This window comes from Vreelandella sp. 21 (assembly GCF_050995515.1).
In the GTDB taxonomy this organism is placed as follows: Bacteria; Pseudomonadota; Gammaproteobacteria; order Pseudomonadales; family Halomonadaceae; genus Vreelandella; species Vreelandella alkaliphila.
In genome coordinates this window covers 3,568,027-3,625,697 of the sequence record NZ_CP194673.1, presented here as the reverse complement: position 1 = coordinate 3,625,697, position 57,671 = coordinate 3,568,027, and the positions used below count along the sequence as shown (strand labels likewise).

The 57,671-nt window shown below is 55.0% G+C and carries 41 protein-coding genes (1 of these 41 running past the window's edge); 21 read left to right on the top strand and 20 right to left on the bottom strand.

Annotated features, from left to right (window positions below; all coding sequences use genetic code 11):
- The 3 genes from ccoG to ACN06F_RS16440 all read left to right on the top strand — a co-directional run.
- Positions 1-836, top strand: the 3' portion of a protein-coding gene (gene ccoG, locus ACN06F_RS16450) for a cytochrome c oxidase accessory protein CcoG (RefSeq protein ID WP_433924332.1). It extends 625 nt beyond the left edge of the window; the window shows 836 of its 1,461 coding nt (coding positions 626-1,461); its start codon lies off the left edge, out of view; the stop codon is at positions 834-836.
- A 313-nt stretch (positions 837-1,149) separates the two neighbouring features.
- A complete protein-coding gene (locus ACN06F_RS16445; RefSeq protein WP_038478970.1) occupies positions 1,150-2,889 on the top strand; it encodes a sensor domain-containing protein in 1,740 nt (579 codons plus the stop codon).
- Between the two features lie 47 nt (positions 2,890-2,936).
- Positions 2,937-3,752: an alpha/beta fold hydrolase gene (locus ACN06F_RS16440; RefSeq protein WP_038478967.1), complete on the top strand. Its 816-nt coding sequence runs from the start codon at positions 2,937-2,939 to the stop codon at positions 3,750-3,752.
- 156 nt (positions 3,753-3,908) lie between these two features.
- Here the strand turns inward: ACN06F_RS16440 and ACN06F_RS16435 are convergent, their stop codons facing one another.
- The 4 genes from ACN06F_RS16435 to ACN06F_RS16420 all read right to left on the bottom strand — a co-directional run bounded on the left by ACN06F_RS16435 (position 3,909) and on the right by ACN06F_RS16420 (position 8,124).
- A complete protein-coding gene (locus tag ACN06F_RS16435) occupies positions 3,909-5,066 on the bottom strand; it encodes a linear amide C-N hydrolase (protein WP_433924331.1) in 1,158 nt (385 codons plus the stop codon).
- A 665-nt stretch (positions 5,067-5,731) separates the two neighbouring features.
- A complete protein-coding gene (locus ACN06F_RS16430) occupies positions 5,732-6,526 on the bottom strand; it encodes an IclR family transcriptional regulator domain-containing protein (RefSeq protein WP_120386200.1) in 795 nt (264 codons plus the stop codon).
- Positions 6,527-6,796: 270 nt separating this feature from the next.
- The gene (locus ACN06F_RS16425) at positions 6,797-6,973 is read right to left on the bottom strand and encodes a hypothetical protein (protein ID WP_167457104.1); all 177 of its coding nucleotides are present in this window, start codon (positions 6,971-6,973) and stop codon (positions 6,797-6,799) included.
- A gap of 389 nt (positions 6,974-7,362) precedes the next feature.
- The gene (locus ACN06F_RS16420) at positions 7,363-8,124 is read right to left on the bottom strand and encodes a M48 family metalloprotease (RefSeq protein ID WP_433924330.1); all 762 of its coding nucleotides are present in this window, start codon (positions 8,122-8,124) and stop codon (positions 7,363-7,365) included.
- Between the two features lie 248 nt (positions 8,125-8,372).
- On the opposite strand from ACN06F_RS16420, the gene ACN06F_RS16415 reads away from it, so the two are divergent.
- On the top strand, positions 8,373-9,647 hold the full coding sequence (locus ACN06F_RS16415) for an O-acetylhomoserine aminocarboxypropyltransferase/cysteine synthase family protein (protein ID WP_120386201.1): 1,275 nt from the start codon (positions 8,373-8,375) through the stop codon (positions 9,645-9,647).
- 69 nt (positions 9,648-9,716) lie between these two features.
- On the opposite strand, the gene ACN06F_RS16410 is transcribed toward ACN06F_RS16415, so the two are convergent.
- From ACN06F_RS16410 to ACN06F_RS16400, 3 genes are read right to left on the bottom strand one after another with little or no spacing between them, the layout of a single operon-like run.
- Entirely contained in the window at positions 9,717-10,778 is a 1,062-nt protein-coding gene (locus ACN06F_RS16410) for a response regulator (RefSeq protein WP_433924329.1), read from the bottom strand.
- The gene (locus tag ACN06F_RS16405; protein WP_433924328.1) at positions 10,775-12,571 is read right to left on the bottom strand and encodes a sensor histidine kinase; all 1,797 of its coding nucleotides are present in this window, start codon (positions 12,569-12,571) and stop codon (positions 10,775-10,777) included. Before ACN06F_RS16405 ends, ACN06F_RS16410 begins: the two co-directional genes overlap by 4 nt.
- The gene (locus ACN06F_RS16400; protein ID WP_433924327.1) at positions 12,568-13,098 is read right to left on the bottom strand and encodes a molybdopterin-dependent oxidoreductase; all 531 of its coding nucleotides are present in this window, start codon (positions 13,096-13,098) and stop codon (positions 12,568-12,570) included. The genes ACN06F_RS16405 and ACN06F_RS16400 overlap by 4 nt, the downstream gene beginning before the upstream one ends.
- Positions 13,099-13,293: 195 nt before the next feature.
- Here ACN06F_RS16400 and ACN06F_RS16395 point away from each other — a divergent pair, with 195 nt between their 5' ends.
- The 10 genes from ACN06F_RS16395 to ACN06F_RS16350 all read left to right on the top strand — a co-directional run bounded on the left by ACN06F_RS16395 (position 13,294) and on the right by ACN06F_RS16350 (position 34,422).
- Entirely contained in the window at positions 13,294-18,756 is a 5,463-nt protein-coding gene (locus ACN06F_RS16395) for a vWA domain-containing protein (RefSeq protein ID WP_433924326.1), read from the top strand.
- A 20-nt stretch (positions 18,757-18,776) separates the two neighbouring features.
- Positions 18,777-21,092: a hypothetical protein gene (locus ACN06F_RS16390; RefSeq protein ID WP_433924325.1), complete on the top strand. Its 2,316-nt coding sequence runs from the start codon at positions 18,777-18,779 to the stop codon at positions 21,090-21,092.
- A 13-nt stretch (positions 21,093-21,105) separates the two neighbouring features.
- A complete protein-coding gene (locus ACN06F_RS16385) occupies positions 21,106-23,325 on the top strand; it encodes a hypothetical protein (RefSeq protein ID WP_433924324.1) in 2,220 nt (739 codons plus the stop codon).
- A gap of 274 nt (positions 23,326-23,599) precedes the next feature.
- Complete coding sequence (locus ACN06F_RS16380; RefSeq protein WP_433924323.1) at positions 23,600-24,826, top strand: hypothetical protein; 1,227 nt, start codon at positions 23,600-23,602, stop codon at positions 24,824-24,826.
- An 87-nt stretch (positions 24,827-24,913) separates the two neighbouring features.
- Positions 24,914-25,948, top strand: a complete 1,035-nt coding sequence (locus tag ACN06F_RS16375) for a hypothetical protein (RefSeq protein WP_433924322.1) — start codon at positions 24,914-24,916, stop codon at positions 25,946-25,948.
- Between the two features lie 34 nt (positions 25,949-25,982).
- Positions 25,983-26,990, top strand: coding sequence for a hypothetical protein (locus ACN06F_RS16370; RefSeq protein ID WP_433924321.1), 1,008 nt, complete (start codon positions 25,983-25,985; stop codon positions 26,988-26,990).
- A gap of 61 nt (positions 26,991-27,051) precedes the next feature.
- Positions 27,052-27,696: a hypothetical protein gene (locus tag ACN06F_RS16365; RefSeq protein WP_095603621.1), complete on the top strand. Its 645-nt coding sequence runs from the start codon at positions 27,052-27,054 to the stop codon at positions 27,694-27,696.
- 35 nt (positions 27,697-27,731) lie between these two features.
- Positions 27,732-28,715: a hypothetical protein gene (locus tag ACN06F_RS16360; RefSeq protein WP_433924320.1), complete on the top strand. Its 984-nt coding sequence runs from the start codon at positions 27,732-27,734 to the stop codon at positions 28,713-28,715.
- 30 nt (positions 28,716-28,745) lie between these two features.
- The gene (locus ACN06F_RS16355; protein ID WP_433924319.1) at positions 28,746-33,854 is read left to right on the top strand and encodes a hypothetical protein; all 5,109 of its coding nucleotides are present in this window, start codon (positions 28,746-28,748) and stop codon (positions 33,852-33,854) included.
- 61 nt (positions 33,855-33,915) lie between these two features.
- Positions 33,916-34,422 carry a hypothetical protein gene (locus ACN06F_RS16350; protein WP_433924318.1) on the top strand — a complete coding sequence of 169 codons (507 nt, stop codon included), beginning with the start codon at positions 33,916-33,918 and terminating at the stop codon, positions 34,420-34,422.
- Between the two features lie 114 nt (positions 34,423-34,536).
- Here the strand turns inward: ACN06F_RS16350 and speB are convergent, their stop codons facing one another.
- Positions 34,537-35,439, bottom strand: coding sequence for an agmatinase (gene speB, locus ACN06F_RS16345; protein WP_433925128.1), 903 nt, complete (start codon positions 35,437-35,439; stop codon positions 34,537-34,539).
- Between the two features lie 158 nt (positions 35,440-35,597).
- Here speB and ACN06F_RS16340 point away from each other — a divergent pair, with 158 nt between their 5' ends.
- Together ACN06F_RS16340 and ACN06F_RS16335 are read left to right on the top strand one after the other, a co-directional pair.
- Entirely contained in the window at positions 35,598-36,536 is a 939-nt protein-coding gene (locus ACN06F_RS16340) for a LysR family transcriptional regulator (RefSeq protein WP_253486193.1), read from the top strand.
- Between the two features lie 153 nt (positions 36,537-36,689).
- Positions 36,690-37,361, top strand: a complete 672-nt coding sequence (locus ACN06F_RS16335; RefSeq protein WP_009723006.1) for a response regulator — start codon at positions 36,690-36,692, stop codon at positions 37,359-37,361.
- On the opposite strand, the gene ACN06F_RS16330 is transcribed toward ACN06F_RS16335, so the two are convergent.
- The 7 genes from ACN06F_RS16330 to pedF are packed head-to-tail and all read right to left on the bottom strand — an operon-like array spanning position 37,351 to position 46,604.
- Positions 37,351-39,570 carry an insulinase family protein gene (locus tag ACN06F_RS16330; RefSeq protein ID WP_433924317.1) on the bottom strand — a complete coding sequence of 740 codons (2,220 nt, stop codon included), beginning with the start codon at positions 39,568-39,570 and terminating at the stop codon, positions 37,351-37,353. The genes ACN06F_RS16335 and ACN06F_RS16330 overlap by 11 nt on opposite strands.
- Positions 39,563-41,260: a NahK/ErcS family hybrid sensor histidine kinase/response regulator gene (locus ACN06F_RS16325; protein WP_433924316.1), complete on the bottom strand. Its 1,698-nt coding sequence runs from the start codon at positions 41,258-41,260 to the stop codon at positions 39,563-39,565. The genes ACN06F_RS16330 and ACN06F_RS16325 overlap by 8 nt, the downstream gene beginning before the upstream one ends.
- On the bottom strand, positions 41,257-42,420 hold the full coding sequence (gene ercA, locus ACN06F_RS16320; RefSeq protein ID WP_433924315.1) for an alcohol dehydrogenase-like regulatory protein ErcA: 1,164 nt from the start codon (positions 42,418-42,420) through the stop codon (positions 41,257-41,259). Before ercA ends, ACN06F_RS16325 begins: the two co-directional genes overlap by 4 nt.
- A 59-nt stretch (positions 42,421-42,479) precedes the next feature.
- Positions 42,480-44,300, bottom strand: a complete 1,821-nt coding sequence (locus ACN06F_RS16315; RefSeq protein ID WP_433924314.1) for an alpha/beta hydrolase family protein — start codon at positions 44,298-44,300, stop codon at positions 42,480-42,482.
- Between the two features lie 11 nt (positions 44,301-44,311).
- Positions 44,312-45,256, bottom strand: a complete 945-nt coding sequence (locus ACN06F_RS16310) for a quinoprotein relay system zinc metallohydrolase 1 (protein WP_433924313.1) — start codon at positions 45,254-45,256, stop codon at positions 44,312-44,314.
- Entirely contained in the window at positions 45,253-46,092 is an 840-nt protein-coding gene (locus ACN06F_RS16305) for a quinoprotein dehydrogenase-associated SoxYZ-like carrier (RefSeq protein WP_433924312.1), read from the bottom strand. Before ACN06F_RS16305 ends, ACN06F_RS16310 begins: the two co-directional genes overlap by 4 nt.
- 20 nt (positions 46,093-46,112) lie before the next feature.
- Positions 46,113-46,604 (bottom strand): cytochrome c-550 PedF, encoded by a 492-nt coding sequence (gene pedF, locus ACN06F_RS16300; protein ID WP_433924311.1) that lies wholly within the window; start codon positions 46,602-46,604, stop codon positions 46,113-46,115.
- A gap of 261 nt (positions 46,605-46,865) precedes the next feature.
- Between pedF and ACN06F_RS16295 the strand changes: the two genes are divergently transcribed.
- The 3 genes from ACN06F_RS16295 (at position 46,866) to ACN06F_RS16285 (ending at position 50,130) form a co-directional block, all read left to right on the top strand.
- Positions 46,866-48,767: a methanol/ethanol family PQQ-dependent dehydrogenase gene (locus tag ACN06F_RS16295; RefSeq protein ID WP_433924310.1), complete on the top strand. Its 1,902-nt coding sequence runs from the start codon at positions 46,866-46,868 to the stop codon at positions 48,765-48,767.
- 72 nt (positions 48,768-48,839) lie between these two features.
- A complete protein-coding gene (locus tag ACN06F_RS16290; protein ID WP_120386215.1) occupies positions 48,840-49,526 on the top strand; it encodes a pentapeptide repeat-containing protein in 687 nt (228 codons plus the stop codon).
- Between the two features lie 7 nt (positions 49,527-49,533).
- Positions 49,534-50,130 (top strand): rhodanese-like domain-containing protein, encoded by a 597-nt coding sequence (locus tag ACN06F_RS16285; RefSeq protein ID WP_433924309.1) that lies wholly within the window; start codon positions 49,534-49,536, stop codon positions 50,128-50,130.
- 62 nt (positions 50,131-50,192) lie between these two features.
- Here ACN06F_RS16285 and pqqE read toward each other — a convergent pair whose 3' ends face one another.
- From pqqE to pqqA, 5 genes are all read right to left on the bottom strand, one after another.
- Positions 50,193-51,401 carry a pyrroloquinoline quinone biosynthesis protein PqqE gene (pqqE, locus tag ACN06F_RS16280; protein WP_433924308.1) on the bottom strand — a complete coding sequence of 403 codons (1,209 nt, stop codon included), beginning with the start codon at positions 51,399-51,401 and terminating at the stop codon, positions 50,193-50,195.
- On the bottom strand, positions 51,394-51,696 hold the full coding sequence (gene pqqD / locus ACN06F_RS16275) for a pyrroloquinoline quinone biosynthesis peptide chaperone PqqD (RefSeq protein ID WP_038478876.1): 303 nt from the start codon (positions 51,694-51,696) through the stop codon (positions 51,394-51,396). Before pqqD ends, pqqE begins: the two co-directional genes overlap by 8 nt.
- A 31-nt stretch (positions 51,697-51,727) precedes the next feature.
- Positions 51,728-52,516 carry a pyrroloquinoline-quinone synthase PqqC gene (gene pqqC / locus ACN06F_RS16270; RefSeq protein ID WP_095603637.1) on the bottom strand — a complete coding sequence of 263 codons (789 nt, stop codon included), beginning with the start codon at positions 52,514-52,516 and terminating at the stop codon, positions 51,728-51,730.
- 328 nt (positions 52,517-52,844) lie between these two features.
- The gene (gene pqqB / locus ACN06F_RS16265; protein ID WP_433924307.1) at positions 52,845-53,768 is read right to left on the bottom strand and encodes a pyrroloquinoline quinone biosynthesis protein PqqB; all 924 of its coding nucleotides are present in this window, start codon (positions 53,766-53,768) and stop codon (positions 52,845-52,847) included.
- Between the two features lie 111 nt (positions 53,769-53,879).
- Positions 53,880-53,951, bottom strand: a complete 72-nt coding sequence (gene pqqA, locus ACN06F_RS16260; RefSeq protein ID WP_009722990.1) for a pyrroloquinoline quinone precursor peptide PqqA — start codon at positions 53,949-53,951, stop codon at positions 53,880-53,882.
- 393 nt (positions 53,952-54,344) lie between these two features.
- Here pqqA and ACN06F_RS16255 point away from each other — a divergent pair, with 393 nt between their 5' ends.
- Together ACN06F_RS16255 and ACN06F_RS16250 are read left to right on the top strand one after the other, a co-directional pair.
- The gene (locus ACN06F_RS16255) at positions 54,345-55,916 is read left to right on the top strand and encodes a Re/Si-specific NAD(P)(+) transhydrogenase subunit alpha (protein ID WP_038478870.1); all 1,572 of its coding nucleotides are present in this window, start codon (positions 54,345-54,347) and stop codon (positions 55,914-55,916) included.
- Between the two features lie 16 nt (positions 55,917-55,932).
- A complete protein-coding gene (locus tag ACN06F_RS16250) occupies positions 55,933-57,375 on the top strand; it encodes an NAD(P)(+) transhydrogenase (Re/Si-specific) subunit beta (protein WP_038478867.1) in 1,443 nt (480 codons plus the stop codon).
- Positions 57,376-57,671 lie beyond the last annotated feature (296 nt).

Here is a 57,671-nt window from a genome sequence, read left to right as displayed (position 1 = left end):
TGAGTGCGCACCCCTGGGTGCTATTTTGGATCGGCTTCTTCACGGTTTTTACGTACCTGAATGCGGGTTGGCTACGCCACCAAGTATGCCTCCATATGTGTCCTTACTCGCGTTTTCAATCGGCAATGTTCGACGCTAATACACTGATTGTTTCTTATGATGTTGCGCGTGGTGAACCTCGTCGTAATCATCATCCAAAGGATACTGAGGCATCCAGTGTTGGTGACTGCATCGATTGTGAGCTGTGTGTTCAGGTGTGCCCAACAGGTATCGATATTCGTGATGGACTGCAGTACGAATGCATTGGCTGCGCCGCGTGTATTGATGCCTGTGACAGCGTCATGGCACGGATTAATAAACCGCTTGGTCTCGTGCGGTATACCACGGAGCGCGCGTTGGAGGGTAAAGACACCCGTTTCTGGCGCCCTCAACTGATCGCCTATGCTGTGGCGCTGCTCTCTATGGTGGTGCTGCTCGTTGGCTTCTTAAACACCCGTGTGCCCATCGATGTAGATATTGCGCGAGATCGCCAAGCGTTGTTTGAAGGTACTGAAAGTGGACGCATCGTCAACTACTACAACGTAACGCTGCGCAATCAAGATACCGATCCTCACCGCTATGTGTTAACGGCATCCGGCTTGCCAGGGCTGCGCTTACAAGGCATGGAAACCATTGACGTAGAGGCTAACGAGACTCGCCGCTTACGGGTTGCTCTCAGCGCCGATGAGGGTGTTTTGACTCAACCCAGCCACCCCATTGAGCTGCGCTTTACATCGCTGGAAGAACCATCGGTAACGCGTGTGAGTGAAACGCGTTTCCTGGGGCCGTCGAGATAACCGTCTTTTTCTTGGTCAAGATGATGACGTTGACTAGCTATGCTGCCTTCTAGAAAAATCTAGTGGGCAGCATCGGTTGTTGTTAGTGTTTTCTTCATATTTTCGTTAGTGCGCTTCACTTTTTTACTGCGCAACTTACAAGCGTGGGATATAGCGGGCGGTACCACTTGCAGAGTTCTTTACATTGATGTTTTTTTATATGACATCAATTGGTTACGTTATAAAAATAGCAAATTTTCTAATTATCAGAGATCATATGTAAATGTAAAAAACGCTTACGCATGAATCATTGCGGTATATTTCAAGGTAGAGCATGGTGACATCCAACTTATTTTCGCTTGATGATTTCCCAATAGGGTGCATGGTTACTGACTATAAGCGTCGGATTCTCTATAGTAATCGCTATCTTGAGCAGTATCACGGTTATTCAACGCGTGATTTATTAGGCGCCGATCTGTTCATTTTATTGAGCAAAGCGTCACAGATTATGTATGACACTTATATAGTGCCTATTTTAGTTCGGGAAAAGCAGTGCGACGAAATACGGCTTTCAATGGTGACTCGTTCTACAAGTACCCTGCCAATCGTGGTGAATGTGCTTTGCGATGATAGTGCCAATGAGCGTATTTTCTGGAGTGTCAGTAGTTCTAGCCGATCTGACCAATTATTTCAGGAGTTGACGGAGACTAAAAAGCTTCTTGAGCAGAAGGTCTCTTTGCTACGCACTTTATCAGATACCGATCAATTGACCGGTTTACCTAACCGCGCGGCTTTGACCAAGCACCTTGATCAGAAAATCATTGATTTACAGAAAAATGATATGGCGTTCGCGCTTGCGTTTGTTGATCTTGATGGCTTTAAAGAGGTGAATGATCTCTATGGTCACCATATGGGCGATAGAATTCTTCAATTAGTAGCCAAACGCTTGGCTACTAATTTAAGAAGCGACGATTTGATTGCTCGTTTTGGTGGCGATGAGTTTGTTATTTTTTTGAATGGACGCTTTAGTGCCGGTTTAGTTGAAGAGTCACTTTCTCGACTTATTAATAAACTTTCAGAACCCTTTGATATAGATTCGGTGTTGTTAAAGCTCTCTGCCAGTATAGGCGTTACCCTCTATCCGCAATCGAAAGAGGTAGAGCCTGACCAATTGATTCGTCAAGCCGATCAGGCGATGTATCAAGCAAAGCTGTCAGGAAAAAATCAGATTTGTTTATTTAATGTGGGTAATGAACAAGTCCAAAAAGGCAAACAATCAGAGTTAAATGCTATTAGAGCTGCGATGGGCGCTAATCAGTTTGAGCTTTATTTCCAGCCCAAAATTAATATGCTCACGGGGAGGGTGATTGGAGCTGAAGCGCTCATACGCTGGAACCACCCCAGCGACGGATTAAAAGAACCCGCCACTTTTTTGCCTGTGCTGAATAATACGTCGACTGGCGTGGAGCTGGGGAGATGGGTTATCACTAGCGCACTTTGCCAGCTTCAGGAGTGGCTTCAGCAAGGACTGGATTTACATGTCAGTGTCAATATCGATGGGTATCACTTACAGCATTCCCAGTTTCTCTGCGATTTAAGCCACATACTTGCTGACTTTCCTGGTTTGCCAAAACAGCGACTTGAGCTTGAGGTTTTGGAAACAAGCACTATTGAGGATGTTAGCCATGTTTACTCGGTGCTCAATGCTTGCCGAATGATGGGAATCCGTATCTCGTTAGATGACTTTGGTACCGGGTACTCCTCTTTAAGCCATCTTAGAGACCTATCAGTTGATACACTAAAAATTGATCGTAGTTTCGTTCAAAATATGCTGTCTAGCGCTGGAGATTTAGCGATTCTTAAAGGTGTTATTGGTTTTGCCGGCGCATTCGAATGTGATTTGGTCGCTGAAGGTGTTGAAACGCTTCAACATAGCCAACAGCTTATTGAGCTTGGCTGCGAATGTGGGCAAGGATATTTTATTGCCCGTCCAATGCCTGCTCATGCCTTCAAACCCTGGGTTGAAGAGTGGCATCAGCACGCTTTTAAGAAGCAATTCAAACGTCATCGATAGTTAATTTTTGGTATATAAAACCGTTAAGCTAAGGGAGCAAAGCAAACGTGTTAACAAAAGAGCGAGTCATAGCTCGAAATAATGTAACCGTTGTTGGGTCAGGCAATAAAACCCTGATGCTTGCTCACGGTTTTGGCTGTGACCAACATATGTGGCAGTACCTTATCCCCCAGCTTGAAGAGCACTACACGCTGGTCTTGTTTGACTATGTAGGATCAGGTCAATCAACAATTTCTGCCTTCAGCGAGTCACGCTATAATACGCTGGAAGGTTATGCTCGTGATGTTACCGATATTTGTGATGCTCTCAATTTGAGCGAGGTGCATTTTGTTGGGCATTCTGTTAGTTGCAACATTGGCCTCTTAGCGGCCATTGCCAGCCCCGAGCGATTCGCTAGTCATATTATGATTTGTCCCTCGCCTTGCTTTCTCAATATGCCACCCAACTATTACGGTGGCTTTGAGCGTAGTGATCTGGAAGAACTTATTGGCTTAATGGATCGAAATTATATCGGATGGGCTAATTATCTGGCACCACTGATTATGGGGTCTGGGACGTCTCATGCGTTAATTGGAGAGCTCTCCAGCAGTTTCTGTTCAACCGACCCGTTAGTGGCGAAAACCTTTGCGCGAGCTACCTTCTTTTCGGATTACAGACATTTACTACCTCAAGCGAAACACGCGGCGCTATTGCTTCAAAGCGAAGTAGACTCCCTTGCTAGCCCGGAAGTAGGGCGTTATATCCATGCGCAAATGCCTCATAGCACACTGCGTGTTATGGCAAGCGAGGGGCACTGTATCCACATGACGCATCCAGAGCTTGTCGCTCGGGAAATTAACGCCTGGTTAGAGGGTAGGCGTTAACGTGTGAGTAGACCGTGTCGTAGGTTAGTTAGAGCTTGTAGGGCAAGAGGTGCTAGCTCTTGCCCTGGACGGTTCGCATAACGGCTTAGTATGTTTTATTACCTAGTGTGTTGTTTATAAAAGTATTTTATCGAATCAAGTTCTTCAGAGAATTGCTTATTGGCGTAAGGATGCGGTGGCATCTTGTGGGCCATGGACAACATCTTTAAGTTCGACGTGCCGTATTTCATCAATATCAGTTAGCTCATCTAAATCGAAATGAATATAGTTAAGGCTGTCGTAAGAGCGTATGTGGAAGTGCCGCTGCTGGAGGTCAATCAATGACGTCCAGGAGGTGTACTCAGACGTGTAGACGCGATTATTGTTAACGCCTGGGGCCGCAATGTTTTCAATAGAATCATGGAAACGGTTGTCGATAGTAATGCCGCGCGGACGGTCAAAATTATTCATGACGTGCGCCAGCGTGGTGATTGCATTATCAGCATCTTCCGCTTTTTCGGCAAACTGAGAATAGTAAACGGCGCGTACAAAGCGGCCAACCGATGTGTTTGAGGCGGGGAGCCCAGCAGTGGCGATGCCTGAATCAGGTTGGGCGAGTGTTACCCCATTAAGCTCCAATTTTGATTGATCAATGTTGCTTAAAAATGTGTAGTTGTTCAGGTTAGTCATATGCCAGGAAAATTCTGGCCCATTCGTCATAACACCTAGCGGGTTATCAATAATATTTTGTTCGCCGTTAGCAAACTCGATCACAATTGAATTACCCGTAGCGTCATGCAGGGTGTAATGGAACGGTGTTTTTAGTAACCCATGGGGTAGTAATGAAGTGACTAATACAGGTTGTTCTTCTAATGCCTGTTTGACTTCGTCGACTGTATCAAACTGAGAAAGCGTCCAGGCGCCTAAGTCGATAGCGGCTAGCACTGCTTGTGTGTTGTCGACCATATCTACGGGACCTTCGGTACTCGCGAATGCCAGCACGCTGAATGTTAGGCCTTTGTCATTAAGCCCTTCCGCTACTTTTACGTCTCCTGAGACTGGGTCAGGTACGCTAATCGCTACAAATGCGTTTTGACCAGTAAAGTCTAGTGCATGATGTTTGTCAGCTTGCGAACCAAAGGTAGTGCCTTCAGGAAAGTAAGATACCTTGTAAGGTAACTCCATGGGCAATTCCATGGTGCGGCCCGCATAATAGTGATCATTTGCGTCGCTATAGAGAAGGGAAGTGCAAGCGGATACGGTGGGTGCTATGGCGATACTGGCAACGGCGATACATAGCGACGCTAAACGAGGTTTAGAAAGACGTAGCATCATATATTTCCTCACAAAATCATTAAGAATTAACATACGTTACAGTAAACTATATCGTAATTTATAAAAAATAAAATTTAAGTGAAAGTTAATTCTGGTGAGGTAGGGTCTTGATGTAGAGTATCTTAAATACTACTAAGTTATTCTAAAGAGAAAAGATTAGTGCGGCTTGGCCGCAGAAACTGAGTGCAATACCTGAGTATTTCGCTAAGGTGTTGTGCTGGTGTGCCATGAGCAAGGCTTGTTGGGTAACGAACTCTTTGTCATAAGATGTCCTCTGATGCTCTGGCAGGGCGAAGTTTGGATTTGGTGATCAGCTCGAGAGGATTGGCAAGAAGTGGGTTGAGCCGATTACTACTTGGTGAGGTAAGCTACGCTTGTATGGTGGATTCTGCACACTGGGCGCGGCGGCGGCACTTTATATCGAATGCTTCGTTTCTGCTGAGCATATCCGTGTGTCATCTGGCGGCTAAGTAGTGGGCGACTACTTGATCGAGTCACAATTGAGAGCTTGTAGCGACATTTAGTGCATTGATGTCGCTGATTTAGGTTGGGCACTTCTGCAACCGTCTTGGTGTCAACGGACAATAGGCAAGTCCTCTCAGGCATCCAGAGGCGAGGGCTTGCCGTTTGAACATAGCCTGAACAATCTTAACCATTCATCTTGGTTATACACTCACCGATTGGCGAATGAGCTGTGCTTTTTCCAATAATAACGGCCGGTAAGTTTCTAGCAACGTAGGCATATCCACGCGGGCGGCATTGGTACTGATATTCATCGCGCCGATCAGTTTTTCATGGGTATCAAACACGGGTACTGCAATCGAGCGCAGACCGGAATCCAGCTCTTGATCGGTAATCGCATAACCCTGTTCCCGTGCTTGCTGAATCGCCGCTTTTAGTGATGCGCTATCGGTAATGGTTTTGTCGGTATGGCGCGTCAAGGTGAGCTGACTTAGGTAGCTATCCAACTCGCTATCCGGCAGTTGGGCAAGTAGCACTCGACCCATGGATGTGTATGCCGCCGGTAGGCGAGTGCCGACGGAAAGCGTGATCGCCATCAAGCGGTGCGGGGCAGCTGAGCGGGCCAGATAGATAACGTCGTCGCCATCGAGTACCCCAAGCGATGAAGATTCACCACACTGGCGGGTAATATCCTCCAGATACTGCTGAATGACGCCTCGGTAATTATTAGACGCTAAATAGGAGTAGCCTAGCTGCAGCACTTTGGGGGTTAGCTCGAAGTAGCGTTGCTGTTTGCGCACATAGCCAAGGGCGTGGAGCGTCAGTAAAAATCGCCGTGCTTTCGCGCGGTTCATTCCTGTACGCTCGGCGACTTCGCTGAGTGTCATCCGCGTGTGCGTCTCATCAAACGCCATCACGACTTCTAGCCCGCTGGCCAGCGCGGCAACAAAATCACGATCCGTCGGTTTTAAAGCATCTTCTGGTAGGGCATTACTCATGAGTGTCTCGGCTGCGTCAATGTAGGTACGAGGCGAGAAAATAACATTTTGTTCGAATGGCGAACAACAAGAGGCGTTGCTCAGCGGTAAATCGGAGTTGACTTGTGGAAGCTTCATAAAGGCTTAGAGGCAAGTCTTAAGAGATCGCTAGCGAGTATTTTCGTCTATGGAGGGGGCATCAGCGCTCATATACCGCTCTTTCCATCTATGAAAAAGGGTGGACCAAAAGGCCCACCCATTAGCAAATTCCTGACTTAGGAAGGTTGCTGATTACTTCGAATTTCTAATCGGTAACTCAGAAGCACTGAACGTGCTCGCGTCGGTTTGGTGTTGTGCTGATGAATCAGGGTAGGCGATCTGATTGGCTTCACCAGAGCCGCGCTCGGCAAGTGCTGCACCTGAGAATAAAATTAGGGCGGCTGCTGCTACTGTATTGATTAACTTCATAACTTTTAACCTCACGTTAAATAAAACGTCTCTACATTTGCGATGACTGTTCATCGCTATATGGACGACGAGAGATATTGTAAGCAGGCTAACATAATTATTAAATTGATTAAAAGTACTCGAACCATTCTATTATTTAGAATGGTTGTTGAGGGGCGGCGTCGGGGACTAGGATTGGTCACTAACGCATAAAAACGAGGTGTGACGAGTGAAACGTCACGCGACTCCCGTGAGGTCAAACGACAGCTTTGCGTTAGGTAGCGGGTGGTAGGGGCAAATGGTTGCGAACAGGGCAATGCGTTTGCCAAGCAAGACCGAGAGGCGCTTACTTGGCAAGGCAATGAAGTAGTGAACGGTGAAGTAATACGTGGTGGAGCAGTACGCTGCGCTTAGTTTAGCGTAGCTTCAAGGCGCTCGGCTCGTTCACCCGGAGCGGGGTGGCTGGAGAAGAAGCTGCTGTTGTTGCCGTATGCTGCTTCCAATTTGCGTAGCGCAGTCAAAGAGGCTTCTGTATTCAGGTTGTACTGCTGCATCAACTCAACAGCGTAGTCATCAGCTTCATTTTCCTGACGTTGGGAGAACTGGGCATTCACCAGTTTTTCGCCCAGCTCACCAAGTTCAGAGCTGGACAGTGCCGCAGCAGTAGCACTTCCGCTGGCAGCGGCGGCTTCACGTGCAGCCGATGCTGCGTAAGCAACTTGGAAAGCACGCTTGGAGTGTCCCAGCGCCACGTGGCCAATCTCATGAGCGATAACGTAACGTACTTCATCGTCTGTCATTGCGTCCATTAGGCCGGTATGCAGCCGGATAGAGCCGTTGGGTACCGCAAAAGCGTTGATGTCATCCAACTGATAGACATTGAACTCAAGATCGTTTCCGTCGATATTTTCCCAACCCTGGGTCAGGCTTGCCAGCCGCTCGGCATATTGACTGTCACTGGCGACAAGCTGGTTTTCGGCATCAAGCTGGGCAATCGTTTGATCACCTAGTTGTTGCATCTGTTCGTCACTCATGGTGACAGCGCCTACTAGGCCGGTGCCAGCGGAGAGCATACCGCCCATGTCTGCACCTGATTGACAGCCGCTGAGAGTGAGTACGGCAGCTAAACCTAAGGTGCAGAATGTAGAGCGTACTAAGGGCGTTGTTTGCATCGCCAGTTCCTTTGTCGATAAATAATAGACGTTGTGAATTCAACATGGCGCTTATAAAAGCGCGCTAACTATACTGTATGCCGCTATGTGGCTCTATACTTCAAACAGCGGATTGAGGGCTATCTTCATGAACAAGTGCAACATGTAGCACATCAGGTTTATTAACTCTCGACTAAACGACGTTGGCCTTCAGAGTGGCGCTTGTTTAGGATCAAGGGTGATCCTTCATCAACTAGCGAGCCGTTCTTATGAAGCCTGAAACCATTGCCCTCCACCATGGCTATGCGCCTGATTCACAAAACGCAGTTGCCGTGCCGATCCACCAGACCACGTCGTTTTCATTTGATAGCGCCCAGCACGCGGCGGATCTGTTTGATCTGAAAGTGGAAGGGAATATTTACTCGCGTATTATGAACCCAACCTGCTCGGTGCTGGAGCAGCGGGTGGCTGCGCTAGAAGGCGGCATTGCAGGATTGGCGGTGGCGTCTGGGATGGCTGCGATTACTTATGCGATCCAAACCATCGCTGAAGCAGGCGATAATATCGTTTCGATTAGCGAGCTGTATGGCGGCACTTACAACTTGTTTGCCCACACCTTGCCACGCCAAGGTATTCAAGTCAGGTTTGCCGATAAAGATGATATCGACGGCATCGAAGCGTTAATTGATGAGCGTACCAAAGCGGTGTTTTGCGAGAGCATCGGTAATCCATCCGGTGGCGTGGTGGACCTGCAAAAGCTAGCTGACGCGGCACATCGCCATGGGGTACCGGTGATTGTTGATAACACCACTGCAACGCCGTTCTTGTGTCGGCCCATTGAGCACGGAGCGGATATTGTCGTTCACTCGGCCACGAAATATATCGGTGGCCACGGGACTACGGTGGGCGGCGTGATTGTTGATTCAGGCACATTCCCCTGGGCGGAAAATGCCAGCCGTTTCCCGCTGCTTAACGAGCCAGACATCTCCTATCACGGCGTTAGCTATACCCGCGATGTGGGCGACGCCGCCTTTATTGCCCGTGCTCGCGTGGTACCGCTACGCAACATGGGCGCAGCGCTTTCGGCTCAAGCGGCCTGGAACCTGCTTCAGGGGCTGGAAACGCTGTCACTGCGTATTGAACGCATTTGTGCCAATGCGTTAGCCGTTGCCAAGCATTTGGAAAACCATCCGTTGGTCACCTGGGTGCACTATGCAGGTTTGGAAAATCACCCTGACCATGCGCTGGCCAAGCATTATATGAATGGCCATGCCTCGGGAATTCTTAGCTTTGGCATTGAGGGCGGCCAGGCCGCAGGTGAGCGCTTCTACGATGCCCTGTCGCTGATTTTGCGTTTGGTTAATATCGGCGATGCCAAGAGCTGCTCTTCGATTCCAGCATCTACTACCCACCGCCAGTTAAATGAGCAGGAGTTAAAGGCCGCAGGTGTTACACCGGATATGGTGCGCTTGTCGATTGGCATTGAGCATATCGACGACCTGCTAGCAGATATTGATCAAGCGTTAGCGGCTTCTCAAGGATAAAGTACCTCTGGTTCTGTCTTTAACGCTAGGTGCTTAAGTTCTTAAGCACCTAGCGTTATTACGTTGGCATTAGCTCTGAATAGATAGACTCATTGAGCCGGCTAGAATCACTGCGATCAATTCCGCTTGGCGCCGAGTGTCGGTTTTTTGGAACAGGTTGCGTAAGTGAAAGGCCACCGTTGTCGCGGAAACGCCCAGTAGCTCGGCAATATCTTCCTTGCGTTGTCCCTCGGCCAAGTGTGTGGCGATAGTTGCCTCGGTGGGAGTGAATCCGAATAGCTCGGCAAGCAGTGGCTCTGGTAATTGGACGCGCTGATTCGGGTCGATCAGCATCACGGCCACGGCGGGGCTATCGGCGGTGGGCGCACCGTTGGCGAGTGAGCAGATAAACAGCATCAGGTCACTGCGTCCCCCCAAGCGGGAAAGGCGTAGGCAATCAGTGCTTTCAGCACTAAGCCGATTGGCGACTAGGCTTCTGCGTACGGCTTGATGTAGTTGTTGGCTGGACGTGTCGCTAATGCCTTCCAGGCTAGGAATGCCGCTTAATGGCGGCTTGTCGAGGTTTAGCCTTAAGGCCGCTCGGTTGGTCAAAAGTGGCTGGCCGCGGTTACCCAACAGCACTACACCGGCGGCCATCAGGTCGAGTGCGCTTTTGGCCGCAGCGAAGGCATGCTCACTGATCTCACTGCGTAGATGGTTGATACCTTGGCGCAAATGGTCGAGCTCTCGCGTGCTTTTGGCGCGCATACGGCTTACCTGTCGCAGTCGCGCTTCTAGCGTGGCCAGCAGCAGATCGTAGTCAATCGGTTTAACCAGATAATCGTCGGCACCCAGGCGTTTGCCTTCGATAATGTCAAAGCGGTCTGAAAGCGCGGTCAAAAAGATAAACGGTGTATCCGCAAGTTCTGGGAATTCATTTCGCACCTGCTTTAGCAGGTTATAGCCGTTCAGGCGCGGCATGGTGATATCGCACAGAATTACATCGGGCATCGCCTTCAAATGCGCTAGCGCATCGAAGCCATTGCTGGCTTCCACCACGCGGTAACCCGCCTCGCGCAGCTCGTCGCATAAATCGCGGCGTAGCTCTTCATGATCTTCAGCACATAGCACCAACGGCGCACGTTCATTCATCGTGCTAACTCCTTATCAACTTGAGTACCGCATTGATCTGCCTGTGTCTGTACTTGGGGCAGGGTGAGTTGGAAGGTAGTCGTCTCAGATGTTGAACGGAGCAATGTCAGCTCGCCCTGTTGAATATGTGCCAGCGTGCGGGCAATGTTGAGTCCTAGCCCAAGCCCTTGCTGGCCGGTGCTATTGGCACCACGATAGAAACGTTCAAAGATATGCGACTGCTCGGCATCAGGAATGGCATCTCCCTGATTACTGACACGACAGTAAGCCCCGTTTGCATCACGTGATAGTTCGACATTGATGGGGCTTCCCTGGCGTGAATATTTGCAGGCGTTGGTCAGCAAGTTATCAATAATGTGTTCGGTTAGCGCTTTGTCACAGCTTACCTGCAACGTTTTTAATCCCGGCGGAATCTCCACGTTAATGAGCAGCCGAGTAGTGCTGAGCGCTTCCTGATGTAAGTGGCATGCCTTTCTGACCAGCTTAATCAGGTCGTGGGGCTGTTGATGGCTACTTACCTGCCCCGCGTCTAGCTGTGCAGTCAGCAGCGAGGCATCAACCAATTCAGTCATATGGGCGACGGTATCACGCAAGCGTTGATAGCGGGCAGCCCGTTCTTCTGTCGAGTAGCCCGAGTGGCGGCGCATCAAGCGCTGCAGGCCTGAATCAATCACTGCCAGTGAGGTGCGAAACTGATGGGACACCATGGCGGCGAAGCTACGGTAGAAATCACTTATGCCTCGTTCACGCTCCAGGGCGTTTTCCAAGGCAATCGCTGTTGTTTTATAAGAGGTAATGTCAGCAAGGCGCATGACGTGTCCACCGGATTGTGTTCTGCGCAACGTCAACTGTCGCCACTCGCCGCCAGCAAGTTCGATATCGCATTGTGCGCTGGCTTGGTGAAGAGGCAGTACTGCCGACGTGCTAACACAGGTTTGGCAGAGTTTCGTCACAACATCATGCAGGGGAGTGCCAGGAGAGAAGATGCATTCTGTCTCAGGGAGTAACTGCGCTAAACGTGCGTTGATTAACTGTAACTGCCCGGTGGCATCAAAGGCCGCAAAGCCATCAGGCGCTGTGTTTATTGAATCTGCCAGCCTGCGCCGCTGATCTTCCAGATCCTGAGTGCGAGCGCTGACGACGTCTTCCAGGTGATCAAGGTGCTGGGTAAGCGCTTCTTGTGCCTGCCGGCGTTTGCTAAGCGCCCATAGCAATAACAGGCCTAACAGTAGGCCAGTGACCAGTATGCCCACGGCCGAGTAAATTACCTGCATTAGGCTATCGCGATAGTCGTCCAGCCGCTCACCGGTAGCTTCCCACTCTTCCATCATGACCGCATTGGCCATGCGGTTTAATGTGGTAAGCAGCGGCTGAATATTGCGGTACATGTCGTCCGAGGTTAGTTCGTCCAGCAAGAACAGCGGTAGCAGGCTGTCAATGTGCGCTAAGTGCTCAAGGGTGTCATCCAGTAGCGGTTCAAAGCCTAAGGCTTGAATATACCGACGCTGTGGGCCTTGATCCATAAGGATTAGGCGGCTGTAGAGCACATCTAGGCGTTGCTCTGGCTGAGCATCAGTATGCCCCATGGCATGGCGATGCACCGCTTCCTGCAGGCGATGGCTTGCTAACTGGGACTGAGTGATCACCCACAGCATGTTCTCGTCAACGTTGCTGCGCATATCTTTCTCGACTCCGGAAAGACGCAGTAGAGAGAAAAATAAAAGAATAATGAACAGGCCAATGGCTACTAGCGGCAACCAGTACATACGTGCACGAGCCTGAAATCTGATCATTCCACGGTCAGCCCGTTAAGTTGCCACACCCAGCGGTAGTCGTAACGAATATCTTGCAACTCTGTGTGGTCGCTGCGGGGATAAATAATCCACAGCGGCCCTTTATCACGAGGTGTCAGCGCTTCGCCATCCATATGGGTCGCCACCAGCACATCGTATTGATAAAAGTCGTCCAGCGGGATTTCAACGATGTAGTCATTCAACGCGGTGGCAACGACCTGCTCCCCGTCGGCACCTACCCACTCCAGCAAGTCACGCAGTAAAAAGCCTTCAAAGTGATTAACGCCATCGGTGACCGACGTCTCTGTGGCGAGCGTATAGTAATTTAGCGAGCTAAGCATTAATGCGTCGAACTGAGCGCTATCGCCCGCATTGGTGTGACTGATGCTGCCATCAATCGCCAGAATGATAGGTTCCGAAGGCTCTGGTAATGGGCGTTCACCGAGTTGTGCAGCGCTATCCGCAAGCAATTGGGTGGAAAAACCAGCGGTGGCAAACAAGCTAAACAAAAGGTGAACTAATGGCATGTCATTGTTCGCTATTGCGTGATTGATAATGCGTGGTTGGCATTACTGAATAAGCATTACACCCGTCATTATGACTCTAGCAAAGTGTTTAGGTTTGTAAAATAGCGTTAGTGCTTGTGCCCTATCCAAACGAAGGGGGCGGTAGTTAAGGAGAGTGCTAGCCTTAATAAAAAATGTAACGAGCTGATCAGACTTATGCGGGTAACTTCATCGACAGTGTGTTCGGCGAACAGCCTGAAAAATGCTCAAGCTAACGTTGAACGTTGTGTGTTTTTGCTGGTGTTGCTGGCCGTGATATGGCCTGCAAGGGCTTCAGCTTATCCACAGATGGTTTTCGTACAAACACCTAATGATACTGTCGAGCAGGCACAGCCTTTTCGCGGCGAAGCTCGGCTGGTAGGCGAGGTGTATGGCGATAATCGTGACCTGTTTCGTTGGTCGCTGGACGATGCTGAGACGGATCGTCTCTGGCATTTAGAGCTTCAGGGCGATGGTGAGAGTGAACTGGATGCGGAGCTTTTCTGGCCCGGGGAGAAGGTGGGTAGCACCTCTGGCGTCGCGACCTTTGGTGCCGACCCAGTCACCGAGGTCAGCGAAGATAAATCTCTGCTGACGTTGTCTGCCGCGCCGCGCAACGATCGTGTGGTTAGCGAGTCGCTGATTGTGCCAGCCGGTGAGCATCTCATTCGCTTTTTGCCGAAAGAGGCTGGGGGCGCATACCGTTTGACCTTAACGTCTGGTGACCGGATTAATATCCGCGGCACTGTGGGGCCAGACGACGCTGATGACATCGCCGTCGAGCCGGGGCGACAGTGGTATTTCCAGCTCAATGTCGCCGACGTTACTATCCCTCTGATCTCAGAGGGCGACTCGCACCAGCTATGGCGAGTGGCGCTATTCGGTGAACTGGGTGCTGCCGTCGAAGCATGGATTACGGATGCTGATGGCGAGATGATTGCCGAGGCTGTGGAAGGGTCGCCGCTACAACAGCAGTGGGGACGGCTTGATCTGCCTGAAGGTAGCCAGCTGCACGTGCGTCATACGGAAGGTAGCGCCATTGGTCGCCTGGGGGCCAGTATTAACGTAGATGGGATGCGCCGGGATGAACTCGCCGCTGAAGACGTAGCAGCAAAGGATGAGAAAGAGGAGGAGACTCCATTCGCGGGCTCCCCCGAGACTCGTCACTGGGTTGGTGAAGGAGAGGTGGTTTCGCTGACGATGGCTCGCAATGAGCGTCGTTACCTCGCCTTCACGGCAGCAGCGAATCAGGCGCTGACGCTTGGTGTTAGCGCTGAGGACATTGATGCCCAACTTGAGGTTTGCCTGAGTGCGGTCGGCAGTCACGATGACATCTGTCGCACAGGACTAAGCGAAACATTGTTTTCCCAGATGACCCTTCCGGATGGTGATTACGGGTTGGCGCTGCGCCACCGCAGTCGTGAGCCAGCGACCTATACATTGAGCCTGCACAGTGATAAGCCAGCACCGGAGGGCTGGGTCTCTCGCCCCAATGATGCCCGTGAGTGGGCGCTTCCCCTGACGGCGGGTTCATCCATCCACGGGCACTTCGATGGCAGCCAAGAGGCCTGGTTTGCACTGCAGGTTACCGGTGAGACGCAACAGTGGGCCATTTCCACCGAGGGTGAGTTACCGCTGGAACGGCTTACTCTCTATCAAGATGGTGAAAATTCAGCCTTTCTGGACAATCGCAGGCCGCGTCGGGGTAATCAGAATCTCTGGCTGGAGCATGTGCGGCTGCTGCCTGGTCGCTATCTTATCCGACTTGTGGGAGAAGACACCGACTATCGACTCCTCGCCTCACCGACGGGCAAGCCTCAGCCTGGTTTCGAGCAGGAACCTAATGATGATGACCGCGATGCTAACCCGCTGTGGCTGGGCGAGCCAGTGCAGGGCACCTTTCATTCTTCGAGCGATCATGACCGCTTTCATTTCCATCTGCCGGGACATAATCGCGTGGTGTTCGAGCTAGACCCACCCGAGGGCAGTGCGATCGAGATGCAGTTGGAGTGGCAGGGCGAGCGTCGTTTCAGGCTCTCAGGCAATGAGGGCGAACGCGTCCGTATTGACCCTGTATTGCCGCCGGGTGACTACATCATGCTGCTGCAGGGCGAGGAGGCTTCCCGATCTCGCTATAAGGCGCAAGTTTCCATCACTGACCCCTGGACCCATGAGGGTATGCCCATGCCAGCCGAGCGCCCTGAAGAGGCACCGATGCTGCCGGAAGATGCTGTTATCAGCCGTCAGATGGGGGGCGTAAGCAGTAGCGGTGGTTTCCTGCGTTTGCCAGTGACTGAAGGGGATAGAGACGTTTATCTGGAAGGCCGGGTTCGTTCTCTGGGTGGTGCCTATACTGGCCTCGCGTTTCGCACCAATGCAGGTGACGTATTGGAAGTGGCTGATGCAGAAGGTCGTGGTCGTCATGTGGTTACGATACCGGGCAGCGAGGCGGTCACTCTGGAAGTCTCTTTCGGCAGAGCCTCACGATCCGTGACGATTTCGGATCCTGCCTATCCACTACCAGAAACACCCTCACTGGAAGGAAGTCTGGAAACAGCCGTTCAGCGCCTGCCACCTTTTGCATCGACGTGGCAGCGTCTGGGTTCGCGGCTGATATTGAGGAATCCTGGCGAGGAACAACAGACGCTGACGCTGGACTCCCATGTCAGCCATGACGGTGCTACGGTTTCTGGGTTGCCTGAAGAGATCGAGTTAGCGCCGGGGGAGTTGCGCGAGTTGCCGCTTACCTGGATGCTGCCGCCGAACATGTTAGTCAGCTCGCCACTGTCGCTGTTCGTGAGAGCCGGTGAGCAGGTACTTCGCCAGGACTTGGCGCTGGACCCTCAGACAGCCCCTGTCGCTCCCTTCACCAAGCCTGATGTACCCGCACCGTTGCAGGGACTTGCCAACTTGGCCTGGGGGGCGCTCGGTGCCACCTTCGTTGATCCTGATAGTGGAGAGCCGATCGACGACCTGTCGCAACGCCGGCATGGTTACTCCCACTTCCTGCTCGACGGCATGGCTGGATCGGGCAGTTCGATCCAGGTGGCAAGCGATATAGGAGACGCGCTGCCGCCAATTCGCTTGGCTGGCGAGGGCGGCCGAGTGCTGGGTATCGCTTTCAACCAGCGTTCGACTCACGATCATGGTGACCGGTGGCGCGAGGTGGAGGTAGCGTTGGGGAGTCGTCATGGCACCCTTGAGGTAGTTGAAACCGTGGAATTAGGTTCCGGTGACGGCGAACAATTTTTCGAGCTTGAGACGCCCCATGATGCACGCTATATCCAGCTGCGCCCTTTGAGTGTCTGGGGCGATGAGGGAAGTCGCCGCCGTACTCATGGTAGCGGGCTATTGCGGGTGCTCGGTGAACCGGAGGGTGAGCTGGCCCAGCGCCGCCATGATTTGCTCGACCATGAGCTTGGCGGGCATTGGGTCTATACACGTCCGGATATCTCCTCGCTCTATGGATTCCAAGGGCAGCGTTACACCGCAAGAGGCATCATGGGCGAGCGTCAGGTGCGTCGTGGCCAGCGTATCCGCGGGCGCACTATCGAGATGGTCTTCGCCTTCCTGCATCAGCGCGCGGCGCGTATTGATGAACTGCAGTGGATCGAAAACCTCGATTGGGAAGGCCAACCCGTCGAACGGGTGAGGGTTTATACCGCCACTGAAAGTCCGGTGGGCCCCTGGGAAAGGCAAGCTGACTGGACGCTGGAACGGGATGCCGAGGGTGTGGCCAACCTGCCACTGCCCGACTCGCCCCGAGTACGCTACCTCAGGCTGGTTTTCGACGAGCCTGAGGAAGGCGAAGGGCGGCGCGAGAATACTTGGCGTATTCCCGAAAGGTTGAGCGCCTACGAAGCGGACAGTCTGGGCAACCGCCGCTCTGTATTGGGGCATTGGGGCATGGATCACTCCCGTGGCCCGCTAGAGGCCGAGCAGCCCCCCGTTGAGCTGTCTTTGATCGATGTTGAGGACGCCCATAGCCATGTCGATGCGCCGCTAATGCTGGAGAGGCGAGTCACAGGAAGGGTCGAAGAGCCGAGAGATGCGCGCCACTATCGGGTCGACCTGGAGGAAGGCGATAACACCCTGGCGTTCGCATTGCAGGAATCCCTGCGTGGCAGGTTGCAGGCGAGTCTGACGGATCATGAGGGCACGGAAGTGCCGCTCGCCTGGCAGTATGGTGAGGGCGGCCAACGTTTCGCCGAGGTGGTGGATCTTGCCCCAGGAACCTACCGGCTGGTGGTCGCTGAGCCGCCCCGCTCGGTGGCGATTCTCTGGGATGGCAGCGGCAGCGTGGCAAGTCACCAGCCTGCCATCTATCAGGCGCTCAATCGCTTTGCCGAGGTGCTGAAGCCAGGCCGGGAAGTGTTCAATATGCTTCCCCTGGGGGGGCCGCTGTTGATCGATGGCTGGGCGGAATCACCCATCCAGGTGGCCCAGACGCTAAATGCCTATAGCGGTCGCTTCTCTAGCTCCGATTCCGAACCAGCGCTGAAGCGTGCAACTCGTGCTCTGGAACACCAGGACGGCGAGAAGGTGATTTTTCTGATCACTGATGCTGAGCAACTGGGTCGTGACATGTCGGTATGGCGTGACCTGGAACGCGTACGTCCGCGAATTTTTACCCTCGAGATCACCCATGGTAGCCGAAGGGACACCGATGAGTACCGTTGGTACCAGGATCAGATGCTCAGCTGGGCTAATGTGGGCGGTGGCCGTTATCGCTATACCACAGGGCGCAGCGACCTTATCCGCGCCTTCGAGGAGGGGATGCGCGAACTGCGTCAGCCCACCACCTTTGCACTGGAGGTTGATCGCCGCTACCAGGAGCCGCCTAAGCCGGGCAGTTTACGGGTGGTCCGTGGTGATGAGCCGGTGGTGGCTGCCGGTGTCGTGCACCTGATCTTTGATGCGTCAGGTTCCATGCTACGTCAGATGGAGGGCGGACGGCGCATCGAGGTCGCTCGGCGCATTGTTCAGCAGGTGCTTGATGAGCGCATTCCTCAGAGTGTGCCAGTGGCGCTGCGTGCTTTCGGCCATACCGAGCCACACAGCTGTGCCACTGAGCTGCTGGTTGCCCCTGGTGATGACAATCATGCACAGGTGCGGCGTGCCGTCGAGGGTATCCAGGCCATCAACCTGGCGCGCACCCCGCTGGCCGACTCGCTGGATGCCGTGCTCGACGACCTAACGGATTACCAGGGACAGCGGCGGCTGGTGGTCATGCTCACCGATGGTGAGGAGACCTGTGACGGCGACCTAGAGCAGTCGGTGGCCCACCTAATAGAAGAGGGCATCGATGTGCGCCTCAATATTGTTGGCTTTCATATTGATGAGATCGGCCTGCAAGCCGAGTTCGAGCGCTTCGCAGAACTAGGTGGTGGCGAGTACTTCGACAGCCATGACGGCGATGAGCTTATCGAGAGCCTGGCCAGTGCCCTGGCGGCCACCTGGCGGGTGCTGGATGCCGCCGGTGGTGAGGTCGCTAGAGGGCGTGTGGGTGACGATCCTATCGAGCTGGACGTGGGTGAGTACGAGTTAGTGGTGGAGACTCAGGCGGGGATACAGCGCCAGACTTTCGACGTCGGGCCACGCCAGTCTGTAGAGGTTCAACTGGGGGAGGAAGGACAATGATGAGGTCCAAGCTAGACACCATGTTGACCGCTATTCGGGACACAGTGCTGCTGGCACCCATGCTCTGGCTGGGTAGTGTTGCCATGGCCGACGAAAGCAGCCCAACGGCAGAGCAGCTGAGCGTTGAACTACGTGCTACCGAGCGCCAAGTACGCCTGATTCTAGGGGATGTAATGCGCCATGGCACCTTCGATGCCCCAGCAGTACTGGGTGTCGTGGACAATGATCCCGAGAAGTTGGCTAGCTGGGTGCAGGAGCACACCACCTATGTGCCTTATCAAGGCGTGGTACGAGACGCGTTCGGTGTGCTGCAGGATCGGCTGGGCAATCATCTGGATCGTGCCATGCTGCTGGGTCGCCTGATAGAGGAGTCCGGCCGCGCGGTGCGTCTGGAAGTCATGGATGTGCAGGAGCTTTCACCGGCTGTGCAGTTACTGGATGAGCGTCCCCGCCCGCAGCCGGTATCGATAACCGCAGACACGCAGGAACTGCTTAACCATTTAAGTCCCCGCTCGAACGAATTGCAGCCGGACCGACCTGACCCTGCTGTGTGGAACCGCTTCGATCAGGATCTTCAGGCGCGGGCCATCAGTCTGATAGAACGGCTCGCTGGGGATTCTGGCTTTCCTGCCTGGGATGAGATAAGCCCCGCAGCTGAGCGGGAGGCCGACCCGCGTGTACGTGTCTGGTGGGAGAACGACCAGGGACGTTGGGTGTCCACCGACCTGAGTGAAGGCATGGTTAGCGCAGCGGCAGACTCGCCTTCGGCCGAGAGTCAGAGTCTGTCGGCCGCCAGCCGCCGTTATGCCCATCGCTACCAGCTTGAAGTCATCGCTGAACGCTGGCAAGAGGGCCGCTTCGAGCGGGTCACCTTGCTGGAGCATGATCTGGAAGCGCATGCCCTGGCCATGCAGGCCATTCGGGTCGGTGTTGTTCCAGAGCAGTTCGAAGTCGACGGCTTTTACGCAGGAGACCCCGACCAAGCGCTGGCAAACGATCTTCTGGCCAATACCGCCTGGATACCCTATATCCGCTACGGGGAAGAACTGATACTTGGGGATCTTATTGATGAACAGGGAAGTGTCCGGGATCCGATGCTGCCTGCCCAGGCCAGGCAGCTGGAGGAGGCCACCAGCCTGCTTGGGGGCATCAGCGTTGGTGGGCGTGCTAAGCAGAACGAGTCCCATAATGCTTTTATCGGCCTCTCGCTGGAGGTAACCCATCGTTATGGCGATGAGGTTCTCAATCGGCTGTCGCGCCCCTGGTTTTCCCTAATTCCGGAAGAGGCGTCAGCCTTCGATCTTGAGCCCGAACAGCGCCTTGAACGCGCCGTCGCCCTGGTGCGCGACTCCAATATCCTGCTGCAGGTAGCCGAACCCTCTGAGGCGTTGCTATGGCGCTATGGTCTGGGCCTCTTCTTGCGTAATACCCATGCGCTTAAGGGCATGATCATGGCCCTGGACGATGCCGACTTCGAGACACTCGACGGTGCCATCCATGAGCTGGTAGATCTGCCGCAGACGGCAATGCAGTTCGCCAGGCACCGCTTTACGGCGTCCTTGAATCCTGAACGTTTCTATATCGGTGAGCCTAATCTCCTGATCGAACATGTAGGGCTAAAACACCTGCCGGAGGGCTTCCGGGACTACCGCGCTATCGATCTGGCCCATGTGCCTCTGCACCTTGTTCCGAGTGACGACGACGCTCGACAGCTGCGCTTCTCGCAGGGGGTGCTGGAAACCTTGCTGGAAGCGGAGCTTTTAGCGCTACGGAACCCTTTACCCGACAGGGATAGGGGTCTTGACGGGGAGAATGCTGCCCTTCATCTGGAGGCGGCCATGGCCAGCGGTGAGGTGGGTCTCTGGCTGTCGCCGGGGGAGGCGAGTCGGCTCGATGACCTCATGCTTCCCCGGCTGTCCCGACTGGCTATCCAACACCAACTCGCGCAAGGGCAGCACCTTTATTTCCCACTAGCAGCGTCCCTCGAGGATGGGGCCGGGGACAAGGCGCTGCCCCTCGCCTGGTGGGTAGTAGATACAGACAGCGGGCAGGCCCTCGGCTACGGGGGCGTGGGTTGGGGAAGCTTTGTCGATTACTCAATGCTGCTGCAAACCAGGCTTTACCTGCTGGCGACATCGCTAGCACCGGGTGGTGCGAAGGTCGCTCTCGGCACCTTTCTGGCATGCGGGTTTGCGTCGGCAATGCTTTCACTACATGTGTACTCCACGTTGGGAGGGGAGCTGCCTCAGCTCGTCGATATGGTGGCTGGAGAGAGTCTGGCTGTCGTCGAGTATTGCCTGAAATCCTACGTCAAGATGACGCATCCGACACTCTAAAGGAGGTAATGTCATGAAAAGAGTGTTCCTGGCACTGTGGCTTATCGTCGTTAGCCCGCTGTCACTGGGTGCTTCGCCGGAGCTCTGGATCACCGGCGATATCCGCGGCAGCTTGCTGCCCTGCTTCCAGTGCCCCGAGACCTCGGCGCCGGGGCTGGCACGGCAGGTGGGCGTGATGCAGGCGGCGGCCGCCGATGGTATCTGGCTGGATGCTGGGGGCTTTCTCGATGGCGGCGAAGTGGATGTTCTAGGGTTACAAAAGACCCTTGCGCTGGCGGAGGAGCTGGGCATGCAGGCCCTGCATCTGACTTGGCGGGATGTCAGCCCAGCCCTGGTTGATAGTCTGCCAAAGATACGTCTTCCGCTTGTCTCGGCCAGCCTCGTCGATGTCCGGGGTGAGCCGCTGGTACCACCGTCGTTGGTGGTCGAGCATGGCAACCAGCGTATCGCGGTTATCGGTATCTCAGGTGTGCCGACGGACTATCATGACCTGCCCGCCTGGCAGGCGTTTAGTGGGATGTTTCGTCTGCGCGAGGCAGGGGAAGCGCTGAGTGAGTCCCTCGAGGGATTGCCTGGTGATGTTGACCGAGTCGTCGTGCTCTACGCCGGCGATCACGGCATCCTGCGTCAACTCATCGACCAGGTAGGTGAACGTGTCGATGCCTTTGTGATGGGCAGCAGCTTCGGCAACTTGTACAGCGCACCGCCCGAGGCAGTGATTGATGCGCGTAGCCAGCAGGGGCGCCGACTTACCCGGCTAAACCTGCCTGAGCTGACCGCTACTTACCATGACGTGACATTGAGTTCTCCGCCCAACGAAGCAGTGGTAGAGGCTCTGGAGAGAGCTGGCCTTCGCCATGCAAGGCCAGATCGTGAGGCGCGCGCCAACATGGTGTTAGCAGGGGAGCCTGACCTTTCGCCGCCGTTTCGGGCTACTCTGCTGGTCGAGCAGTACAACCGTGTCATGGGGCTGAGCCTGCTGGGAATTGAAACCCGCTCCGAGTGGCAGGGAGAGACGGCGCCAGAAGGCGAGGCCTATCTGGTGCTCGACCTGCTGTTCGAGAATCGCAAACCCTTTGACCTGATTCAGCAGGATGGTGGGCAGCGTGCCCTGCGGGTTGGTAACCTGGCGCAGAACCTGGTGCTGCTGTCCGGTGACAGAACCCATGCGGCGATCAATGACTCGCTGAACGGCGCTGAGCTATTGCCCGATACCTTCATATTGCCGCAACCCGGAGGGATCCGCCGTGGTCAGGTGGTGTATCGCCTGCCAAAGGGCGTGTCGGATCCACTATCTCTGCGCTTTTACCATATTGAATACCCGGTACTGGCGCTGGCGCTACAGGAAAGAGAACCTGATCCTGATGTGCCACCTGATATTGACTTTCAGCGGCATGACTTTCTTGAGCTCGGTGTTGCCAGTATTGAGGACGTTGAGGCGGCTCAATTGAACCAAGCAGCCGATGATCGACGCTTTGTGGCGGTGGAACTGCTCGGCAGAAGCCGACTGACGCGCACTAACCCAGCCAACCATCATGACGCCAATGCCGATCCCGACCAGACGGTCGAAACGCCTCGAGCGGTGCCCTATCTCTATGCCGATCAGCACATCCAACTGGTCAGCTCGGATGGCTACGCCTACTTGCCGGATTGGGCGCTCAGCGAGCTTGAGCGTATCCCCGCGTTCCTACCTGATATGTTGACGGGTGGTCGGCTGATCTTCTCACTGCCCGAGGCAGTGGACACCTATCGGGTCGCTCTCTATTTCCCCAATTTCGGCACCATTACTGAGGGTGTTCAGGGATTTCCCGACCTGATGTTCTTCGGTGATAACGCCAAGGACTTTGTTTACCGCGAACGTGACACCGTCATCGACTTCGGCCTCAAGCAATTACATGTTCGAGTGACCGATATTGAGCGCACCAACGAGGGGCTTGAGGTGGAGGTCGAAGTCTTTAACGAGACCGAAGGCCCTGGCTTCTGGCCCATGGAGGACCGTCTGGGGATTACTCCTGCCTCGTCAGGGCAGCGCTTGCCGCCAACGGCGATCACCGACCCCTACGGCACGCCACTGGCTTGGAATGCCCATCTTCCTCCTGGAGAGCCGCGGCGCATGTGGCTGCATTTTTCGCTTGATGATGAAGAGGGCGAAGGTCGTATCGATGTGCGTGGGCTGAATGCCAACCCGTTCCAAACGATCACTTGGGATGTCAATCAAGTCGTCGCTGAATGAACGGGAGTGCCGGTATTAGAGGTATCCGTTGACGCACCATGCGCATTGAGTAGTGAAAAAACTAACAACAGCCTGTTCGTTTAAACGGGGCACTGCTGCTAAGTATGGCTTAACGTTAAATAACAATAATGTTTTCGCTCACTTCCTGAGGTCGACTATGTCGGGGGAGAGTCGCATGTGTTTATCGCGTTTTATCTATAATCGGCAAAAAAGCTGTATGCAAAACAGTATTTCCAGCATGACTGAACCACGATCCATGAGGCGGTTTCTGAGCATGTTTGGGGCCAGTGCGGCAATGTCCTTCGGCCTGCTCAATGCTGGCGCGACGGCTAACGCGGATGATGTGAGCGAGCGAATGCCGCCCGGCCTTTTGTTTGAGATGGTTGATCCGACCCTTTGCAGCATGCCACCCGTGAGCATATCCGACGCTGATTTGTTAAGTGGCTTACAGGCTGCTTTGGATAGTGGTGATCCCGACATGGCGCCGACAGTATCCGGGCGTTGGGAGGGGGCCGACAGTGGCGATCTTATGGGGCAGGGCTACTTCAGCCACAGTGACTCCCGTGGGCTGGTGGTGGCCAGTGAGCTGCTGCTGAGGGGGGAAGGCGACGACCTTCGCTATGTGTGTCTGGTGCTGGCGCCCCACGAAAATACTCGGTTGCTGGAGGGGGCGGCCGACGTGGTGGGTTCAGAAGCGGAGGCCATTGATGGCGATACGTTCATGTTGGTGGCGATGCTCGGGGAGCGTATTGAAGGTGAGTTCGCTCCACTGGCGGAAGTCATCACTGAGCAAGGCAGTGTGACCTTCAAGCAAGCCAGAGAGCATGAATTATCGGGGTATCTTGAAATCAGTGGCCAACTAGAACCGGTACCGGGTAGTGAAGGTGTCAGCGGTGATGTGCGTATTGAGCTTGACTTGCTGGCGCTAGAGCACGATAGCCAGATGAACCCCATCAACTGGGGATCTGATGACTTGGTGGATGCCGCCGCACAGGCGGTGGATGATGCCACCCTTCAAGAGCTCAGAGCGCTGTTTTTGGAGGGTATCGATTTTGCTGCTGAGCCACTGATGCTGTCTGAGGACAGCGATATGATTCAGCACGATATTTATCGCTACGATTATCAGATATTTGCAGAGCAATCCCAGCGTGACTTATTAGATAGAGACAGGGACCAGGTCTTCTATCACCAGGATGACCACCTAGTACGTATTACCCGCCCCAGCACTAACATGCCGCTGCCCATGATCAATGAGCTGGTTTCACCAGATTTTGTGCTGGATGAAAACAGTGCAGAAGACTTTCGCGATTTGCTGATCATGCTATATGGCGAACACTTTTTCGATGCAGTGGATGCCGACCCTATCCTTCACCCCAGGCCCGACCAGTGGGCCTTTGTCAACGGTACCTTCTTTGATGATTACACCGCTTTCAATGTGTTTACCAACGATGAAGGCCGTGAGCTGGATGTGCGTTATGAACTTAGGTTTATGGCGCAGTGATCAGTGGCGCGAGATGGACATGTTGCAAGGCTTTCAGGCCACCACATAGTCCGCTCAAACACCGTGAGTGAGAGCAAAAGTGAGGGTATGGATATGGATGGGTGGAAACTAACGGTTGTCTTGCCCGCTGTGGCGCTGGCGCTCGCTGGATGTGGTGACAGTGCTGACAACGCAGGCATTAACGCAACGGATAATGCCGACGCACAAACCGACAGCAGCGTGGCAGCCTCCCAGGGCAGTGTCTCACCGGATAATGAGATGCGCGAGTGGCTCGATAGCCTGGATGAAGGCGCATCGATACTGACTATCAGCGGTGCTGTGACGTCAACCGGCGAATACACAACGGCAGACGACCCACGCTATGGCGGTGTCAGTGTTGATGTGTTTCGACCTGGCAGCGGTGGTGGGTCGGCACGTGCTGGGAGCAACGCTGATGGCCCTTATGCGCTGACCATCTATACCGATGCGTTGCATGAGGATGAGCCCGATAACGTAGTGCGGGCCTGGATAAATCTCGTGTTACCCGAGGGTGCACAGGCAGGAGAGCGCTATGCAATCGCCAGCTTTTCAACGGCTGATGAGCATCAGGTTCAGGCCCATGTGCGTGGTGATGGACACGCATGGACATTTGCCCACCAGGTCGAAGGCGAACTGCATCTGGTCGAGCTTGGTGAAAGTGTTACTGCAGCATGGCATTTTGATGCAGCGGACGGTAACCGTGAAGATGCTGCACGTGTGGCGGTAGAGGGTGCCGTTTCTGGGTTGGCCTTCACGCCTCAGCCACAGGCTCAGTACGAGTTAACGGTCAACGGCGACAGCGAAACGCACCTAGGACGCATTGCCATCAATACCACCAATACCGGCGACATTCTATCGATAGGGAATCGGATTTCCTTGATGTTACCGAGCGGTATCACGACAGGGGAGTATACGTTGTCAGATCGTGCCAGTGATGATGCGCTGAGAGTCATCCTGTCTCAGCACACAATTGAGCAGCTTGATGGAACACTAACACTCACGGAACGCGAGGGGGTGTTTGACGCAGATATCCGGTTCGAAACCAGTGGCGAAGACAGCGTCTCGCTCAACGGACGCCTCGAAGCACTGGCGCTCAATGAGTAAGTAAACTCACTTGGTTGTTTGGGAGTAGCTCGATATGTGGGATTTTCGCCTTGGGCAGGCCATTGGTCTGATGTTCAAAACCCTGCCTTTTATTGTCTTTCGCCTGGTGGTGTATTTCGGCATCGCGTTGGCGTATGTGCTGATGACCGGTGTCGGTGCTGGGGTAGGCTGGGGCGTCGGAGGCTTCGGTGACGAAGGCTTTCGTGCGGCTTCCACGTTCTGGGGCGGCGCCATCGGCTTTGGGATTGTTGGCGCGGTGATGTATGTATTGCGCGAGTACCTTTTGTATGTGGTCAAGGCGGGGCATATCGCTGTGCTGGTGGAATTAATGGAAGGGCAGACGCTGCCTGGAAACCGTGGCCAGATTCAACATGCCAGCCAAGTAGTGAAGGAGCGTTTTGGCCAGGCCAGCGCCCTGTTTGTGGTAGATCAATTAATCAAAGGCGTGCTCAGGTCACTAGTGGGGATAGTCCGAACGGTATTCAGAATTCTGCCCATTCCTGGGGCACAGCAGTTTTTACGCCTTGTGCAGGCATTTTTACGTATTGCCGTCGGCTTTATTGATGAGGTGATTCTGGCCTACTGCATTCGTATGCGCTCGAACACACCTTGGGAAAGCTCACGAGATGCGCTAATACTTTACGGTCAGAACCTTAAGCCGATGATGACGAATGCGGCTTGGCTGACGTTAATTATGTATTTGCTGTCGTTTGCGGTCTTTCTGGTGATGTTGGCACCGGCTGCTTTGGTGGCGTATCTGATTCCCGGTGGCTGGTCAGCAACAGGGCTGGTCGTCGCGCTGTTGTTTGCCTGGAGCGTTAAGGTGGCGATATTTGAGCCACTAGCCGTCGTCTGCATGATGCAGGTGTATTTTAAGGTCATCGAAGGCCAAACCCCGGATCCTGAGTGGGAAGCTAAACTGGATGGAGTGTCGAAAAAATTCCGCGAGCTAAAGCAAAAGGTGGCCAGAGAGAAGGCAGCCCAAACAAATGAAGCAAGTGCATTCGACCAGGGGCAGGCAGAAGAGAGTGGCGTCCGATAACTAGCAACGCTGTTAGCTGTGCTCGAAATAACGAACAACAACCACTAAAGAGGGGAGAATCATGAAATTAAACATCACCTTACCGACATATCGGATCAAGGCTGTGGCACTGGCTAGCGTGCTAATGCTACCGGCCGCGCAGACGGTTCTGGCGGATGACATTGTTGAGCAAATTGAGCTAGGGCTTGAGCTATATCAGGAGCAAGAGTACGGCGCGGCGATTACTGAGCTGGAATTTGCTATTGAAGATATGCGCAAGATGATGTCCGGACAGATTGCACAAACCTTCCCGGACGCACCGAGTGGCTGGACGGCACAAGAGGCAACGTCGGGTAGCGCCGGTGGTGCAGCTGCTATGTTTGGTGCAGGTGGCACATCGCTTGAACGCGTCTATCAGCAAGATGATGGCGATGGTCAACTGACGGCTAGCATGATGCTCGATAGCCCGCTGATTCAAAGCATGGGGGCGCTGTTCAATAACCCTGCAATGATTGCTGCGCAACCTGATATGGAACGCATTCGCCTAGGTCGTGAAGCGGCGGTAGTCAAGTGGGAGCCTGAACGCTCACGCGCAGAAGTCACACTGCTGCTCGATGGTCGGATTATGATGCAGGTGAAAGGTGAAAACCTGGCATCACAGGATGTTGCCGTTGACCTGATGCGAAGCTGGGACCTTGCTGCGGTGCGTGAGCAAAGCGCTCGTTAGGTCGCCGACCTGAGTAACAGAGCAAGGAGAGAAGTATGCCGAGTCTGCGTCTTTTGGCCTTCTGTGCTGCAATTGGTGCCTGGGGGGCTGCTTATGGTGGCGACATGGTCGCGGATCAGCGACTGGTTGATGCCGCCTCGCTGAAGGACGTCGCCGCGGTCTTTGCTCCAGAGGGTGCGTGGCAGCACCAAAACGCGGCAGCGCTAGGGGAACAACTGCGTGAGGTGCTAGCGAGTAACGGTGACACTGACAGCGTCTTCTTGGTTGATGCGGATCTTGGCCCATTGAGTAAGGCGCTGTTGGTCGTGCTTAATGAAGAACCCATGATTCCGCACGCTCGTTACCGCCTACGCTATGCCCAGGCCAATGTGACCCCAGAGGCGAGCCCACCACTGATAGTTGAGCTGGTCGAGGTGTCGCGTTTCAATCTCGGCCCAGCACGTCACGCTGAACTTGTCGAGATATTGGGTGAAGAGCAGGTGGCGTCTGTTGATGCCTTCGGTCAGGCTTCCGATGTTTCCTGGCGCCTTATCACTCGGCCCATCATGGGACAGGTTGCGGATATCACATATGCAGCTCGGCGTGAGCTGCCTGAAGATAGCGCTGAGAAGTGTCTAGGTCTGTCTTGCCAAACGATTGAGTCACTCAATGACGCGGTGCGCGATTGGCCAGAACTTGAGCCAGCCGAATTCCCGTTTAAGCCTCAACAGATGGAGCTATCGCTGCTGCAAGCCGGGCTGGAGCAGCTTGGCCTACGCCAACGCGATGAGCAAGGGCGAACCTCTTGGCGCGTACCCGAGTGGCCGGAAAGCATTACTCCGGGAGAGCCCTTTATTGAAGTCTCTCTGGAAAGGGGGATGGGACAGGACGATGCGTTAGATCTCGTTATTCACCACGACCAGTTGATGGATGATCATACCCGTGCGCTATGGGAACGGCTGGTTATCCTCGGTACAGGTGATGCTGCACGGGTGGTCACCACCCGTGATCAAGAACCCTGGCCGCGTCCGGATTGGTAACGCGCTGTATCAACCTGAAGGAGAGGTGGGATGGTCGCGACGGGCAGGTTTCTGGCAGGCTTGGCCCTGCTGTGGTGGTGCGCACAGTCAGCGCAGGCCTTTCCTCGGCTGACGCTAGAGCGTGAGCCCAACAATACGCTTAATACCGCTCAGGAGTTCCATGGCGAGGCGCGCCTAATAGGTCAGGTGGTGGCCGATGATCAAGATCTTTATCGCTGGCGGCTTGGCGATGACGATCTTGATCACTTGTGGCGTTTTCAGCTACTGGCTGATGACGGAGCCAGTGTCAGCGTCGAGGTTACGCCGTTCCCCGCCCAGGCCCAGGCGGGCATTGCCACATTCGGTAGCGCAACGCCGCCCGAGCAGGTAGCGGACGATACGCCACTGCTGTCGCTGCTGGCCACGCAGCAACGCGCAGAGGTGATAGAGAGAGGTCTTCTGATCCCCGCTGCTGATTACTTGATACGCCTGGCAGGCCAGGAGGGCGGCGGTGGCTACCAGCTGGTGGTGTCACGTGAGGCAGCGCTCACTCTGAACCAGCAGAGGGCGGCCGATGAGGCTCCCCAGCATGACGACTCCCCGCCACAATCCCCACCACAACTCCCGCCCCAGCTAACGATAGGCGAGCCCGCTGCCTTGCGTCTTGACCCTGGGGAATCACGGCAGCTGACGTTTCAGGTATCCGCGACCTCACCTCCCTTGACGTTGCATATCGATGGTGACGAGGCCGAGCGGCTCGGTATTTGCCTGTTCGATGACCAGCGTCATACGCCGACCTGCCGACACGGTGCCAATGCGCAGCTGTTTGAGGATGCCGCTTTGCCAGCGGGCGATTATCGCGTGGTGTTTGAGCCACCGCGTCGTGGTGATCCCATTGATATCACGGTGTCATTGGAGCAAGGCACCCCGCTTGCTGATGACCAGGTGAGCCTGCCCAATTATTCAGCCGACTGGGCCTATCCGATTGCGCCAATGGACACCCTGACGGGGCAGCTGGGCAGCGATGATGATGCCTGGTTCATGTTTGACCTGGGTGCAGAGCGTCGCCAATGGCAGATTCAGGCACAAAGCGACACTCGTCTTAGCCGTCTGGAACTCTATCAGCCGGAACGACTGGCGATGGATACGTTGACGTTCAATGCGCTGTTTCCTGGCGAAGATCGCGCGACAGCACACTCTGTGAATAGCGAGACGCTGCGTATCGATAACCTACAGCTGCTGCCAGGACGCTACCTGGTTCGCCTCAGCGGCAATAATGCCCCTTATCGTGTGAGCCTGACGGCGAAGGAAAGCCCGGCGCCCGGATATGAAGCCGAACCCAATAATCTTCCCCGTCATGCCAACCCGATGTGGCTTGGTGAAGCCATCAGCGGCACCTTCCATCAGGTGCATGATCAAGACTATTTTCAGTTTCATGTGCCTGGCTGGAATCGCGCGCGCTTGACCCTGAAACCGCCTGAAGAGGTGGACACCCACGCCTGGCTGCAGTGGGATGGAGAAACCCGTCATCAAAATGAACACCTGACGCTACGCGCCAACGGCGAACCCCAGCAGGCGTCGTTCTGGTTGTCGCCGGGTGACAGGTTGCTGCGGCTGCGTGGCCAGCAGGCCAGTGACACCGCCTATCAGGCACGCCTTGAACTGATCCCCCCCTGGGATCTACGCGATGGTGTGACCCCCGCACCCACCCCCGAACAGGCACCGCTTATCCCTCGCGAAACTCGCATCAGCATCGGGCTGCAAGGGAAAGTAGTAGAGGAAGGCTATCTGCGCTTGCCCGCAGGTGAAGCCCAGCGTGAACTGCTGCTGTTCGGTGGCGTAGTCACAGGGGAAAGGCAGCCACGCGGCGGGGAAACCTGGATCACCCTGCGCACGCAGGAGGGTGGCGAAATACCGCTGACGCTTGATACCCGCTCACGCGAGCACAGTGCCACGCTGCCTGCCGGTCAGCCGATCATCATGCAGGTAAGGTTCGGCCCCAATACGCAACCTGTCGATATTGTTGATGCACAGCGTGCGCCACCTTTGCCGCTTCACTTGGCGATGACGGCGGATCATACGGCACTGGCGGCCTTTGATCCCCAAGGGCAGCAGGTCAGCGTTGAAATCACCCTTAACAACCAGGCGGATGCATCGCAAACGCTAGCGCTGGAGGCTCATCTGAGTCACGACGCAGCACGCCTGAGCGGCTTGCCGGCATCGCTTCTTGTGCCGGCAAAGAGCGCCCAAACGCTTTTGCTGACGCTGACGGCTCCCCCCGATCTCGCCGAAGGCGACTCCCTGGTGGTCTTTTTACGTGCCGGTGAACACGATGAGCGGCTAGATATTGTGGTCACTCGGGAGGTCGAGCCGCGTGCACCCGTTGAGTGGACGAGTGAAGCGTCTGCATTACATGGGCTGACGGATCTGGCTTGGGCTGGCTTAGGGGCCGCTTTTGTGGACCCGGAAAGCGGCGAAAACGCAGGGGAGCGCTGGCGAAGCCGAAACACCGAGCTACGTGCTCTGATTGATGGCCTAAGCTCCGCCAGCGCCCTGAGTTGGCGCGAAATGGGCGACCCCTTGCCGCCATTGCGCCTGGCGGGGAGCGGCGGCACCTTGCATGCCTTGCTGTTCAATCAACGCTCACACCATGATATTGCCCGCCGTTGGCGGCATGTGGCCATCGCCGCAGGCAACAGCCCCGATGACTTGACGCCGTTGATGGAGGTAGAGCTGGCGGCACAGGCAGAAGAGCAGGTGTTCCTACTTGAAACTCCTGTTGCAGCGCGCTACCTGCAGATCACTCCGCTGTCCGTATGGGGCGAACCACCGGGACAAGGCGCGATTACCGGCATCGGAATGTTCCGCGCACTGGGTGAACCCCAAGGGCAGCTTGCGCAACAGACGCATGACCTGCTCGCCAGTGAACACGGTGGGCATTGGCTATACACCTTGCCGGATCTGCGTTCTTTACATGGGCTGGTGGGGCAGCGTCATACGCTTGGCAACCAGGGACGACAGGTTGAGAGCCGTGCGCGCCAAGGCGAACGTATCCATGGCCGTACCATCGAGATGGTGTTTGGCTTTCTCAACCAGCGGGCGGCACGTATCGGCGAACTACGCTGGGTCGATGACCTCGATTGGCAGGGCCTCCCAGTAGAACGGGTACGAATTTATACCTCTACCGAAGGCCCAGTTGGCCCTTGGGAGCGTCAGGCCAGCTGGGCGCTTGAGCGTGACGAAGAGGGCGTGGCGCGCCTTGATCTGCCTGATGCCCCCTGGGTTCGCTACCTGAAACTGGTGTTTGATGAGCCTGACGCTGACGCTGACGCTGACCCTGAGCAGAGCAATCCCCGTTGGCGAATTCCGGCCAGCATTCAAGCGATCGAAGCCAGCGACCTGGCCAGCGGTGAATCGATACTGGCCTATTGGGGACTCGACCATACCCAAGGGCCTTTTGACGCGGTTGCTCTGCGTGACGCCAATGGTAATGGCGCAGCCCCACTAGGCGGCGGTCTCGCTGATAGGGAGGCCATGCCAACTGCCGACCTGTGGGCGGAAGGTCGCTTCGAGGAACCTGGAGAGAGCGAGACATATCAGATACGCCTCGAAGAGGGTAACAATACGCTGGTCTTCTTTCTCGCAGAGTCGTTGCGGGGGAGGCTCAGTGCCACCCTGACGAACTCGGAAAGCGAAGCGGTGGCGCTCACCTGGCGCGATGAGCCAGGTGGCCGCCGAGCACAGGCGGAAGGGCTGGAGCCTGGGCGTTATCAGTTGGCGCTGGCCGAACCACCGCGCTCGATTGTTTTCATCTGGGATGGTAGCGGCAGTATCGGTGTCCACCAGGCCGCTATCTATCAGGCACTTTTGCACTTCGCCGAGGGGCTGCGCCCAGGTCGTGAAGTGAGTAACCTGATGGCGTTGGGCGGCCCTTTGCTCATTGATGGCTGGGCCGACTCACCCGCCGCAATGGCCATGGCACTGGGGCACTACGACATGCGCTTTCACGACTCGGATGCCGAGCCCGCGTTGCGCATTGCAAGCCAGGCCTTGGAGCAACGTGATGGGGAGAAAGTGATTTTCCTGATTACCGATGCAGAGCAAGTCGGTCGTGATCTGGGTGCCTGGGAGACGCTTGCGCAGGTCAGGCCGCGTATCTTCAGCATGTCACTGGGGCACGGCGGGCAGCGTGACCCGGATGAACTGCGTTGGTATCAGAACCTGATGCAGGCCTGGTCACGAGTGGGCGATGGCCGCTACGCCTACGCCACGGGGCGCAATGACCTGATCAAGGCGTTTGAACAGGGCATGCGGCAACTGCGCAACCCTACCGACTACCGTCTGGCCATAGAGCAGAGCTACAAAGAGCCGCCCGAACCAGGCAGTTTGCAGGTGGTCAGCGGCTCGTCACCGTCGATTGGCGCAGGTGCCGTGCAACTGATTTTTGATGCCTCGGGTTCCATGCTGCAGCCAATGGAAGGCGGGCGACGGATTGAAGTGGCGCGCAGAATTGTCGACGAGGTGCTGCAAACCCGTATCCCTGACCATGTACCGGTGGCGCTGCGTGCCTTTGGGCACACCGAGCCCCATAGCTGCGCCACCGAATTGCTGGTGGCCGCTGAGCCAGGCAGTCATGCCCTCGCCCGTGAAGCGGTAGCCGGGTTACAGGCGGTCAATCTGGCACGCACACCCCTGGCAGACTCGCTACTGGCGGTGGCCGATGATTTGGCCGCCTATGCCGACCAACCGAGGCTAGTGGTCATGCTCACCGATGGTGAAGAAACCTGTGAAGGCAATGTCGAGGAAGCCGTTGAAGCGCTTTTTGCAAAAGGCGTTAATCTTCAGGTGAATATCGTGGGCTTTCACATTGAGGACACTGCGCTCCAGGCGGAGTTTTCGCGTTTGGCGATGTTAGGCGGCGGAGAGTACTTCGATAGTCGTGATGATCAGCAGCTCGCGGAAGGTCTCAAGGCTGCATTAGCGGCTAAGTGGCTGCTTTTAAATACGGATGGAGACATCGTTGCCAGTGGGCGGGTAGATGGCGAGCCTATTATCTTACCAGCGGGGAATTATACGCTGCAGCTAGAGAGGGCAGGAGAAGCGTTACAGCACAGCATTCACATTCCACCAGATGGAAAGATTACGTTTAAATTAGATTAATACCATGCGATAGCGAAAAGGCATCATTAACAAAACATACGGTTAAACAGGAGCAGAGAAGATGATAAATCAACAACGAGTTATGGGGTGTGCGTTACTCATGGGCGGGCTTATGTTGGTAGCGACCCCTGTGCTAGCTGACGAGATCAGCGGCACGCTAGATGGAGAGTCTAAGGAGTGGCATGTCGTTACTCACTCGGAAGGTTCTACGGCTAACTTTAGTGAGTTAATGCCGGGCATGATGGATGTCACTATTCAGGGGCATCGAGAACCGAAATTCGAAACCCAGGGCACGCTTAGCATTAGCTTTATAGTGATGAACGGCGACACAGGTGATGCCTCAGTGAGCTACTTTCCTGAAAACGGAATGTTGCCTCATTACGGCACAGAGCAAGATGTGCCCATTGATATAGAGCTGCTGGATATCGATGGTGACACTGGCCGAGTAAAAGGCCGCGTTGTAACGTCGCTTGCCTATTTGGCGTCTATGTCAGACGACTATGATCACAGCAATACCATGGATATTGACGTGTCTTTTGATGCGACGTTGGTGCGTGAAGAGTACTGATTAGCAGTAGCCGTCTACTTCTCAATAACTTCTCAGCGACTTCTCAATCTTGTTCCGCCTCAACGCTGAGAGCGAAGAGGCGGTAACGCGAAGCGAGACTTACATGCTTAACCTTTAAGCACGCTTAGATGCAGCCAGCGTATATAGAAACTCTAGCCCCAACGTGGCTGCGGCGAGTGACGTGATATCGCCATGGTCGTAAGCGGGGTTGACCTCAACAACATCCATACCTATCAGCTCCATGCCCACCATGCCGCGGATCACTTTTAGCATCAGGTCGGTAGACATGCCGCCACATACTGGTGTCCCGGTGCCTGGCGCGTAGGCTGGATCTAAGCCATCAATATCCAGGCTGATATAAGCTGGATGATGGCCAACACGTGCACGGATGCGTTCCAGTACGGCGGCAGGGCCGTGATCATTTACCCAGTCTGCATCCAGCACTTCATAAGGGTGGTTATGGCGATCATAGCTGGTGCGAATACCAATTTGCAGCGAGTGCTCCGGCACTACCAAGCCCTCTTTTAAGGCATGGTGGAAAATAGTGCCATGGTCAAAACGCGTGCCTTGCTCGTAGGTGTCGGTGTGGGCATCAAAATGGATCAATGCCAGTGGGCCATGCACCCGAGCATGAGCGCGTAGCAGGGGCAGGCTGATATAGTGGTCGCCGCCCAGTGTCAGCATTTTTTTATCGGCTTTTAGCCACCGCAATGCGTGGGTCTCAAGGTTATCGACTAGGCTTTCCGGCTCACCGTAGGCGTAGTCCAGATTGCCCGCGTCACATACCCGCAGCCGCTCTTCCAGGGCGAAGTCCCAAGGCCAGCGTTTGCCTTCCCAGATCAGGTTAGCAGTGCTTTGACGAATGGCGTTTGGCCCCATGCGGGTGCCTGATCGTCCTGAACACGCTAGATCAAAGGGCACACCGCTCACCACGACCTCAGCATCGGTCGTTTTAGGATCCGTGGCCTTCGGCACGCCCATAAAGGTAGAGATAACATCACCAAGCAGGCTTGGCATGATCTGAGATGGGGTCACCGAGCGTGTACTCCTATGGCGTGCAGTAGAAATAAAACAGGGGGATAGGGCTTGAAGTAGCGCGACGATAAGGAATTTTTAGCGATGAATGAAGTGAATGTTTAGAATGAAACCATTCGTTGGATAAATAGTGAGGCGCTATGCGTTCGCTTCGTCATTTTGATTTGAATCTTCTGCTGGTATTTGAAGCGCTAATGCGTGAGCGTCACGTGACACGAGCAGCGGAAAAGCTACATTTAAGCCAGCCCGCCCTTAGTCATGCCTTAAAACGGCTGCGGGACGCGTTGGATGACCCATTATTAATACGTACCAACAATGGTCTACAGCCAACGCCTCGTGCGCTGGCGCTGTTGCCAGTCGTGCAGCAGGCACTGGCCATGTTGCAGGAAGGCCTCGCCCCGCCGATCAACTTCTTACCCTCCACCAGCGAGCGGCATTTCACTCTGGCCACCACGGATTATTTTGAAGAGGTGATGTATCCGGCGTTTCTTAGCCAATTGCTGGCTTACGCGCCGGATATCAGCTTTTCCATTGAGCTGATCACCCCCAACGTACTGAGTGAAGGGCTGGAACAGCGCCAAGTGGATATGGTGGTCGGGCTGGATAGCCAAAGTGTGTTGCCCAGTGGTGTCATACAGCATCTTTGGATGGATGAGGAGTTGGTTTGCTTGGCTGCGACTGACAATGACCGCGTAGGTGATGCACTGAATATTCAGCAGTTTGCCTGTGAGTCCCATGTGGCACTGTCTGATATCAGCGGTTTAAGACCCAGTAACATCGATAATTGTTTAGTGCAGCACGGCTTAAACCGCCGAGTGATTTCAAAGAACTTAAATTATATTGCGGCAGCGCGGGTCGTTGCGCTCACTGATGCGATCATGACGTTGCCACGCCAAATGGCCGAACGATTTATCACCATGCTGCCGGTGCGCATCGTCGCGCCACCTAAAGAGTTACCTGCACTTAATATGACGCTGATTCAGCATGGGCTGTATGCCAACGACCCCGCCCTCATTTGGTTGACGCAATCGCTGATCGAGTTCGCTAACACCTTTAAGCAGAAAGCCGCTGAGCAGTAGCCGGGCTCCGCTTGGTGGTGGGAAGTTGCTTCACTAAAGGCGGATGACTCCGTAGTGGTGACCCCGTAGTGGTGACTTAGTAGAGATGACTTAGTAGAGTGTTATAAAAGACACAGTAAGCGGGATTTAGCTAAACCACAGGCAACCATAATAATGACAGCGACATATAAACTCCTGATTGCCGACGATCATCCCCTGGTGCGCGATGCCATGGCGCGAGTGATCCGTGAAGCTTACGCAGATGCTGAGGTTATCGAGGTAGAAGACTTTGATGCGGCCCTCGCCCATGCCCAGCAAGATCCTGATCTTGATTTGATATTGCTAGATTTAAATATGCCCGGCATGAACGGGTTAACAGGACTTTTGCAGCTGCGTAATGAGCAGCCTACGATTCCGGTGGTGATCGTGTCTGCGGAAGAGGATAAGCAGATTATTCTGCAGGCAGTCTCTTGTGGTGCGGCTGGGTTTATCACCAAGTCACTGCCCCGTGATCAAATGCGCCACGCCATTGCCCAGGTGTTGGAAGGCAATATCTTTCTACCTGCCGATGCCATGCGCGCACCGGACAGTATCCGCAAGCGTCGCCATCAGGACCAAGGGTTTACCGCGGAACAACTGCGCCTGCTGACCCGCAAGCAGCTACAAGTGTTGGAGCATATGACGCGCGGTGAATCTAACAAGATGATTGCCTATCACCTTAATATTGCGGAAACCACGGTGAAAGCCCACGTGTCAGCGATCTTGCGCAAGCTGGGGGTGACCAGCCGAGTACAGGCGATTTTATCCGCCAACGATATCGATTTTTCCCAGTTCCTCAATCGCTGACAAAATAGTGGCCAGCGCTATCCAGCCAGTGGGTTTGCCAGTGGCCCAGGGTGCTTATCTGGGAGAGTAACTGGGTAAGTGCTGGTGAATCGATAGGTTGTTGCCCAAGGCGATGCAGTGGTTGATGGGTACCTGCCAAGAGGCTTTGCCACTGGAGAACCAGCGCCGCGAGAGGTGTTTCAGGCGGTATTAGCGCTGGCAGTTGCGCCTGCAGGATTTTATCAGGCGTCTGCCAGATGGCATTGGTGATCGATATTAGCTTTTCTTCTATCCGTTTTTCCCCTGCCGAGACAGTGCCTGCGCTGCTTTGCACCCCGTTGCTAGTTTGCACCACATAGCCAAGTGAGCAGGGCGCACCGTCTCCCCTGCGAACCGCCGCCACATACCCCAGGCGATGTTCATATCGTGCCTGCTGAAAAAACGTTGCGCTGTGATACTTTTCAGCGGCCGCCAATAGCCAGCGTTGAGCGGGCGAGCCCGGTAAGATCAGCGTGCGCATGATTGCAACGTTCGCTGGTTGTGTATCGGCGGCTGACGGAGCGGCTCTGGGTGTGTTTCCAGCAGTAGTTGTCAGTGAGCGACAGGTCAGGGCGGCTAGTGCCTGCGAAATAGTGTCTAACTCCGCTTGATGGGAAACCCATACCGCAGGCGTGGCAGGCAATGGTGTTAGGCGCTGTATCAACTGCTGAGCCAGCAGCCCTTCTTGAGCCTTAGAGACAGCCAATACGGCGTCTTCCAACAGCGCCACCATGGCGTGGTTGGCTTGACTACCCATCGCTATCACCCAACTGCCGTGGGGCGAGTTCTCCTGCTTGAAGACAATATCCTGAAGCGCCAGCCGCTGAGCGGTGAGCGGACTAGGGACAATCACTGCGCCGGGCACAAAGCAGGCCGCCCAGGCGGTAGTGGCAAGTGCCGCGAAATCATCACTAACACCATACTGACCGCACCAGCGCTGCACGGCGGGGTAAGCCGCTGGTTGTCTATCAAAAGCGGGTGGTGAGGGCGATGGAGACGCGTTATCTAATAGCCAACGGGCATTGTTAGCCGCAAACGGGCTTGCGCCTGGCTGATGCTCAGGGGGCGGCGTAACAAAGCGACGAGCTAGCGCTTGGCGGCGGGCGCGTGCAAACCAAGCCGGGGCTAACTGCAGCGTCTCAGCGGGTGGCTGCCAAACGATGTCGTGATCGTTAGGTGCTGTGCCGAGCAGGGTTGCGCAGAAGGCTGCTAAGCGCTCACCTAGGGCCGCCGCAAGGGCTTCCACCTGCTCCTGTGTCGCAGTGCCGCTTAGCGTCAAGCTAAAGGTGTCTGTTGCCCCGCTAGGGGCCAACGTTGCGCGGTAGTCGGTAATCGAATCAGGAAATTGTTCTACAAGATAGCCTTGCTGTATCGAATCAGCTAAGCCGCTAAGGGCGATAAGCTGATGACGAGCAATGGCCGAGGGCAGCGGCCACAGTAGCTCAACGGTATTGCCCGTACTGGCTACCTTCGCGCTGAGCTGGCGGCTCCAACGGGGCGTAATGGCAAGCGAAGGTGCACTGGGTGTGGGTGGGCTAAACAGCGTTGCCATGCGTTTAATCAGGTGGGTCACCGTTTCCGTGGCCCAAGGGCTAATAATGGCGATGCTAACGCGGCCGCCGTGGTAGTGGTCGCGGTGAAACGCGGTGAGCGCTTCAAGTAATAGCGCCATGTCGCTGCCTAGGGTTTGCGCGTTACCGTGACGGCAGCCAGCACCGATATGTTGAGGGTCGCTGAGCGTGGCGATGGCCGACAGCCGTTGCATTGCCGAACTGTGCTGGCGGGTCTGCCTCTCGGCGTCGATGGCGGCGACTTCGGCACAAATGACGGATGGCGAAAACGCAGGCCTGGCGAGCTGGCTGGCAACAGTGAGCGCCGCTGCTTCTAGGGTCTCTGCTGGTATCGAGAAATGTACATCGGTGACGTAGTCATCGGTATGGGCGTTCAGGCTGCCTTGGTGTTGGGAAAACCAAGTAAGCAGGCTGATGTTAGAAAACGCTTCCAGCGGCGCGGTAGTGAGCACGTGCTCGAGCAGATGAGCCAGCCCTGGCAGGGTGCGCGGCTCATCCAAATAGCCCGCCGCAATGGCGATGCTAACGTGAGCGCGGGTTAAGTGGGGCGCCTGGGCCAGCACTCCCTGCGCCCCGTTAGGCAGGGAGATACAGGTTTGTTGGAAACTAAGCTTAGCCATTGAGCAGGCTACGCAGCAGCGCGCGCAGTTTGCCGGGGCGAACGGGTTTGTTTAACTGCGGCACGCTGGCATGACGCAGGCGGCGCTGCCAGTGGTCAGAGCGGTCGGCGCTGAGAATAGCGGCTGGCAGATGCGGGTCGTGCCAGTGCTGGCGAAGTTGGCGAATAGCCTCCAGGCCAGTCATATTGTCATCTAAGTGCAGGTCGACCAGCAGCATATCCGGTGCTTCCTGGCAGGCTTTAGCGGTATCGATATCCAGGGCAGTATCGCAACTGATCTGCCATTCAGTTAACAGCAGCGCCATGCCTTGCAAAATTGTTGGCTCATTATCCAGGATCAGCACGCGAAGACCTTCAAACTCATCGTCAGCGGAGGGCGGCGCGCTGGGAGCGGGGGCTTGGCTAAAGGAAATACCGCTAGCACGCGGCACCGTAACAGCAAAACAGGAGCCTTGGCCGGGTGTAGAGCGCACAGTGAGCGGATGCTCAAGGCGCTGGCTAATCCGTTCCACAATGGCAAGCCCCAGGCCAACGCCCTGGCGGTCCCGCGCACGGGTAGCGTTAAGTTGGTGAAACTCGCGAAAAATAAGTTGGTAGTCACTTTCGGGAATACCAATACCGCTATCGACAACCTGCACGGCTAGGCTGTCGTCGCCATGACGGCGGACACCCAGGCAGATACCGCCACGCTGGGTATAGCGGCAGGCGTTAGCAAGAAAGTTGCGCACAATGCGGCTGAGTAGATAAGGGTCGCTGGTCACCGCTTGATGAGAAGGCACGTAGCGCAGCGTTAGTCCTTTACGTTGCGCCACCGGGGAAAATTCATCAACCAGATTGCTGAGGATATCGTCGAGTTTAAAGTGGCGTAGTTGTGGCTGTACCTGGCCGTGATCCAGCCGTGAAATATCCAACAGATCGGAAAGAATCGCTTCAGCGCCTTCCAATGAGTTTTGCACACTCTCAATCAAAGCCAGGTTCTCGCTGTCGGTCAGTCGCTCCTGTAGCGAGGCCACCAATAAGCGTGCAGCGTTCATGGGTTGTAGCAGGTCATGGCTAGCGGCGGCTAGGTAGCGGTCTTTACTTTGGTTAGCAAACTCTGCGGCATCGCGAGCGCTTCTAAGCTCCTCGTTGAGCCGTTCAAGCGCTTGGGTACGGTCAGCTACCCGTGCTTCCAAATGGGCGTTGAGGGTTTCTAAATGCTGTCGTGCGCGCTCACGCTCGGTAATATCCGCCACAAACCCTTCGATCAGGTCTTCGTCCCCGGCAAGCTCGGCGGGCTTACGTATTAGTGTAATTGCCACGGGAACTTGATGCCCGGATGCGCCTTGCAGCCAGGTGGTTTGACCGGTTACGTGACCTTGTGCGAGCAGCAGATCGCGCAGCTGTTGCCCTGTAGACGTGTTAACAAAGAGCGCGTCAAAACGCGCGCAGCGCTCGAGTGTATGCAACACGCTACTATCATCAAGCATAGCGGCAAGTGCTGGGTTAGCGGCGCGGAGTTTGCCGGAGAGTGATGCCTGAAAAATACCGTGTAGCGCGTTTTCGAACAGCCATTTATAGCGGTTGCGCTCCACTTCAAGCTCTTCTAAACGTACGGAAAGCTCGCGATAGTAGCTTTTACGCGCCGACTGCTGGCCAAGCCCGAGCAGGTCGCTGACCGAAAAGCCCGAGGGATCGTTGGCTTTTTTCATAGCGCCTCTTCGTAAACCACCGCCACGTCTCTTGAGCTGGAACGCCGTGGGTTAGTCAGAATGCAGGGATCACCCAACGCATGGTTAGTGAGAAAAGGCACGTCGCTACGCGAGACACCCATCACGCCAAGGGTTCCGCCCAGGCCAACTGCATGTTTTAAATCGACTAAGTACTGAAACAGCGCCTTTTTGATTTGCTGCTGCGATAACCCCCGACAGTCGATGCCCACGGCGTCGGCAACCCGCTTAAAGCGGTCAGGGGCGGCTTCGTAGTTATAAGCCACCACGTGCTCTAGCAGCATGGCGTTGCATAAGCCGTGGGGTAAATCCAGGAAGCCGCCTAAACTATGCGACATCGCGTGTACCGCGCCCAAAATGGCGTTTGAAAACGCCAGACCCGCTTGCATACTGCCCAGCATTACCTGGGCACGTAGCTCGCCGTCGGCTGGGTTCGCCACCAGTGCTTCAAGATGGCTACTGATTAAGCGCATGGCTTCTAAGGCATGGGCATCAGTAAGCGGGCCACTACCGGTTGAAACAAACGCTTCGATGGCATGCACCAGCGCATCGACCCCGGTACACGCGGTGAGATAGGGCGACATGGTCATGGTGACTTCAGGGTCGATCAGCGACACATCAGGCACTACGGCTTTGCTGATGATTGAGAATTTCATGCGTCGCTGCTGGTCGGAAATAATCGCAAACTGGGAAATGTCTGCCGACGTTCCCGCTGTTGAGGGAATGAAAATTAGCGGCGGAATGGGCACGCGAATCGTATCCACACCTTCGAAATCAAGAATGTGTCCGCCGTGGGCGGTGATGATGCCAATCCCTTTGGCACAGTCCATGGGGCTGCCGCCGCCCACGGCCACGATCGCCTTGCAGCCGGTTTCTCGGTAGAGCTCGGCACCGGCCATAATCTCATCGACACGTGGATTAGGTGATACGGCGGTAAAGCGCTCAACGGCAATATTGGCTTCCAGTAGCTTGGCTTCAATATCGGCTACCCAACCCGCCAGAAGCACGCCAGGGTCGGAGACCAGGAGCACTTTTTCTGCCCCGAACGTCGTGACGTAGTTGCCTGCCGCGTGGCGTGCTCCGTCGCCAAAAATAATTTCAGGAGCGACAAACTTACGAAGTTGTGTGAGCGGCGAAGTCATGGGGCGGTCTCGTTTATAGTTGTTAACCATTATCTTAAGCACCTTAAGGGATTGTTGCGCTACGACCTTGGTGCTGTCGTTAGGTGGCTAGAGTGATAAAAGACTAGCTCTCGGGCCAGCATGGTTTGGCGAGCTTTGGGGTGGCGAATGCCGTGATACTCGTTATCAAACAGCAGTGTTTGTGCCTCGCCACCGTGGAGTTCGATATGCCGCGCCATGGCATGAGTCTGCTCTGGCACCACGACGGCGTCTTTGCCACCCTGGATAAACAGTGCCCGTAATGAGCGCTGGCAACGGGTGACGTGGTAGGTAGGGCTGCGCTGGGCGAGCTGGAGTTCGCCTCCGATTAGCCAGCCCAGGTAGCCGGATTCAAAGCGGTGTGTTTTTGCCGACAGCGTCAACGCATCGGTTACCCCGTACAGGCTAGTGGCCGCAGCAAATAGCGGAGTGGCCGCCAAGGCATTAAGGGCGGTAAACCCGCCAGCGCTTTGGCCACGAATAAAGCAGCGCGCTGTATCGATCGCAAAGCGTGTGCAGGCGGCATTGACCAAGGCGATGACATCCTCAGTATCGCTGATCCCCCACTGGCCGGCTAAACATTCTCGATAGCGGCGGCCAAAATTGCCGCTGCCACGAGGGTTGATATCTAAAACGTGAAAGCCCTGTTGCTGCCAGTAGGCTACTAGCGGGTCATAAATAGGGTAGGCGGCGGCGGTAGGACCACCGTGAACGCGCACAATCAGCGGCGCAGCGCGGTTGGCTAAGGCTGAGTAGAAAAAGCCGTGAACCGTTTCGCCTTCGTTGACAACAGGGGTTTCCAGCCATTGTGCGGTGGCGGAATTTTCAGTCACTAGGTTTTGCGTTACGTTACCCCCGACCTTACCTACTAGACAGTTACGCGAGCCATTTTCGTTGAAGCGTATCAGCTGGGCGCCGCTGGTGGCGCTTTGCACAATGGCGTAGTCACCGTGCCTTGCTAGCGTGATGCTTGCCACGCGGCCGGGGTCTGGTAGCAGTGCTTCCACCTGCTCGCCGCAACGGCGATAAAGCTGAGCTGCCCCCTGGTGCAGTTGGCAGTATACCTGCCGATTGTCTCGCCATACGTGTTGGCGCTCACCCAACTGCCACGGTGTGGTGATGTGGTCAACCGGGGCACTGCTCAGGCACACAGGGGTGGCCAAATTTACCTGCCAGGGTTGCCACCAGCCAGCGTGATCGCTCATGCAAATTAGCGCGTTGCGAGGGCCAAACTGTGGCTGGCTAATCGCTGCGCCGAAATCCCAATGCTCCAGTATTTCAAACTGACCTGTGCTGGTCACCCGCGCGAGATGTAGCTGGCTGCGTTGCCAAGGCATGTGCGGCAGCGACCAACTGACCCAGGCGAGGTAGTTGCCATCATCGCTTAATACCGCTGCGCCATAGAAGTCAGCGCCTTCAACCAACACTTGCCTGTTATCGCCCATTCTGCTGCTGTTAGTAATGGCGACCAGCCGTTGACCTTGTTGATCCTCTTCTACCGCAATCACTCGCTGACGTTTAGAGTCGGCGCACAGCCCACCGTAGGCTGTTTGTGGGCGCTGTTGCCAGCAGTAGCTTGCACCGTGGCGGTCGAGCTGCATGATGGCTTGATCGCGCTGGCGCACCCATACGACACCCCCTAGCAGGGGCGTGTAGCTGCCGCCGCCGTACTGGTTCACGCGGCTACCCACCGCCTCTTCTATTACACAGCACGGCGTCTCGTTGCTGTCGGCGCGCCACTGCCAAAGTTGCATGCCACCCGTTTGCGGACAACGAGCGAGCCAGTAAATAGCTTGGGCGTCGCTGTGCAGCTCGGCCAAGGTGTCAGTGGGTTCGGCGGCATCTGCCAGGGTAAGCAGCATAGGCGTGCTCCTTAGTGTGGGGCGCCCCACAGCAACCGTGCTTCGTAGCGTGGGTAAAGCTGCATTACGCTGCGGGTAAACTCGTATTCGGTGAGTACCATAGTGCTAAACGTGTCGGGAATTTCAACGGCTAAGGCATGATTGGCACCTAGCCCTTCGCTAGCCACATCATTTAGGCGCTGGTCTAGCCATTCAAGGTAATGCGTGGTTTGGCCAATGATCGTTTCGGGCGGCGCACTGGGGCCATGGCCGGGTACCGCAGTGCTGGCGTTGAGCGCGCGTAGATCGTTCAGTTCTTCCAGCCACTGTTGCAGGCTTGGGCTGTGAGCAGTGGCAGCAGCACGTTGGTAGAACCCCATGTCGCCCAAAAACAGCACGTCGGTGGCATGATCCATAATCACTAGGTCTCCACCGCTATGGCCGCTCATGGCGAAAAGCGTGAGCGGGTAGTTGCCAAGGGTTATCTCGCCGGCCTCGATCACGTTGGGTAGGGCAATAGGCAAGCGCTCCAAGCTGCGTCCTGTTAGTCGCTCTACGTTATCGATCAGTGCGTCCCGGTCGCGGGCCATCAACGTACGAGTGCTGGCTAAGGTGAGGTGCTGTGCCTCGTCGAAGGCGGCATTACCAAAAAAGTGGTCAGGGTGGTGATGGGTATTCAACACCCAGCGAACGGGTTGAGCGGTGTGCTGAGCAATGAGTGTTTTGAGTGCTTCGCCAAAGTGTGGGCTGCTGCCGCTGTCGATAAGGATGACACCACTGGGCGTAGCAATAAACGCTTGGTTGCCTATATGGCCGCAGTTGCTGGTGGAGAGCTCCTCTTTTACACCTTCCACCATCCAGGTGTTTTCCGCGATCGGTTGGGCGGTTAGCGGACGTTCGCAGAACATCACCGGTTCGCTGGCTGCCAGCGGCGTGATCAGCAGTGTACTGAAGGTGGCCAGAAAACCGGCTTTCATGGCTGCAGACCAATAGAAAAGCGGTTGCCGTTGTTATCCCGCGCGCCAATCACATAACCGCCTGGAGAGGGGCGCATATGCAGCCCTAAGGTGGGGTTGGCGCTCACCGATGCATCGATATCCAGGGCGGCCACTTGCTGGCCCTGCTGATCCAACAGTTCAAACGACTGCACATAAAAGGCGGGCTGGCTGGGGATTAAGCCGCTGTCCATGGGGTGAGAAAGGCGCACCCGCAGGCGCTGTTCGTCCTCATTGGCAAACAGCCGCCCCTGCAGCTCGCCGAAGGTGGTTTCCCAATCGGTGTCAGCGCTGGCAATGCCGGGGGTGGTGCAGCCACCGCCTTCCGCTTCAATATAGGTGCCGCCCACATGCCAGGTATCCCCCTGTTTCACTGCGACGCGCACCGCGGAGGCTTGTTCCAAGCGAATATTTAACGATAGCTTGGCTATGCCATGGCTCATCGGTGAGTAGTGGAACAGGCGGGGAATCGGGTTGAGATCCACCCAGGCAATAATGTCAGTGATTGGCTCGCCGCTGGCTTCTAAGGCGCTGGCATCTAGCGAAATGGGTACTTGTCCTGAGTCTTCGGCGAACCCCGGCGCGCTAACGGTGACGCGCTCATCAAACACCACGGGGGCATCGCCCAGAAAGCGCTCGCGGTACACAGGCCACATAAAGGAGTTAAGCGGATCCTGTTCAGCTGTGCTCTCTGTGGCCAACGCGGTGGTCGGCAGCGCGAGCAGTAGCCAGAAAAGCACCGCGAGTGCGGGGATAAGGGGTGCGGCGAACGCCGCGGCGATACGTTGTAACGTGATGATAGGGTTTAGGGTTGCCATGGTGCCTCCCAGCGTTGGGATTATTGTCCAGTCGTTTCCATACTGACCGTTTCCAACCATGTGCGAATGGCCCACAGCCCTTCTTGGCTAACGTAATCGGACATGCGCGGCATTAGCACACGGCCGTTGCGCTCGGCGCCATTGGTGACTAGCTCTTTGAACCACTCATCGCCCCATGCGCCGTTTTCCAACTCGCGCAGGTCGGGAGCGATGCCGCCGGATTTCGCTTCTAGCCCGTGGCAAGCGGCACAGTTGCTGTTGTAAGCGCGGGCACCAATATCGATGGCGAGCTCTTGCTGGGGATGATCCCGGTAGGGGTTCTCTTCCCGCCATTCGTCGCCTAAGCGCTCGAGGTCTTTAATATCAACGGCTTGAGGGGTCACACTGCCGTGAGACCATGCCAGCGGCGAAGCCAGCAACGCGGCAACAGCGATAGCGCCCACTTGGCTGCTGAGGCGTAAGGGCAGTTTTGCGGAGGTTGTTTTTGTCAGTACGGTTTTTGTAATAGTCATGGGAAATGCTCCTCAGAGGATCAATGTATCGTCACTTGAGTGAGCTTAGGCAGGCAGGCCTTCCGAACCTATAGCACCTTAGGCATCGCTAGGCTCCTCCTTTGGAAGTAGTGCTAAATCAGGATGAGAACGCGACTGGAGGGGTAGATTGGTTTGTTATCCGAGCTTCTAAGCTGGACTTAGTCTTGCTGGCACCACGCAAGCAGCAGCTTGGCCGCTTTGCAGCCATTGCATTGTGATCATTACTCGGATGGAAAACCCATGACAGACGCTATCAATAACAACACGTCAGCCCGCAAAATTTCGTGGCCCTTTCGCCTGCGTACACTCACCGCCGCCGTTGCTTACGCTTCTGCCTTAGGCGTCGGAGGGATTGCGCTGACAGCCCACGCCAGCGAGGTGACCTGGGACGATATTCTCAATGACCATAACAACACTGAAACGGTGTTGATGTACGGCATGGGCGTGAAAGCACAGCGCTATAGCCCGCTTAATCAAATTAACGCAGATAACGTTGAGATGCTGACCCCAGCGTGGTCTCACTCGTTTGGCGATGAAATGCAGCGTGGCCAGGAGTCTCAAGCGCTGATTCATGAAGGCGTTATTTATGTCACTGGCTCCTATTCACGTATTTTTGCTATTGATGCGCGCACTGGCCAGCGGCTGTGGTCATACAACCATCGCCTGCCCAGCGATATTCGCCCCTGCTGTGACGTAGTGAACCGCGGTGCGGCCATTTACGGCGATAAGGTATTCTTCGGCACGCTGGATGCTGGCATCGTGGCGCTGAATAAAGACACCGGTGAGGTGGTGTGGCGCGAGCGCTTTGGTGACCACCGCGCGGGCTACACCATGACCGGTGCGCCAACGATTGTAGAAGATAGTGAAACAGGTCGCGTATTGCTGATTCATGGCTCTTCGGGAGATGAGTTCGGCATTGTGGGTAAGCTGTATGCCCGTGACCCTGATACCGGCGAAGAGATTTGGATGCGGCCCTTTGTTGAAGGCCACATGGGACGCTTAAACGGTGAAGAGAGCACGCCTACAGGCGATGCCAACGCGCCTTCATGGCCCGATGACCCCGATAGCGAAACCGGCAAAGTACAAGCCTGGAGCCAAGGTGGCGGTGCGCCATGGCAGAGCGCCAGTTTCGACCCTGACACCAATACCATCATCATTGGTGCCGGTAATCCCGCTCCCTGGAATGGCTGGGCACGCACCTCGGAAGACGGCGACCCATCTGACTACGACAGCCTTTACACCTCTGGTCAGCTAGGGATCGACCCTTCGACTGGCGAAGTGAAGTGGTTCTATCAGCACACGCCCAATGATACCTGGGACTTCTCCGGCAATAACGAAATCGTCTTGTTTGAGTACGAAGATGAGAATGGCCAAACGGTGAATGCAGGTGCCCACGCTGACCGTAATGGCTTCTTCTATGTCACTGACCGCACCAACGGCGAGCTCATCAACGCCTTCCCGTTTGTCGATAACATTACCTGGGCTACACATATTGACCTGGAAACCGGTCGCCCGGTTGAGGCTGAAGGCCAGCGCCCACCGCGCTTGGAAGAGGGACAAACCCGTTCTGAGCCTGTTGAAGTTTCACCACCTTTCCTTGGTGGTAAAAACTGGAACCCAATGGCTTACAGCGAAGACACAGGCCTGTTCTATGTGCCTGGTAACCACTGGAAAGAAGATTACTGGACCGAGGAAGTTGAGTACGTGGAAGGCGCAGCTTACCTGGGTATGGGCTTCCGAATTAAACGGATGTACGACGACCACGTCGGGATTCTACGTGCTGTTGATCCGGTCACCGGTGAGTACGCTTGGGAGCATAAAGAGCCTATGCCGCTGTGGGCAGGCGTGCTAGCTACCCACGGTGATCTGGTGTTTACCGGTACTGGCGATGGCTACTTAAAAGCATTCCATGCAGAAACCGGTGAAGAGCTTTGGAAGTTCCAGGTAGGCACCGGCATCATTTCACCACCGGTAACTTGGGAAATGGATGGTGAACAGTACATTGGTGTTACTGCCGGTTATGGCGGCGCGGTTCCTCTCTGGGGCGGTGATATGGCTGAACTGACGCGGCCGATTGCTCAGGGCGGTTCGTTCTGGGTCTTTAAGCTGCCATCTTTCGTTCAAGACTTGGCTAACCGTTAAGTTATCGACCCCTCTTGGGCGGCTTTTGCCGCCCTTTTTTGAATAACGTTAACGGTAATGGAGAGAATAACAATGCTAACTCGCAATGCTCTGTCTTTATGGAGCCGCCAAACAACGGCGGTTTTTCTCTGCCTTAGCGCGATAGGCAGCGTTGTCGCCGACGATTATGTTGAAGAGTATCAACCGCCAGTGCATAACGGCTGTGAGTTGGTGCCAGGTACTCAGTGCGCCAATATGGATTTATCCGGCGGCGACTTTTCCAATTTGGATCTACAGGGCGCTAACTTTGCGGGCAGTAACCTAGAAGGCTCGGATTTCCGCCACAGCAACCTACGCAGCGTTGATTTTGAAGGGGCATCGCTGAGACATGCCAACCTCAATCGTGCACGCATGCCCAACACGCATTTACGCGGCGCCGATCTTTCCCATGCCAGTTTGGTTGGATTGGATAGCTGGAGTATTTATGCCCAGGGCGCGACATTTGATTATGCCGATTTGACCGGCGCTAACCTTGAGTTTGCCCGGCTTTCCGGGGCCAGCATGCAAGGAGCAACGTTGATGGGCAGCAATCTGGAAATGGCCTGGATGAATAAGGTCAACCTGATCGGTGCGGACCTGCGCGATGCTAATCTGCAAGAAGCAAAAATGAACATCACGCGGCTCAATGATGCTGATATGACCGGTGCACGCATCCACTACGGCAACTTCCAAATGGCCCAAATGGAGGGTTGTACCGGCTGCCCGTTTGATTGGGAGTAATGTCACCATGTCGACACAACCTTCGGCGTACTCTGTGCGCCGCTATCTCTTCTGTTTGGTGTGGGGTAGTGGCGTGTTCAGCGGGTTGGCAGGCGCTGAAGCGCCCACCGCGACATTTAACCAAGAAGGCTATCGTTTGCCGCCTTTTAAAGCGCCGGTTACCGCACCGCTTCCAGGGGTGACCACGTTAGATGACCATGCTTTTCAAGCGCTGCTGGAGTCACCGCCAGTGATTCTGGTGGATGTCTACGCGCTGCCCTGGCATAACGGTCTTTTTCTGCAGGATAGTGCGCACTTAACGATTCCAGGCAGTATTTGGCTGCCTAATGTGGGCGCGGCTAGTTTGGAAGAAGAGTGGGTTGATTATTTCACCACAGCACTGAATGCGCAGCGTGAGCGCGCTGAAGCCGCGCCGCTAGTGTTCTTCTGCCGGGCTGACTGCTGGCTTTCCTGGAATGCTGCACGGCGCGCTGAGGCAATGGGCTATGAAGAGCTCTATTGGTACCCCAATGGAGTGGATGGCTGGCAAGCGAGCGGACATTCGTTAGCAGCCGTTTGCCCGCAGCTGCCCGCTCATGCTGAGCGAGCTACCTGCGAGCCTTAATCGGTTTGTTGCTGATAGCCAGGTTGATTACTAATCAATAGATTTATTACGGATAAACAGGCTTATTGCCGGTAAATCAGCTCAAGTGGTTGGCGGGGCGAAGGCGCTGCCAAGCCACTCTGTCTCAAGCCGCTTTGAATTTCAGCCTGACCCTGCAACTGCTTTGACTGGCGGGCATTGCGGGGAATCAGCGTCGCTTGATCGGGTGTATTGTGGCTGTTTTCTGCGATTAGGCTCTCTAACAACCCATGCTGGGGAGAGTGCTGGCATACAGGGTCGGTGGCGTTCATATCGCCGGTTAATAAATAGGCTTGGCAACGGCAGCCGCCATGGTCTTTATCGCGATCGTCGCACTGCTGGCAAAGCGTAGGCATCCACTGGGTGCCGCGAAAACGGTTGAACGCATCGCTTTGGTACCAAATGTCCTGCAGCGATGTCTCTTTGACGTTCGGAAATGCCATCGGTAGCTCCCTGGCGCTGTGACAGGGCAACACGGCGCCATCTGGGGCTACGGTCATAAAGATACTGCCCCAACCACCCATGCACGCTTTCGGCGCTTGCTCAAAGTAGTCCGGCACCACAAATAGTAATGACATATCGCGACCACGTGCCGCCAGTGTTTCACGCCAGCGATTGGTTTCTGCTTCGGCACGTACCAGCTGTTCACGGGTAGGCATTAACGCCTGTCGGTTCAAAAACGCCCAGCCGTAATACTGGCAGTTGGCGAGTTCAACCGCATCCGCGCCTAGCTCATCGCAGAGGGCAATCAGGTCGCCAATTTGATCGATATTGTGCCGATGCAGCACCACGTTTAATACCATCGGGTAGCCAGCAGCTTTGACCGCTTTGGCCATTGCCAGCTTGTTGGCATGGGCCTTAGCAGAACCTGCCAGTGCCTGAGCCAGTTCGGGGTCGGCGGCTTGCAGGCTAATCTGGATATGATCCAGGCCCGCTTCAGCCAAGGCGTTTACCCGTTGGGCAGTGAGGCCCACGCCGGAGGTCAGCAGGTTAGTATAAAAGCCTAGCTGGCGTGCTTCGCTTACCAGCGCTTCCAGGTCTTGACGAATCAGCGGTTCGCCGCCAGAAAAACCAAGCTGTGCCGCCCCCATCGCCCTGGCTTGGCGCAGCACGCTAAACCACGCGTCGGTATCCAGCTCGTTTTGGTAACGGGTAAATTCCAACGGGTTAGAGCAGTAAGCGCACTGCAGTGGGCAGCGGTAGGTGAGTTCCGCCAGCAGCCATAAGGGCGGTGAGGTCGTTTTATTAACCACAATGAACCTCCTTCACGGCTAGCCAGCCGTTACCGCGGGCTTCCTCGATAAACTGCACGACATCGTCTGCTAAGGACTCCGCGCCTGGGTAGCGCTGCTGTAGGGTGGCGATAATATCGGCGATGGAGTGGTGGCCATCAACCTGCTCAAGAATCGCACCGGCAGTCGCGCTGAGCTTGACCATGCCTTCGGGATAAAGAATGACGTGGCAGCCCTGAATGGCTTCCCACTGTAAGCGCCAACCGCGTCGCAGCTGGTAAATATCTTGATGTGATATGACGAGTTGCTGTGACATGGTGAATTCCCCAACGCTAGTCGATCATTGCCTAGTAAAGTGAGTGCTCAAGCCCACGGTGATACACCGCTTCGCGGGTGACGGTGTGGTAAGGCGGGCGGTCTAGCTGATAGGCCATGGTCATGGCATCCAACATGCTCCAGAGCACATCGAGCTTAAATTGCAGAATATCCAGCGCGCGCTGCTGCAGCGCCACCGTGGTACACACGCCTAAAGCGATTTCCAGGCCGTGCTCGACGTCTCGACGGGCTTCGCTGAGCCGCTTCCGAAAATAGCGATAGCCTTGCTCGTTAATCCACGGGTAGTGCTGAGGCCAGGTGTCCAGGCGGTTTTGGTGGGCAAGCGGCGCAAATAGCTCGGTAAGCGATGAGATCGCAGCTTCCTGCCAGGGGGCTCGAGCGACAAAGTGGCGGTAAGCATCTACCGCAAAGCGCACGCCGGGTAGCACACGCTCCTGAGAAAGCAGTGTATGACGGTGTAGCCCTACGGCTTCACCTAGGGCTAACCAGGCTTCAATCCCGCCTTCATCTCCGTCGTGGCCGTCGTGGTCAAGCAGGCGTTGCACCCATCGCCTGCGGGTAGCGGCATCTGGGCAGTTAGCCAGCAGCGCGGCGTCTTTTTGGGGAATCATCAACTGGTAGTAAAAGCGATTAGCTACCCAACCTTGAAGTTGTTCCTGGGTAAGCTCGCCGTTGGCCATCGCCTGTTGAAAGGGGTGATTAAGATGGTAGTACTGCCCTTTACCCATTAGCGCTTCACGGAACGCCTCCCGACTGAGCGGGGTGGCAGAAGCACTGGGCATTATCGCTGTCATCGCCATAGTCGATTTCCTGGTTATTTTTGTAATATCTAATGTATTTGTTGCTGATTTACATGGTTTTTATTTTTAGCCATTTTTATGCATAGGATTTGTTTAATGAAACAGGTTTTTTGGTTATAGCTCGCTCTGTTTGAATTATTTTATAAAGTTATATGCTTATTTTGGTTTAATTTTATCAGGACCTGTTTTTGCACCTTTTATCGATCTACTATCTTTTGAATTCTACTAACCTAGTGCTTTTTTAATCTAAGATTTAGGTCTGGATGTTAATAGATTAATACTCAATAATTCTAAGATAAGAGAGTGTTCAAGGTCTGTGGAAGTCAACCTAAAACGTCAGTTTCATTCCGTCGTAAGCTGTTTCGATGCCTGCGGCCTGCAATGTTTTCGTTGCATCGCTAGCGCCGTCCAAAATCGGGTTGGTGTTGTTGATATGAATCAAAATGCGCCGCGTGCTGCTGGGGAGTTCGTTCAATAGCGCACACATACCACCGCTGCCATTGAGCGCGAGGTGACCCATCTGTTGACCTGTGGAGGTGCCAACGCCAAGTGCCTGCATTTCGTCGTCTTCCCACAGGGTGCCATCCACCATCACCACATCTGCGGCGTTTAAGAAACGCATTGCCAGCGGTGTCGGGTTGCCAAGCCCAGGGGCGTAGCACAGCGACTTGCCGCTGTTGCGGTCAACAATGTACAGGCCTAAATTATCGCCGCAGGAAGGCGCGCCGCGCCGCGGTGAGTAAGGTGGGGCATTGCTGTGTAGCGCAAAGGCGGTGAGCGCGATATCTGGCAGAAAGGGAATCGAAAACTCGACAACTTCCTGATGATCTTCCAAGCCAATCGGCTGCCAGTGTAGTCCGCCCCAGTGTTCCAGCATCGGGAATAGCGGAAAACCAGTCGATAAATCGCGATGCACATTAGGCGTGCACCACACCTCTAATGGACAGCCTTCTCTTAGGGAGAGTAGCCCGGTGACATGGTCGATTTGAGCATCTACCAGTAGCACGCCACGAATACCGCTGCCACGCAGCTCACTTGGCCATAATTCCGGGTTGGCATTGAGCTGAGCGCGAATGTCAGGGGACGCATTGCATAGCAACCACTGCTTGCCATCCACACTTAACGCAATCGATGACTGGCTGCGAGATTGATGATCTGCACTGCCCAGGCGAGCGTGGTAGCAGTTAGGGCAGTTGCAATTCCATTGGGGAAAACCGCCACCTGCGGCAGCCCCAAGAACTAAAATATGCATAGACTGGCCTCCTACGTTAGTGCTGTGGGTGTGCTATGAATCCTGGCTGAAAGCCCCTACCTGATATCAACCCAATAAGGCAGGCAGGGGCCGTGGCTCAGTAGCTAGAGATTAGCGAGTAGAGATATACAGCGTTACTTCAAAGCCAAGGCGCATGTCTTGATACGTTGGTTTAGTCCACATAAGTGACTCTCCTGCGTTGTTAAGCTTGTTGTTGAGAATGTCATTACAAATGTCGTTACAAGTACTGCTGTGGTCGTTTTTGGCGGTTAATCATTATTGCCATGCCCACTACTACAGTTAATCACTGGTAGGGCGAATTGAATGCGGTACTTTGGAAGTAGTTTTCTCTAACTTTTGGTGGGGAATCGTTGTTAAAAAGGGTAGTGTTGTAGTTAAACAACCCAATTGAATCGAAGGTTGAATAGTAACTGGCAGTCGCCGCGTTAGATCCTAAACTGCTATCTGGCGCGAAGACGCATGTCAGTAATAATGCCCAGCGTCCAATAACCAAGGGTGAAAACGTGATTGTTTTGGTAATGACGCTGGAAATGGGCTAACCAAGGGAGAAAGCGTGTGAAAATAGGCGCACCGAAAGAGACAGCTCAAGGAGAAGCGCGTGTAGCGCTTACTCCTGAGAGCGCAAAACAGCTTCAGAAGCTAGGCCATGAGTGCTTGGTGGAAGCCGGCGCAGGGGCTGCCGCGGGCTTTAATGACGACACGTATCGCGATGCGGGTGTCAGCGTTGTGGAAAGCGCGGAAGCGCTGTGGCGTGATGCGGACGTGGTGATTAAAGTCCGTGAACCTTCGGAAACTGAGGCTCACTATTTGCGCGAAGGCCAGACGCTGATTGCGTTCTTCTGGCCAGCACAAAACGAAGCACTGTTGGAAACCTGTAAAGCTCAGGGCGCGTCTGTTATTGCGATGGACATGGTGCCACGTATTTCCAGAGCGCAGAAAATGGATGCGCTCTCCTCAATGGCCAATATCGCGGGCTACCGTGCGGTGATTGAGGCGGGCAATAACTTTGGCCGCTTCTTTACTGGCCAGGTAACCGCCGCCGGTAAAGTTCCCCCTGCCAAAGTATTGGTGATCGGCGCAGGTGTGGCGGGCTTGTCGGCGATTGGTACTGCGGCTAGCCTTGGCGCTGTGGTGCGTGCGTTTGATGTGCGCCCAGAGGTGTCCGAGCAGATTGAATCCATGGGCGCTGAATTCCTGTTTCTCGATTTTGAAGATAGTCAGGACGGTTCAGAAAGCGGTGGCTATGCCTCTCCCTCCAGCCCAGAGTTTCGTGAGAAGCAGCTGGAGTGTTTCCGCGAACAAGCGCCGGATGTCGACATTGTCATCACCACGGCGCTGATTCCTGGCAGGCCTGCACCAAAGCTGTGGCTGGAAGATATGGTGGCAGCCATGAAGCCTGGCTCGGTGATTGTCGACTTAGCCGCTGAAAAAGGCGGTAACTGCGATTTAACCAAGCCGGACGAACGAGTTGTATCTGATAACGGCGTAGTGGTGGTCGGCTATACCGACTTCCCCTCACGCATGGCCACCCAGGCGTCGCTGCTTTACGCCACCAATATTCGCCATATGCTAGCCGACCTCACGCCTGAGAAAGACGGCGTCATCCATCACAACATGGAAGACGATGTCATTCGCGGCGCTACGGTCACGCACCAGGGCGAAATCACCTTCCCGCCGCCGCCGCCCAAAGTAAAGGCCATTGCCGCGGCGAAGCCAAAGAAAAAAGAGAAAGAACCGACGCCTGAAGAGAAGAAGGCTACTGAACTGGCCGCCTTCAAAGCGCAAACCAAGCGACAAGCTGGCTTACTCGCCGTTGGTGGCGCGTTGATGCTGTTGCTGGGTCAAATAGCCCCTGCCTCATTTATGCAGCACTTCATTGTGTTTGTGTTGGCGTGTTTCATTGGCTTCCAGGTGATTTGGAAGGTGAGTCATTCGCTGCACACGCCTTTAATGGCGGTCACTAATGCCATCTCTGGCATCATTATTTTAGGGGCAATTTTGCAAATCGGTTCAGGCAGTGGCGTCGTTATCGTGCTGGCGGCCATTTCGGTACTGATTGCGTCGATTAATATCGTGGGTGGCTTCCTGGTGACACGCCGGATGCTTGCCATGTTCCAAAAATCCTAAGCGGCGGAGAAACGAGATGTTAGGACAAGGATTCGTATCTGCCGCGGCAATTGCGGCAAGTGTGCTATTTATTTTATCGCTAGGCGGCTTGAGTAATCAGGAAAAAGCCAAGCGTGCCGTGTGGTACGGCATTGTGGGCATGGCCGTAGCGGTGTTCTTTACCTCCCTCGGGCCAGGTATTGGCGGCTACTGGTGGCTGGTTCCGGCGATGTTAATCGGTGCTGGGATTGGTGCTTATGTCGCAGGCAAGGTCGAAATGACCGAAATGCCTCAGTTGGTAGCGGCACTACATAGTTTTGTGGGTTTGGCAGCGGTCTTTGTTGCCTGGAGCGCAGATTTAGAGCGCCGCCGGGTGTTGGCAGCACAAGCGGCCGATGGCGCGATGCAAGAGTTTTCTGCGTTTGCCGCATTGGTGGCCACGAAGGCTCCTGCTGAGCTGACCTTTTTGCAGATTGAGGTGGTGTTCGCGATTTTCATCGGTGCGGTGACCTTTACCGGCTCGGTGATTGCGTTTGGTAAGCTGGCGGGTAAGGTGGATGGCAAGCCTCGCCAACTGCCGGGTGGGCATATGCTCAATGCCGGTGCTGCGGCGCTTTCATTGCTGCTCGCGATTCTTTACCTCAACGGCGCAGGTTTCTGGACACTGATCGTGCTGGCAGCGTTGTCATTCTTTATTGGCTATCACCTGATTATGGGCATTGGCGGTGCGGATATGCCGGTGGTGGTATCGATGTTGAACAGCTACTCCGGCTGGGCAGCGGCGGCGATTGGTTTCACGCTGTCCAACGATCTATTGATTGTTACCGGCGCACTGGTGGGGTCCTCAGGGGCGATCCTGTCTTACATTATGTGTAAGGCGATGAACCGCAACTTCGTTAACGTGATTTTGGGCGGCTTCGGTGGTGCTCAAGGGCCAGCGGCTGAAATTGAGGGCGAGCAGGTCGCGATTGATGCGAGTGGCGTAGCGAGTGCCTTAAACGATGCTGACAGCGTGATTATCGTGCCGGGATATGGCATGGCGGTGGCTCAAGCACAAAGTGCGGTGAGCGATCTAGTACGCAAGCTGCGGGCATCGGGTAAGACCGTACGTTTTGGTATTCATCCGGTGGCAGGGCGTCTACCTGGTCACATGAACGTGCTGCTGGCTGAAGCCAAAGTGCCTTACGATATCGTGCTGGAAATGGACGAGATTAACGACGATTTCTCAAGTACGGATGTGGTTATCGTGATCGGCTCCAACGACATCGTAAACCCAGCGGCCGAGGAAGATCCCAATAGTCCTATCGCCGGTATGCCGGTATTGAAGGTTTGGGAAGCCAAGCAGGTGTTTGTCAGCAAGCGTGGTCAGGGCACGGGCTACTCTGGCATTGAAAACCCGCTATTCTTCAAAGAGAACACGCGCATGTTCTACGGCGATGCGCGGGATAGCTTGAACGCACTGTTGCCAATGGTGGAGTAAAGGTAAGAAAACGCTACTATCATGATAGTGGTACGGGCAGGGCGTCTGACGTCCTGCCTTTTTTATTGGCTAAGTTTTTATTGACTAAGTTTTTATTGACTAAGAAATAGCTAGTTTAATAATAAATAACTATCGATCTATTGGTTTATTACAAATTGTGGCTATCGATGAGGTGCTTTAAAACAGTACATATCAACGCAACGCTTGCTGATTACCTACACTGTAGACAGCAATATGAGATGTCGATCATCTGTTTCCTTGGCGAGTCCAAGGCAAAGAGCAAGAAGGGGAGAGAA

Excerpts from the sequence above, each read along its gene's own strand:
- ACN06F_RS16385 (WP_433924324.1), top strand. The coding sequence starts at position 21,106 with ATGAAAAGAGTGTTCCTGGCACTGTGGCTTATCGTCGTTAGCCCGCTG.
- ACN06F_RS16375 (WP_433924322.1), top strand. The coding sequence starts at position 24,914 with ATGGATATGGATGGGTGGAAACTAACGGTTGTCTTGCCCGCTGTGGCG.
- ACN06F_RS16445 (WP_038478970.1), top strand. The coding sequence starts at position 1,150 with ATGGTGACATCCAACTTATTTTCGCTTGATGATTTCCCAATAGGGTGC.
- ACN06F_RS16290 (WP_120386215.1), top strand. The coding sequence starts at position 48,840 with ATGCTAACTCGCAATGCTCTGTCTTTATGGAGCCGCCAAACAACGGCG.
- ACN06F_RS16305 (WP_433924312.1), bottom strand. The coding sequence starts at position 46,092 with ATGGCAACCCTAAACCCTATCATCACGTTACAACGTATCGCCGCGGCG.
- ACN06F_RS16285 (WP_433924309.1), top strand. The coding sequence starts at position 49,534 with ATGTCGACACAACCTTCGGCGTACTCTGTGCGCCGCTATCTCTTCTGT.
- ACN06F_RS16425 (WP_167457104.1), bottom strand. The coding sequence starts at position 6,973 with ATGAAGTTAATCAATACAGTAGCAGCAGCCGCCCTAATTTTATTCTCA.
- speB (WP_433925128.1), bottom strand. The coding sequence starts at position 35,439 with ATGCCAAGCCTGCTTGGTGATGTTATCTCTACCTTTATGGGCGTGCCG.
- ACN06F_RS16430 (WP_120386200.1), bottom strand. The coding sequence starts at position 6,526 with ATGAGTAATGCCCTACCAGAAGATGCTTTAAAACCGACGGATCGTGAT.
- ACN06F_RS16350 (WP_433924318.1), top strand. The coding sequence starts at position 33,916 with ATGATAAATCAACAACGAGTTATGGGGTGTGCGTTACTCATGGGCGGG.
- ACN06F_RS16340 (WP_253486193.1), top strand. The coding sequence starts at position 35,598 with ATGCGTTCGCTTCGTCATTTTGATTTGAATCTTCTGCTGGTATTTGAA.
- pqqD (WP_038478876.1), bottom strand. The coding sequence starts at position 51,696 with ATGTCACAGCAACTCGTCATATCACATCAAGATATTTACCAGCTGCGA.
- ACN06F_RS16420 (WP_433924330.1), bottom strand. The coding sequence starts at position 8,124 with ATGCAAACAACGCCCTTAGTACGCTCTACATTCTGCACCTTAGGTTTA.
- ACN06F_RS16390 (WP_433924325.1), top strand. The coding sequence starts at position 18,777 with ATGTTGACCGCTATTCGGGACACAGTGCTGCTGGCACCCATGCTCTGG.
- ACN06F_RS16410 (WP_433924329.1), bottom strand. The coding sequence starts at position 10,778 with ATGAATGAACGTGCGCCGTTGGTGCTATGTGCTGAAGATCATGAAGAG.
- ACN06F_RS16355 (WP_433924319.1), top strand. The coding sequence starts at position 28,746 with ATGGTCGCGACGGGCAGGTTTCTGGCAGGCTTGGCCCTGCTGTGGTGG.
- ACN06F_RS16400 (WP_433924327.1), bottom strand. The coding sequence starts at position 13,098 with ATGCCATTAGTTCACCTTTTGTTTAGCTTGTTTGCCACCGCTGGTTTT.
- ercA (WP_433924315.1), bottom strand. The coding sequence starts at position 42,420 with ATGACTTCGCCGCTCACACAACTTCGTAAGTTTGTCGCTCCTGAAATT.
- ACN06F_RS16380 (WP_433924323.1), top strand. The coding sequence starts at position 23,600 with ATGTTTGGGGCCAGTGCGGCAATGTCCTTCGGCCTGCTCAATGCTGGC.
- ACN06F_RS16360 (WP_433924320.1), top strand. The coding sequence starts at position 27,732 with ATGCCGAGTCTGCGTCTTTTGGCCTTCTGTGCTGCAATTGGTGCCTGG.
- pqqB (WP_433924307.1), bottom strand. The coding sequence starts at position 53,768 with ATGCATATTTTAGTTCTTGGGGCTGCCGCAGGTGGCGGTTTTCCCCAA.
- ACN06F_RS16315 (WP_433924314.1), bottom strand. The coding sequence starts at position 44,300 with ATGCTGCTTACCCTGGCAGATGCCGCCGAACCCACTGACACCTTGGCC.
- pqqC (WP_095603637.1), bottom strand. The coding sequence starts at position 52,516 with ATGGCGATGACAGCGATAATGCCCAGTGCTTCTGCCACCCCGCTCAGT.
- ACN06F_RS16370 (WP_433924321.1), top strand. The coding sequence starts at position 25,983 with ATGTGGGATTTTCGCCTTGGGCAGGCCATTGGTCTGATGTTCAAAACC.
- ACN06F_RS16365 (WP_095603621.1), top strand. The coding sequence starts at position 27,052 with ATGAAATTAAACATCACCTTACCGACATATCGGATCAAGGCTGTGGCA.
- ACN06F_RS16395 (WP_433924326.1), top strand. The coding sequence starts at position 13,294 with ATGCGGGTAACTTCATCGACAGTGTGTTCGGCGAACAGCCTGAAAAAT.
- pedF (WP_433924311.1), bottom strand. The coding sequence starts at position 46,604 with ATGACTATTACAAAAACCGTACTGACAAAAACAACCTCCGCAAAACTG.
- ACN06F_RS16310 (WP_433924313.1), bottom strand. The coding sequence starts at position 45,256 with ATGAAAGCCGGTTTTCTGGCCACCTTCAGTACACTGCTGATCACGCCG.
- ACN06F_RS16295 (WP_433924310.1), top strand. The coding sequence starts at position 46,866 with ATGACAGACGCTATCAATAACAACACGTCAGCCCGCAAAATTTCGTGG.
- ACN06F_RS16435 (WP_433924331.1), bottom strand. The coding sequence starts at position 5,066 with ATGATGCTACGTCTTTCTAAACCTCGTTTAGCGTCGCTATGTATCGCC.
- ACN06F_RS16415 (WP_120386201.1), top strand. The coding sequence starts at position 8,373 with ATGAAGCCTGAAACCATTGCCCTCCACCATGGCTATGCGCCTGATTCA.
- ACN06F_RS16335 (WP_009723006.1), top strand. The coding sequence starts at position 36,690 with ATGACAGCGACATATAAACTCCTGATTGCCGACGATCATCCCCTGGTG.
- ACN06F_RS16325 (WP_433924316.1), bottom strand. The coding sequence starts at position 41,260 with ATGAAAAAAGCCAACGATCCCTCGGGCTTTTCGGTCAGCGACCTGCTC.
- ACN06F_RS16405 (WP_433924328.1), bottom strand. The coding sequence starts at position 12,571 with ATGATCAGATTTCAGGCTCGTGCACGTATGTACTGGTTGCCGCTAGTA.
- ACN06F_RS16250 (WP_038478867.1), top strand. The coding sequence starts at position 55,933 with ATGTTAGGACAAGGATTCGTATCTGCCGCGGCAATTGCGGCAAGTGTG.
- ACN06F_RS16330 (WP_433924317.1), bottom strand. The coding sequence starts at position 39,570 with ATGGCTAAGCTTAGTTTCCAACAAACCTGTATCTCCCTGCCTAACGGG.